Origin of the sequence: Bacillus cereus group sp. TH152-1LC, from assembly GCF_027710505.1 — a bacterium.
GTDB lineage: Bacteria > Bacillota > Bacilli > Bacillales > Bacillaceae_G > Bacillus_A > Bacillus_A mobilis.
The window spans coordinates 57672-115342 of sequence record NZ_JAQFNK010000017.1; the positions used below are offsets into that span (position 1 = coordinate 57672).

Sequence of the window (57671 nt, forward strand, 5' to 3'; positions counted from 1 at the left end):
TTATATCTGTATGGATCGTATGTGCATTTATAGGGGGAACTATCTTTGGAATTGCAGGTTTTCTATGGAAAGATGCTACAAATCCACTTCATAAATTCGGAAGCGCACTTATTAGTGGAGTTTTTGTAACGGATGGACTTCACATTCTTTTAAATTATGAAGACTATAGTCATATGTTACCTGTTGGATATACCGAAGTGATAGTCGGGATTATCTTCATTCTTGTATTAGAACGCTCTAATGCTAATCGAATTTCTTCTTTCTTAATGATGGTCCCTATCACTATTTTAGGATTAATTGGATATAAATTATTAAGTTTGTTTACTTAATTACAATACTGTATCATGAAAAAACAAAAGACAAATTCTATTATAATCCACAAAACATATCACGAATTCGAACATTATACTTATTAATGTTGATACACTTATTCATAGTATGGATTCATGAAGCTATCTCTTTCAAAGGGGTGGCTTTTTTCTTACAAAAACTATTTCTCAGCTTTTTATTAAATATTTCTAATTTAACAATCGTATTTAATAGCGTGTCGTTAAACATACTAAGATGACCTTTTACCATTTCATATAATCGCCATAAGGTGAAACTTTAATCAATGGAAGTTTTCTTCATCCCCCACTAATTATTAGTTGAACCAATCGGACTGCCCATTAAAGCGGGATAAAATAAGGCTAAAAAACTTATCTCCAAAGTTCTTTAGCCTAAGTCACTTATTTACACATTAAAAAATATAATTCGTACAACGGTACCTTTACCAACTTTTGAATGGATTTCTACACTATGTCCTAATTGTTTCGTAATTTCATATACAAGATATAGCCCCATTCCGGTTGATTCTTTAAAATCTCTACCATTTTCTCCTGTAAAGAAAGGTTTAAACACTCTTGGTACATCTTGCTTCGGAATTCCTACACCACTATCGATAATTTCAAGTATGACGTTATTACCTTCCTTACAAGCATTTACTTTAATCTTCTCTCTACTACCTGACGAATATTTAATCGCATTCGATAGTATTTGTCCAATTAAAAATTGTAACCATTTCGCATCACTTTCCACAGTAATATCCTTATCAATTGTAAGCTCTGGATATACAAAATTCCGGATGAAGAAGCGTTTATGTTCATGCACGGAATCATTCACTATTTTATGTAGCTGTACTTTTTCCACATAAAAATCTTGTGTAAATGCTTCTAAACGTGCGACATACAAAGCCATCTCTAACCCCTTTTTCAACCTATCTGTTTCCTCATTTATACTTTCAAAACGTGGGTCTACTTCATCCTGTGTAATCAATTCTATTACAGATAGAGGTGTTTTCATTTGATGTATCCACTGGTTCATAAAGGTTAAATGATCACTATTTTTTCTCTCTTGTATTTGCAGTTGATTTTGATAATGGCGATATTGCACCTCAAGTAGGTCTTGAAGCGCAGTAGATACAGCTGAAAAATCAGATTTTTGAACAGATTCATCCAAAGATTCAAGCGGATTTGCTAATCGTTCATAAAAAGAGCGATGTGTAAAGTAACGAAATACTAAATAACTCAACATAAAAAATGCACCTAAAAACATTGCATATAATGCCGTTGCAATATGGTTATGCCCATCAAACCAATATACAAGAAATATGGCTAGTAGTTGGATTGCTGTAAAACAAATAAGTGGTATATGATCTCGAATAAACAATCTTATCATTTTTCCATACCAGTATCCCAAGTAATATGTAATCTATAACCGACACTACGAATCGTTTCAATCGCATCTTCAATCTGTAATGTTTTTAACTTTTTACGAACACGAGTTGTATTTACGCTTAAAGTATTATCGTCAACATAAGATTCGCTATCCCATAATTTATTTAATAACACTTCTCTACCCACAACACGCGGATAATTTTTCATTAACATCTCTAATAAAATAGCTTCATTTCTTGTTATATCAATCTCTTGATTCTTAAGCTTCAATACAAGCCTTTCGGGATATAAACAAAGACCTTGTTGCTCAACCATCCGTTCTTCTACTTTCGGTGCATAATCTCCGTAAGCACGTCTTAAATGACTACGAATTTTAGCCATTACAACTTCGTAATGGAATGGCTTTGAAATAAAATCATCGCCACCGTTTTCAAGCGCCATAACTTGATCCATCGTGCCTTCACGAGCCGAAATAAATAGTATCGGGCATGTAGAAACTCCACGAATTTGACGACACCAATAGTAACCATCAAAACTTGGTAAATTAATATCTAATAAAACTAACTCTGGTTGTTCTTCTAAAAAAATGTTTAATACATTTTGAAAATCCGATACAATAATTCCTTCGTATCCATATTTCGCGACATGTGTTGATAATAGTTCTGCAATTTTCATATCGTCTTCTACAATCATAATTTTAACCATGTGATTACTCCTTTTTCGATCCACAATCTTATATTCAATTATATAAAATAAATACTACCTTTTTTTATATAATCCGTAAATCCAAAAAGGATACTTTTATACAACAGCATCCTTCTTCTATTATTTCTTATTTAATATGAAATTCACTCAAAGTAAATCTCAATTGCTCCACATAATTCATACCTAATTCCATCCGAGCAGTCTTCAATGGATCCACAACTTGGCAAATTTTCAAATTACCTGCAGCTGATAATAAAAGCGTTGCATCAGCTTTAGACATTTCTAATTCTTCATGTAAAAATGTCACCATATTACGTACAGCACGATTCGCTGCATCATCTAACAATTTCTCTGAAGCAATCGTCATTACTTTTTCTTTTTGAATAGCCATTGGTAGTGGCCATTTCTTTCCTTTTATAATTTGAACTGTTACAGTAACCTCACCAGCAACCTCTACTCCACTAACACCAATTTCACCATCACCCATCGCCGCGTGTAAATCACCTAATGCTAATAGAGCGCCAGGAACATTTACAGGTAATAGTAATGTTGTCCCTTCTTTTATTTCTTTACAGTCCATATTACCGCCGTGATCATGCGGAGTGCCACATGAAATACTCTCTTCTTTCGGCGCAGTACCAATAACACCAATCATTGGATTAATCGGAATTTGTAGTTCATTTGAAAACAAAACATGTTCATTATGTATCAGGACAATTTTCACTGTATTTCCGTTTAAATCTTCACCCATTACGCCAAGATTCGTGCCAGTAGTTAAAACACCTTGCTCTGCAATTTTAATCTTTTCAATCGATACAACTAAAATATCACCAGGTTCTGCACCATTAATATATACTGGACCAGTCGCTGGATTAATTCGGTTCCAATCTAATTCTTGAAACGCAACATCTTCAGAGTCAATTTGATTTTCAAAGCAATCATATGTTTCAAATACAAGACGACTCCCTACTTCTACTGCCATACAAGGCTGATTATCTGGTGACATTGCGTAAACGATATGTTCTTTATGAATGCGATACATGTTATCTCTCCTTTTTTATATTACTCTACAATTATTAATTAGCTTTTTTCGTAAAAGCTCCTTTTAATATTTATTGATATTTACATATAGAAAAGCACTTAGCTTATTTTCATACATACACTCTTTACTATAACAGGTAAAGAAAGGTGGTAGCACTATGCCCCTTATTCCATATAACGAAAGCGATGTGGATTTGCTAGCTCGCTTAATTCGTGCTGAAGCTGAAGGAGAAGGTCGACAAGGTGAACAACTTGTTGGTTGCGTAGTAGTAAATCGTGTATTTTGTGATTGCTTAGATTTTAAACAACTTCGATCTGTGCGTGATGCAGTATATCAAAATCCCGGTGGATTTGAAGCAGTGCAATACGGATATTTTTATCAGCGTGCTCGCGAATCAGAAAAAGATATCGCAAGAAAAGTTTTACAAGGTGAATGGCGCTGGCCAGCACGATGGGCTCTTTGGTATTTTCGTCCAACTGGAGCTTGTCCACCTGAATGGTATAACCAACCGTTTGCAGGGCAATTTAAAAGTCATTGTTTTTATGAACCTCGTGGTGATGAATGTCCAAAAATGTATTCACGATAGCAAAATTTGAAACGCAAATACTTAAATCTCTGAGTACTTGCGTTTCTTTTAGATTGTTTAGAAATCTTCTAATAATGCGATGAACTTTTCAACTCCCACAACATGTATTAATAACGGTATACGTGGGCCGCTAGACTGATTCATAATGAGCCTATATATAATCAAAAACAATTGTTTTTGATTTTCTTTCATTATTTTTTTATTTTCATGATGACAAATTGAATACAAATTTTCCATTAAGTTAGAGTAATCTTTATTAGAACGAAGTATTTTGCAAACTTCTACTAACCATTCTTTCTGTCTTTCATCTAATGTGTTGTAAAACTCTGTATTTCTCTCTTGATTTACCGCAATTAATTTTTCAGATTGAAAGTTTCTTATCAAATACTCTGCGCGGTTACATATCGCTATCATAGCATCTAATGTATAACTTCTATCTATTTTTTCTAATGTATCTTGTAAAATAGATGAATCAAAATTTAATAGTGGTAACGTTCCTGCTACTTGGTTAAATTTCGGATATTCTTTAAACCCACTATCAACTCTAGAGAGTTTAATTGCATCAAATAAATCTTCATTTTTGAGCATTTTATTCTCATAACTATCTTTCAATCGTTCATATTCTGTATAATTGCGAATCACATCTTCATCAAGACCGATATGAAAAGCTGCGTTTGGTCTATATTTAGCAAACATGAAAAGAATCACTTCTGGTAAATACACTTTTAACAACTCACTAGGTGTAATACTATTCCCTGAAGAACTAGACATTTTTTCGTGATGCCCTTTTATTCCTATGAAATCATACGCAACGTAATGAGGAGCTTCACGATTAAATATTTCTTTTGCGATTTCCTTGGATACATTATAACTACCCGTTTCCGATGAATGATCTCTTCCACCCGGTTCAAAAATAACATCCTCTATCATCCACCTCATCGGCCAATCGATTTTCCAATTCAGTTTCATTTTATTTGTATTTAATACTGATAATTCATTTTGATTTCCACATACACATTCATACTGAACTGATTTTAATACTTCATCAAAATGTGTAATCGTTGTTGCATCTTTCCCGCATTTTTCACAATATAATGTAACTGGATAAAAGCTCTCTCGCTCTTCTTCACTACACTCTCCAGTTTTAAAACCCATTAAAATATCATATATTTCTTTTCTTTTATATAAAGACTCGAATATATTTTCGTTATACCGTCTGCTTCTATATTCAGCATGTTGATTTATGAATTCCACTTCAATTCCAAATGCTTGAAGAGATTTCTCAAACTCTTTTTCAAAATGCTCTGCATACGAATTATGACAGCCATATGGATCTGGAATATCACAGTACGGCATACCAATATATTTTGCAAAAGATGGATCAATATTTTTAGGAACTTTTCTAAATCTATCATAATCATCCCATGAGAATATAAAACGAGTCTTTTTCCCTAAATCTTGTAGTGCTCTTACCACGAAATACGTCGTTATTATTTCACGAAAGTTCCCGATATGAACAGAACCAGATGGACTTATTCCAGATGCGCAAACAAACGTTTCTTTGTTTGGATGTTTTCTAATTAATTCATGTGCTACTTCATACGCCCAATGCATATGTTACTCACCTCAATTATTATTTGTTTTCACATTTTCAAATTTATGCAATAAAAAAACTCCCACCCCCAAGATTATTCATCTTGAGGACGAGAGTTGTTAGCTTCGCGGTACCACCTCAGTTTGTTAATACGTCGCCATATTAACCTCTTCAGGTACGGCAAAATATGCTTATACCCTATCTCTATAACGGGAGAACCCGTCGCACCATCCCTAAACAAATTAGTTCCTTGCGCAGCTCCAAGTCTTTTTTCATTAAGATGTATACCGCTCTTTCTCAGCTACCAGAGCTCTCTGTACGTATTCTTTCTTAACTACTCTTCTCTTCCATGCCATTTTAAATATTAGTTTTTTCATATGATAATTTATAATACTTTTATTGTCAAACTTTTCCGAACTAAAATTCTATCTAAATAAATGCTTTATCGCTTCTAATTGAATTTTATGACTACATTCATCACAACAATATGTCCCTTTCGGTTTCTCTTTAAATCGCTTATATTTTTCACTTCCTTCGTATACACGGAATATATTTTTACAAGAAAAGCAAACAATTTCATAAAACATCATATGCATTTTCCTCTCCATGTTTATACATTTTTTAATCACTTGAGAAAATCAGTTTTCCAAAGTACAAATCTTAATATCTTCTGACTAAAGGTTTACCTCTATTCTTATCGAATTATATAAATATCTTATAAAGCGAGGTGAACATCTTGATCAGTAATATAGAATTAGTTTTAGATGCTAAAGCAAGTTTAGCTGAAGGGCCATGTTGGAATGAAAGTATTGGAGTTGGATTATTATGAATCGTATTAATTACATAAGACACGAAGAAAAGAAATATCACGACCTTTGCTATGAACAATATAAACTATTCGAAACTGGCTCTTGGCTTTATAAACCGGTTAAAACCGTTATAGACTTAACGGATTACTTTGAAGGACAAAACAACTTGCAAGTACTTGATCTCGGCTCTGGCGTTGGAAGAAATAGTATTCCAATTGCACAAAAAATAAAAAATGCTAGTGGTACTGTTACATGTGTGGACTTACTGGATTCCGCGTTAACAAAATTACAAACTTATAGTAAAGAACATGATGTATTTGAAGTTATAAAAACAGAAAAAGCAGCAATTGAAAATTACTACATCAAACCTAATACCTATGATTATATCGTTGCAGTATCAAGTTTAGAGCATGTCAAATCAGAAGAAGATTTAACAAACGTGCTCCATTTTATGAAAAAAGGTACAAAAGCTGGTGGTATCAATTGTTTCATTATTAACTCGAACATACAAGAAATGGACTTACATACGAAAGAAGAATTAGATGCTTTAATTGAAATTAACCTTCCTACTGAAGATATGATATATCTATTAAAAAGCATTTATAAGGAATGGAAAGAAATTAAAGTTGAAGTAAAAGAATTAGTCTATGATATTGTTCGCGATGAAAGGCATATTCAATTAAATACAAATGCTATAACATTTGTTTTTCAGAAATAAAACTATAAAAGGTAAGGTTTTTCCCTCATATATTCATAGAAACACCCTTACCTTTCAATCATAAATTCTTTATAAAATTGCTTCGTTATTAGTTTTAGCTTCTTCTAAAACATTATTTTTATTAGAAATACTATTCAGCTATTAATTGAATTCATTCATTTATCAATAATTGCTTGTCGAGCTTTTTCTTTATCATCAAAATGAATAGTCGAATCCTTTAAAATTTGATACGTTTCATGCCCCTTCCCAGCAATCAAAACAATATCATTAGAAGATGCCATGTTTATTGCATGATTTATAGCAAGTTCACGATCTACTTCTACTTTATAATTCAAATTATTATTCTGCGAAAACCCTTTTTCAATATCTTTCATTATTGCCTGTGGATCTTCCGAACGTGGATTATCAGAAGTAATATAAACAAAATCACTATAATTTCCAGCAATTTCACCCATTATAGATCGTTTTTTTGTATCTCTATCTCCACCGCAACCGAAAACAGTAATAATTTTACCTTTTGAAAACTCGCTAATTGTAGAGAGGACATTTTCTAACGCATCTGGTGTATGAGCATAGTCCACAATTACAAGGAAATCTTGATTTTCGTCTATGATTTCCATTCTACCTTCAATGCTCTTTACACTAGATAAACTGTCACTAATGTTTGTAAGCGGAATACCTTCAACCAATGCAGCTGTTATTGCTGTTATTGCTGCTAATGCATTATATACATTAAAACGGCCTACCAGATTTAGATGGGTTTCTATTTCTCCATTAAAGGATGCAACTACACAACGAATTCCTTTTGGGCTTAAAGTTATGTTCTTCGCTTGAACATCAGCTCTATTTTGTATCCCATATGTAATAACCTCAGCTGAAGTAATTTTTTTAAAGTATTCTACCGACGGATCGTCTGCATTCAATACAACAAATTTTTTATCTGTAGTAGAAAAATCATTTCCTAATCTTGAAAATAGAAGACCTTTTACATGCTTATATTCCTCAAATGTTCCATGGTAGTCCAAATGATCTTGAGTTAAATTTGTAAAAACAGCGGTTTTAAAGTTACACCCTTTAACTCTTTCCATATGTAAACCCTGTGAGGTAACTTCCATAACACAATAATCTGTATTATGATTTTTCATCGTTTGCAAATTCCGCTGAAGTATCGGTGGTTCTTGCGTATTAATATCAGTAGGATACCATTTCGAACCAACTTTCACTCCGTTATTCCCCATAAGCCCTGTTTGAAATCCATAATCAGTCAAAATCTTTTCAAGTAAATAGGAAGTAGTTGTTTTACCATTTGTTCCTGTTATTCCAATTAGCTTAATTTTATTAGATGGGTAACCATAGAAATGTGACGCAATAACTGCCATAGCATACCTAGCATCTTTAACAATTATTTTAGGTATTTCAATATTTACATCTCTTTCTACAATTAATGCCACGGCACCCTTTTTCACTGCATCTTCAACAAATTGGTGACGATCTTCAAGAAAACCATCAATACCTGATACACATATAAACAGATTTCCACTTGTAATCTTTCTAGAATCCATTTCTAATCCCGTAATTTCTACATTCATATTCCCAATGGTATCTTTAATCAATAACAAATCCGCCAGCTCTTTTAGTTTCAAATCCCTCGCCCCCTTACACATTTACCCTACTTATTTTACCACTTCATATAAAATAATGGTTTAAAATTCCATATCAGTCGAACGAATTTTAAATCTTTAATATACATAAATAAAAGAGCACTTGTTTCCGCAAGTGCTCTTTTTGGGGATTTTGAGATATCCTATTAAAGAAAGTTAAGGTTACTTAAAGTTAATAGGTATTTCTATTATATGCTTGTCCTTTTTATTTGTGCATTATCAATATATAAACATCTTTAATAATATTTAATAACTATTAATTATAGTTATTTTTTACATTTTATCATTAAGAAATTAATTGAAGGCTTATTTACCATGTTCTTATTTGGTTCGTCAATTTCTGAAACTTGTACGAGTCCATATTTATTAAAATCTTGTTTTATAGATTCAGAATCATAGAAGAACATTTTTACGCCTTCCATTATCTCAAAATAATCTTTATCCAACTGTTTTCCTTTTCCATACATTGGCGCTCTTTTAGAAACTGTTGTAAAAACCAAATACCCGCCTGGTTTTAACTGATTATAACAATCTTTAATAAATTTCTCTCGCTCCTGCTTATTCAACAAATGAAGAAGTGCATGACTAAATATCCCATCATAAAGTTTATCATCAAAAGGCATCTCGTTTACCGAGCCGTGATATATACTAACATCTTCTAGTCCATTTTGTTTTGCTAAATCGATGGCTGTTTTTGAAATTTCAATCCCTGTTACATTTATACTATTTTCGATAAACACCTTTGCGTTTCTTCCGTATCCAATACCCGGAACTAATATGTCTTTAACATTGTTTTCCACAAAAAAATCTTTTGTCAAAATTGCAGATTCAGTAGGTTCAAATCCCCACATCGTTTGTTTCTCAATAAAGCTTGATTCCCAAAATTCCATTTATATTTCTATCTCCTTATTCTTATCTCATGCTTAGCATCACATGAAAGACCTATTAATTTTAACGCTGCTTTTTTCACCACAGTCACTATAGGTCCATTGAATATAGCATATTAATAAGCCTATATCTAATTTAAAGATTGGTTGAATATGAATTCTAAATATTAACTTTTACATTTAGAAGAAATAAAAAATGCCAATACTTCTATTGTATATTGGCATTTTCACATAAGAAATTATCTTTTTATATTGTACTGATCTAATACCTTTTCTAGCATTTCTAAAGTTATCGGTTGCGCTTGCTGTATTAATTGGTAACCAATACGGCCATTCGGTTCGGCCGTAACTTGCTGTAAACTCTTCAAATCATGAATTCCTTTTTCTCTTAATTGTATAGATAGTTGTTGCTCCGACATTTTCGCCTTCACTAAATTCTCTTTTACAATTTCTCCATTTTCAACGATTATAATGCTACTGCCATTAAGGAATTGTTCCACCTTCCTTGATTTCAATTCAAAGAAATGAATGATAAGAAGTATACTTGCAAATATTACAGCCGCAAATATAGATGGGACTACTTTCCTACTTAATACAGGCTCTACAATAATACGTCCAATTGATACTACTATAATGATTTCAGCTCTTGTCATTTGGCTAACAGATGTACTACCAGTCATTTTTAATGCAATCATTCCAGTGAAAATTAAAATAATACTCTCCATAATAATATTCATTATAGCCAATCCTTTAATAGTGAATGTTATTAGCATTCCCATTAAAGTTGTATTTTACATATTTACCAAGTTTTTAAACCCTTCAGACCATGATGGAAATATAGGGTTCCATCCATATTCTTTACGCGCTTTATTATTTGAAGCTCCTCTTTCCCAACTATTTTTACCAGTTTGAACTTTAGGCATAGGTGCCCCCATCGCTTCTGCATATATTGGTAACCAATCTTTACTAGTCGCCGGGAAATCATCTACAATATTTACGGTTCCTGCAGGCCAATGAAGAGCTAACATAGCTGCTCTAGCGGCATCTTCGACATGTATAAACGAACTTATCCCGTCTGATGCGATAAGTTCATTATTACGAACTTGATTTGCAATTTCTCCGTTTTCCGCATACCATGTGTCCGGTCCATATAGCGTACCATAACGAAGTATAACCGCTTCTGGTAACTCAGAAACAGCTTCTTCTAGTTTTAATATGCCATTAATAGTCACTTGCCGAGGTATAGGGGCAGCAATATCTAATAAATCTTTTTCTGTCGCAAGTGTATCTCCTGCTTCATACGCCCATGAAATACTTTGAGCGATTATTCTCTTTACCTCTACATTTTTAGCAGCATCAACAAGGTTACGAGTGCCTTCAATTCTAATTTTAGCATTATCCTCAACATTCCAAGTAGACAATGATGTTAATTGATGAATCAATACATCAGGTGTTGTTTTATTTAATACAGAAAGTACAGCATGCCGATTAAATATATCAGCTATTACTGGAATAGCACCAATTTTCTTCATTGCCTCTATTTGCGATTCATTACGAATCATTGCAAATACGGTATGACCCTCTTTTATTAACCTCGGTAATAAAGAACGTCCTATTACACCCGTTGCACCTGCTACAAATATTTTCATATCAGTTCCTCCTCATTTAGTTATCATAAATGTGACGAACTATATATGAAATATGTGACAAATAATTACTAGATTTATTTGTTATTCATATGAAACGAACACTTTCAAAGGCCGCAGTATCCCTTCACTTAATTCCTTAAAGTATTTTGTAAGTGCAGTATAATGAATTTCATGTTGAAAAATCTCTTCTATCCATGGTGTCTGTTCTATTTGACTAAAAAACCAATTTGCATGTTTTTGATAATCATATCCGTCACTTGAACCAATGATCTGCAATTCTTTTCGATAAAAGTCGGCGGTTAATGTTAAATTTTCTATATTACCATCAGAAAGAATACATATCGCCCCATTACTTTTAATAGCCTTTTGCAATGTGTGAAACCCTCTATTTGTAGCAGAACATTCGAAACCGTAATTATACGTATCTATAATTTTCTCTTCCGAATCAAAGAGGTTTTTCGCACCAAACTTCTTTGCAAATTCTCTTCTATTTTTATTAGGCTCAACAACATCCACATGCTCAACACCTACGTAGCATTTTAAAAAATAACAAGCGAGTAAACCGATAACTCCCATTCCAGTAATAAGTACTTTTTCATCCTGTCGCGGGTCTAATTTCAATACCCCTTTAGCAGCATCACACGAAAGAATAGATAATAAAGCAACTTTAGATTTTATATAACTAGGCACTCGAATTACTTTATCCCCTTTAACTATTCCTACCGTTTCATGTCCATAAAAAGAGACTACTTTATCACCTACATATAAATTTGTTACTTTATTACCAACTTGAATAACTTCACCATAACTTTCATATCCAGTTTTTCTTGGATAATCAGGATTTGAATCTGTAACATCCGATTCTTTATACTGTGGTAACTCTGCTCCAATACTTATTGCACCTGCAATTGTTTTAACGATAATTTCATCATCCTGTATAGACTCAATTTCGCGCGTTTCCCACTTAAGCCGTTTTGGTCCTTCTAAAACTAATTTATTTTGTTCCATTTATAACCCTCACATTTTATAAAAAAATATTCTCACTACATTTCAAACAATGTTTAATAAATACATCTAAAATTTAAGCTATAAATTTGGATAGCAACCAACAGTGATAATATGATAATTGAATTTGATGGATATGGAATAAATGAGTATGTTATTGGCCTTAACTATTCTCTAAACGAATTAAGAACAATGTATTTAAATGTGAAAAATGAAGAGATGTCTAATGAAGAGCTTCTAATCTTATTTTGTGTGCAGTACCAGTATGAAAAAACTCCAAAATTACTACAAGAAGACGTCTTGAGCGCTGTTGTCATTGATTTAGATACGGACTATATTTATGTTCCTAATAGATAACAGTAAACTAGATGAAATGAATAGAAATTACGATTCAGCTAAATGTTTAATAAAATAAGTGACTGCCCAAATTAATGTTGCAAATTGAGTGACAAAATACATTGTCCATTCAAAACCAGTCAATTTTCTCTCTCGTTTCACTTTCTTTAAGTATCTGTAAAATATAAATGTACATAAAAACATTAGTAACAACGATAATTGTTGTAAATCATCGACTATACGTACTGCCATAGACTCCATCACCCTCCTATTAAAAATAAATGCTATACTTTAAGGATATCATCTATTGGTAGTTTATTTCCATTTAAAACAATTATGTCCTAAACAAAAAGAGCACTCAACAATTGAGTGCTCTAAAAAGTATTAACGTAACACTTTTCTTCTACTTTTTATAACTAAGTTCTATCACTTCCGGTATATGATTACTATCATATTTCTTTGTATAGATTTCTCCATCTGGAGTAACAAATTGTAATACAATCTCGCCACAAACTCCATTTAGCATTTCAAATTCGCCTTGTATATTTGAAATACTGCGTTCCTTACTTTCGATTGAATCTTCATAAATTTTCACATTAGATATAGGTTCGTTATTTTGATTTACGATAATACCTCTTGAATACTTACCAACCGCAATGCATTGATCATCTTTTTTATAATATTTAGTCACAACGATAGCTCCAATTATTATAACAATACACACAAACAAGAGAATTATTTTACGTCTCACAACAACCCTCCTAATTCAAATTATTCTTTTCTAAACTGAAAATTCAACTGTCCTGATTGTTTGATTTCCTCAATTACTTTACGAATACCTTCTTCAATCCTATCTTCCTTCACATTCGATACATTTAACTTTAATAGTCTTTCTTTCGGAAAACCTCTCATATAATTTTTATCAATCGCATCAATACTTATTTGTATTTCACCTAATATTTGTAAAAACATTTCTGAAATACTTGTTTTATGTAATTCTAAACAAGTGTGGATTCCAATTGTATTCTGCTTTGTATATGTAAATAAAAGCGGATTTTCATTATGCATTCTTTCTAATATTTCTGCTAGTTTTTTAGATCTATCGTGATAGGAAGATTTAATTTTATTTCTATGACGTTCAAACATGCCACTCTTTATATAAATTTCTAAAGCCGCTTGAGAAATCATCGGACTATCAATATCTAAAATCTTTTTATATGTATGGAAATCATTTGCAATGGATGGCGGAATGACCGCAACTCCAACCCGTAAACCTGGAAAAATAATCTTAGAGTAACTTTTTAAATATATTACATGATTACAATTATCCAAGCTATATAACGGATCTGCTTTTGAATCCGTTTCTAAATCTGCTAAATAATCATCTTCCACTATAAATACATTATATTTTTTAGCCAGTAGCACGATTTTTTCTTTCTCCTCTTTAGAATAAGACGTTCCAAGTGGATGATGATATCTTGGTATTGTATAAAAGAATTTTATATTACCTGTCCGAAAAATACGTTCCAATTCATCTAAGTCAATACCTTCATTCGTACGTTTAATACCGATTACAGGAATTTTGTTTATTTCTAGATATTCAATATATAAATGATATGTTGGTTGTTCAATTAATATCGTTTCATTTTCATTTGGAAATGGTATAGAAGTTAAGATTGCAAGAGCTTGTTGTACACCTGACGTTATAAAAATATTTTCTTCTTTAGTGAAGACTTGATAGTTTGCTAATTGTTTTTGAATGACCGGAATTAAAGACGGTAAACCTTTTGGCGTTCCATATACAAACAAGTCATTTTTATATGTATCAATGGCTTTATTAATACAATGTTGAAAATCTAAATATGGAAAAATATCTGGATCTGGTGCTGAAGAAGCAAAATCAATTATCTTGTCAATTTCTATAGTACTCCCTGATTTTCGAACAACGTAGTATCCACTTTGAGGGACGGAATAAATAATATGACGCTTTTCTAATTCATGTAGTGCCCGTATAATTGTCGCCTTATTGCATTCATATTGCGTAACAAGCGATCGTATTGACGGTAATTTCTGTCCTTCTTTTATCACTCCATGTTGAATCATGTTTTCTATATCGTTAAAAATATGTAAATACTTATACATTATTTCACTCCCTTATGTAAGGACTTAAAAAGATTCCTCATTATTAAGCAAACAGAAATATATCCCTTCTATTACTTTAAACTTTAACATTATTTCACATGTCCTTCTCTTAACAAGGAAATTACAATTAATAAATAGAATATCTACATGAATAAATAAAAAGTGAGGGATATGTTATGCAGCGCTTAAATACAATTGATATTAGTAACGTTTTAGAATTAGAAAAGACTCTTTCTACTTTATTAAATGAAGAGATTTCTTCAAAACTAGAGCTTGAAAACTGGTTAAAAAAACAATCTACAGTCATTTGGAAAATTGAAGAACAATTAACATCGCACTATATCGCCTTTCAATGTAATACAGATAATAAAAAAATAAAAGATACTTTTGAATATGATCAACAATATGTACGACCTCTTTTGAAACGTTATCAAAATTCATTTGATAATAAATATTTAGAATCTCCTTTTCGAATGGAACTTGATCCAAAAACGTATAGCTTACTAGATAAAAAAATTAAGAATGCGCAAACATTATTTTGTGAAAAGAACATGGATCTAGAGGTAACTGAAGACAAACTAGTAACCGAGTACTTCGAAATTACAGGTGGTTTAATTGCACTATGGGACGGTGAAGAGAAAACAATTACTGAACTACAGTCTTACTTACAAGATCCGGATCGTCATATAAGAAAAAAAGCAAAAACACTCATTTCTGAAACATTCTTATCTGTTGAAGATACATTACAGAATATATTAAATGAATTAATCGTAATCCGTCACCAAAAAGCAAAAAACATTCAATTAGATAATTATCGTGATTATATGTTTAAAAAACATGAACGATTTGATTATACACCTGAAGATTGCTATGAGCTGGCTGAATCTATTCGTAAATACGTTGTACCACTTATCGATAAAATATTGAATGAGAAAAAATCTGAACTTCAAGTAGATAGTCTTCGTCCATGGGATCAAAAAGCAACCGCACCGAATCAAAAAGTATTAAAACCTATCGAAGATGCGAGTGATTTAGTCAAAAAAAGTTCTCGTATTTTACACAAACTAGACCCAGAATTTTCTGCATTATTAAACCGTATGCATAAAAATAATTGCTTAGATTTAGAAAGTCGTAAAGGAAAAGGACCTGGAGGATTTTGCGAATACTTACCTGCTTCTCGATTATCTTTCATTTTCATGAATCTAAATCATACACATTATGACGTTACTACTTTCCTCCATGAAATGGGCCATAGTATTCATAATGAGTGTATGAATCAGCTAGAGCTACAAAAATATTTAGAAATCCCTTCTGAATCAGCTGAACTCGCTAGCATGACAATGGAATTATTTTCGATGGAATATTGGGATACATTTTATGAGAATACAGAAGAATTTATAAAAGCAAAATTGGATTTCTTTAAAGATATTGTAAAGTATTTACCACCAACGCTTATCGTTGATCAATTCCAGCATTGGATGTATGAAAATCCTAATCATACCGCTAAGGAAAGAAACGAAAAATATTTAGAATTACATAACACTTACCAATCAAACGTCGTAAATATCGAAGGGTATGAAAATTGGATCGCAACTGGCTGGTTACCTGTACTGCACATATTCGAAATACCATTCTATTACATCGAATATGCTATCGCACAACTTGGTGCGTTGCAAATGTATAAACAATATAAAGAAAATCCTAAACAAGCACTAGAAAATTATAAAAAAGCTTTATCATTGGGTAGCTCTAAATCTTTAACTGAAGTATATGAAGCAGCCGGTATTCGTTTTGATTTTTCTGGAGAAACGATTAAAGAACTAATGTTATTTGTAGAGGGTGAATTAGAGTCACTTGAACAATTGTAAGAAGGAAGCTGTTCCTATATTTTAGGTTCGGCTTTCTTCTTTATTTTATTTATCAATTCTATGTACTGAGAATCACCATATCCGATTGCTGGAAAAAGTTGAAACAACTTTATTAATAATTCTTGATTTGAGAAACCTTGATTTTTAGAGATGAATTTCATTACGATATTATTTTCTTTTAGCATTTCTAAATATAAGTCTATAGCCTGGTACATTACAGGTGGTACCTTACGGGAAGCCTTTTTATGGTTTACTAATACTTCATTGTATATAGAAGAATAATCCCCCAATCCAAGTTCAATTTGACTTACTTTAAATTCATCCTCTCTGAAGCTATTTAAGTATACCTTCCCTTCATAAGAAGACTGTTCAAGGTATGAAAGTAAAGTAAGTAGATTCATTTGACAAAACATATCTTCACCGAACCATAAAACAATACATTTATACTTTTTCGTAAATAGATTTTCTAACGGATCTATGACCTTTTTTGTATAACTTTCTACTGAACTGTTATGACCTTCTGCTCTTGTTTTAATAAACTCATCATTAAAAACTTGTGTAGTAGCCAGGTTCACACACATTGCCTCATTAAATGGTGCATATTCAGAATTACCCATTAGTTTTTCATTTTTAAATTCTTCATACATCATTTGACCATTTAATATATTTAGTACATCTTTATCAAACAGCTCTCTTTTCGCATTTCGTAACTGCTCAACTTCTAATTTTTTAGAAACATTCATTTTAAACTCCCCTTCTATTTTTAGTTTAATAAATGATTGAGTAGGCATGTTGTTAAGCTTAAATTCTCTTGGATTCATTCCAAAAACATTCTTAAAAGCTCTACTATAAGCCTCTTGCGAAGAATAATCATAATCCAATGCAATATGTATTATCTTTCTATTATTCGTCAAATCCTCCGTAGATAAATACAATCTTCTCAAAAGAATATAGCGTCTAATACTAATGCCTGTTACTTGGTGAAATCTAAAAGAACAGTAATACGGAGAATAACCCATATAACGAGATAATTCATTTAATGAAAATTCTTCTTTTAATCTGCTCTCAATCCAATCAATCATCTTCTGTATATGTTCATTCATTTACTTCCCCCCTTATTAAGCATTATAAAAGATGTTCATTACTTTCTTTTGATATTTCTTGTGTTTTATAACATGAGCCATTCATTACTTTATGCTTTATTTTAAAGGAAATCAAAAATAAAGCACGAATGTTGTAAATTAAGAATCTTTTCGTTCTCAAGTAAAAAAGTAAAGTTTGGAAAGGACGTTACAATGAACGAGCTAGAAAAAGAAATACTTCAATTAATAAATGAACAATATTCGTTAAATTTTATTAACATGAAACCAATAACGAATGAAATGTATCAATGTCTTACAGAACTAGGTACATACTTCATTAGAATTACAAACTACAAAACATATGAAGAACAGGTAGAAGAAGTTACATACACGAAATTTTTATATGAAAATGGTTTAGCAGTTCCTCCAATCATACCTTCTCTTAATGGGAATTTAGTAGAAAGGTTAACATTAGACAAGGAGATTTTTGCTGTATTATATAAAGCTGCTCCAGGTATACATTTACCAAGGTGTGAATGGAATTCTAATATATTTAGAAAGCTTGGTAAACAAATTGGAAAATTACATCGTATTTCTAAAAGCTTTGAAAAGACTAAACTGGTTAAACATATAAACGATTGGTATGAAAATGAAGAATATAATTTTCTTAAGTATATCCCTAAAGAAGAAACTACTATAAGAGAAATTGCATCTGACGTTTTAACTTCTATAAAGGGGCTAGAGAAATCCCCTTCGAATTACGGCTTAATTCACGGTGATTTATGGTTAGAAAACATTTTAGTTGAAAACAATTCAAACTTAACAATGATTGATTTTCAAGACTGTGAAAAACATTTTTATATATTTGATTTAGCAGTTCCTATTTATAGTGCGATAGAATATTCATTTGCTGGAAATGGGAATATCGCAGACTATGAGCGTTCTATTACAAAAGCAATATTTGACGGATATCAAGAGGAAAATGAACTGCCTAAAGAGATGATAGACCAGTTGCCTATGTTTATTAAATTAAAGGAGATTTTTGAATATAGCTTAATGCATATGTATTGGGATAAAGAAGAATTAACTGAGGAACAAGTACGGATAATGAATCTTTATAGGATGAAGATCGAAACTAAATATCCCTTTATCAATGTTTAAAAATACTGTTGTTTAACTACAAGGAAACTTTAGTTAAACAACAGTATTTATTAATTGGCTACTAAACAACCTTGTTTTATTACTTATAAATACTGAGTCAATAATCTGTTTAAATACACTTCATTTTGCGGAGATACTTCCTCAGAAAACCTAGCTGCAATCATAATAGGGGCCCATTGAAAGATCTCATCTCTTGTTATATCAGTATTACTGCAATATATTTGCAAATACATTTCTGCTAATTCTATATAAGACTGCGCATACAATAAATATGTACGAAACACATCTGCACGAATATCACCTGAACAAGCATCTACCCAGTCTATAATATTTACATTCTTTCCACTCAAAATTAGATTAAATGGATGGAAATCACCATGGCATAATTTAGGTTCAAATTTGATTGAATGTAACTTATTCAATATATTTCCCTTTTGTTTTTCATCCAATTTATAAACAGATTTAATTTGTCGCTCTAATCTTTCTCTCATTGATTCTATTTCATCAGTGTTCACACGAATAGAGTGAATCTTTTTTTGTTCATTTACACAAATATTTATGTAATGCTCTGACTCATTTAGATTATTAAGCAGGAGATCACCTATACTGTCACCTTTTACGTATTCCATAACAACTGCCTGTCTATTTTGTATCTTTGTCACTTCAAATACGCTTGGAACTGATAGCCCACATGAATAAGCATATTTTTGTTTTTTTGCTTCATTTATAGACTCTGTATCTGGAAGATATTCTTTAAATAATTTCACAACCTTACTATCATAGAGATAGATTTCCGCTGTATTCCCTTTAGCTATCGGATTTCCTAAATTCAATTCATTTCTCTCCTTATTGTAAATTAAGCTGACACCTTATTCTCCTATATAAATTCAGTGTAATTATGCGGAAACCCTTCTCTACGAAAATATAAAAAACTTACCACTTTCTATCCTTAAATAGAAAGTGGTAAGTTTAATTTACTAGGAATATCGGTAGGAAAATGTGGTGTATACACAATTGAAAATGCATATCCTTGCTCAATAAATGATACTTCATTATGTTTACATTGAAATGGTACACTATTTCTCTTAAAGTTAATTTGGATTTGCTGTAAAAATGCAGGGTTCGGTGTTCCGAAAGATACGTTTACTTTCGGTGGTAAAGCTTTCATTGCAATTGGGATCCAAGGTCGTTGCCACCATGTTGCAACAATATATGCTGTGCCCCCTATAACAAAGTTGAAAATATCCCCATCTTCCATCGTTTTCATATTTAGATTTGATTTTAGCCATTCTGTAAATACAGGTACACTTTTAACGGGAAGTCCGATTTCCCTTACATATAAAATGTTTAAAGGGGAATGCGGTACTAATACATCTTCTTTAACATAACGATGTGCGATAATTTCGAGTAGGTTTCCATCACCGTCTTTAAAGTATACATTGAATAGAGCATTCTCTTCACCAATGACATTTCCATTTTTCCATTTCACAATGAGTAATCCAGAATCCTTTAACCACCTTGCTGTTTCATGAAATTTTGAATATGGAATCTCAAAAGCGAAATGTGCAGGTGCGATTGGTTCGTATACTTCTTGAAAACTAATTGTTGTGTGTGGTGTTACTTCAAATTGAATAAAAGATCCCGTTTCTTTTTTTATTGGAAAAGATAATATGTCCTTATATACTTGTTTTACCCCTTCTATGGAAACCGTTTGTAGTTTTATGTCTGATATATGTGTAATCATTATAATTAACCTCCAAATCCATTATATCTATTAGTATTGTATTTCAAAAACTAACAGGAAAAATCCACCTGGAGATTGAAACTTTAATTAACAAACTAATACTTTTGTATTAGAACAGTTAAGTTAACATTTTCAGCTAATGCAATATATCTTAAGCAAAAAGGAGTGTTGTATTGTGTCTCAAAGAATTTCCTACTATGAAGCTGCACCGGATGCTATGAAAATTATGATGGACATGGAAAAGTACACAAAGCAATCAACGATTAATCGAACGATTAGAGAACTTATTAAAATTAGAGTTTCTCAGATCAACGGCTGTGCTTACTGTATAGATTTACATACTTCCGATGCACGAAAAATGGGAGAAAGTGAACAAAGAATTTATTGCTTAAGTACTTGGGAGGAATGTAACTTTTATACAGCAGAAGAAAAGGTCGCTATGGAACTAGCTGAGCATATTACACTAATTCCTACTAAGAGAGTTCCTGATTCTCTATATAAACGAGTATGCGAACATTATGATGAAAAACAATATATTGACCTTGTCTTAATTATTAATCAAATTAATAGTTGGAATAGAATTTCTATCGCGATGGGAAATATACCTGCAAAAAAATAAAACTCTAAGTAAAAATCTTACTTATTCTATACGATATTTCTACATGACATATTATTACAATATTAACCATTGTTTTACCTCTAGCATGTCTTGTATAAACTACTTTTCCACACAAAAAGCTGCTTTTTTTTAAGAAAAGCAGCTTTTACTCTATAACACATTATAATTTCACAGCAATAATCATAAACCTTTTTGAATTTGTACGAATCCCTTTTTCAGAACTATTTGCATCAATGAACTTTTGTAAAATAGTAAAATCATCTTCCTCTTCTCCAAATCTAGGAATAATAGGTGTATGTTTTAACAAGAAGATAAGATCTTCATGCGTACTGTAATAATCAGTAACATCATATTCACGTACTTGCACGAGTTCAAATCCCGCATTTATAAGTTCACCCATATACTTTTCTTTTAAAGTTCCATCTCTTTCGCCTAAGCATTGTCCTCTTCCAAATGCCTCTTTCAGGTTCAATTTATCATGTTCGCTAACTTGTTGTGTTAAAAACAAAGCACCTTTTTTCATTACATTTGCTAATTCGGATGCTATAAATGGCGCGTGACAACTAGAAGCAATATCAAAATGCGCATGTGGAAACGTTAAAGCTTCAGAATCCATTTGAAGAAACTCAACATTTTGTACATCTGATTTTTTTAAGTTAGAATGTGCTGTTTCAATCATGCCATTAGAATTATCTATTCCAATTAACAATTTAGCTGAAGATGATATGTTAAGTACATTTTCTCCTCCACCTGTACCAACATCTAATAAAAAATGTGATGGTTTGCATCTTTCTTTTACCTCTCTATAAAAGTCCCATGAATCTCCTACAGTTTCACATTTTATTTTACTAAAATCCCATCCATTTAATCTTCCTACTTTATCATAAAAGTTTTTGTACTCTAATTCGTTCATTTTATTATTTCCCCTTTGTTAATATGCATAAAATGTTTAATCCTGATCATCCCCGAAATAGACTCATAGTTTATATATTCGAAAAGCTCCTTTTATATCAAGTACGCATCTCTCAATCCCAAACAATTACTTACTTCGAGCTATACATAAATTTATCCCACCACAATTAAAAGAATATATGTACGATAACATCATTCAATTAAGTATATTATAAAATACAAATTATCGAAATAGCAGCTTGATACATTCCAATTTACATAATATATTTACAGTTCATCTTCTTTAATATAATCTAAATGTCTTCTTCCCCAACCACACATACTATCTAACACGGTACTTACTGTTTTTCCATGCTCAGATAAACTATATTCCACTTTAGGTGGTATTTCTTGATAAATCTCGCGTTCTATTAGTTGATCTTGCTCTAATTCCCGCAATTGCTTCGCTAAAGTCCCTTGAGATATATCTGGTATCAATCGCTTTAATTCACCGAACCGTTTTGTTCCGTCTGTTAATAATATAAACAAAATGAGTGGTTTCCATTTCCCACCGATTATTTGTAGTGTTGCTATTACTCCTTTTAACTTCGGTTCTTGTAAATCCATTTTTCACACCTCTCCTCTGACATCACAAATCTTTTTTCGCATTGCATATCCGCAGGAAAAGTAATTCGTACGAAATATGCGACTATGTACATAAAAAGTGCGTACTTTTCACTTGCTATCTTTTAGCGAATAATAAAGACATAACAGCTTTATTTTAAATTTTTTATTAAAGGAGTCGCTTAAATATGTCTATTACTACATTAAAAGGTAGCCGTATCGTTATCATTGGTGGAAGTTCTGGTATTGGGTTTGCAACAGCACAACAAGCAATTGAACAAGGCGCACATGTTATTATTGCAGGAAAATCCAAAGAAAAATTAATGATTGCTCAAGAAGTAATTAAAAACAATCATCTTCAGACTTATGTATTGGATAACCAAGATAAAAACCAATTACAAGCGTTTTTCAAGAACATTGGGGATTTTAATCATTTGTTCACACCAGGAGCTTCTTACACACTTGGACCAATAACCACTACAGATGATATTGCCGAAAGTAGCTTTATCGGAAAATTTTGGCCACAATATTATGCCGTAAAATATGCAGTTCCTTTTCTTGTAAACTCTGGATCTATCGTATTAATGTCCGGTGCATTTAGTCAAAGGCCACTTAAAGGTGCGCCTGCTTACGGAGCTTGTAATGGTGCTATTGAAAGTTTAGGGAAAGCTTTAGCTGTTGAGCTAGCTCCAATTAGAGTTAATGTTGTTTCTCCTGGAACAATACAAAGAGAGAATGAACGAAATGTAAATAGACTAGCTTCTTATGAAACTTATAAATCTCTATCTCTTGTAAAACGACCTGGGCACAATGATGAAATTGCGCATACTGTACTATATTTAATGCAAAACAGTTTTTCTACAGGTAATGTATTGTTTCCTGATGGAGGATACACTTATCATTAAATTATTTATAACAAAAGCCACTTATTAAGGTGGCTTTTGTTATAAATTTAGAATCTGCTGAAGCAATACAGGATCCTCTTTTAAAAGTTCTGCTAAAAACATAAGTTGCGGAAAAGGTTGTAAGATTAAATCTTTATTCATTTTTTCTTTCAGTATAGCCATTCCACCTTGTTTAATATAATCGTTTAGTGTTATTCCCTTACTACAAACTAGCCTAATATCACTTACTGAAAGCAATAATAACCCGTTCGTTTCAGAGGATGGAGTTGGTTCATTTTCTGAATGTGCCATATACATAATAGATAAAGTTTCATCTGGGCTATCAATAATTAATATTGGATTGATTTCATTTTCTACTCTTATTTTCTTTGATTGTGCATTCCAATTCTCTTTATAATATGTACTTGGTGAACTGAATATTGCAATATCGATAGCAGCTTCTTCTTTCACTTCTCTTTTAGCAGTTTCTACTGCTGTTTCATCGGCTTCTTTATGCCCCCCCAGCCTTACTACACCTAATGTACCCCCTTTACTCGTTGGACCAACTTGAAAAACAAATAAATTTTTATAAACTACATACGCACCAGCTGTTCGCATATTCTTATCTATTTGTATCAACATTTTCCCTCCTAACGATCTTCGAATAAAATAGTTTACTATAATTTTATTATGTATTTAAATTATCTTCAATCCAACACGCAGCATCAAGTAGGTTTTACGCTATATACTCAGGTACTGTTTCTTTCTACGAATTTCTATACTTTGTTAATGAGCTTTCTCCCCATCCTGTTCGTACTAAAATCTTTTTCATAATACTGCCTTCATTTTTATTTCCTCCTTTAGATTTTAAAATACCTCTAAAAAGTAGGATTCATCAAAAAATTAAAGAATGCTATATATAACAAGTATTGGACGGATGATTTTCAAATTCCTCTATATAAAGCGACTTGATCCATCCAGTATGCAATGACGCATTTTAGGATTTCCACATACTTATTCCATTAGCTATGCCACCGGGAACATTAGTAGATCGTTTTTTTCAGCTTGCAATCATTTGCTGTAGCTACTTTTACTAAATTTATAACATTATGTACCCGATAAGAAAACTATAATGAAAGGAAGTTATATGAATGTTTGATTGGTTAATTGAAATAGATGAACCAAAATACTCGGTATCAAATATAGATGAAAATTTTCATATTAAAAAAATTCCAACAGTCTCATCAACACCTAATATAAGTCCAATTTGCCAACTTTTCAGTGGCATGGATGTCATACTTGAAGAGGACGTTTATACGTCCTTTCCCATTACAAATGACGTTACTTTAAATATAGTTAAAAATGAATTAACCCCTCATTATAAAGATGTGAAACAAGTTTTTATTAATAATGAATTACATGAAATTTTCATGATAGGTTTAAAGGAAGAATCAAAACAAACTCTAAAAGAACTTCTAACTAACGGTATATATCCTGTAGTGCCTGATTTATACCGAAGCCGTTCTTTTAATAGAACTGTCGGTAGAAGAACATTAAAATATTATTCTGTACTATTCGATTGCATTGATCCGATGTTCTTAAATGAAACTCAAGAAATAGCATATTTCCTCAAACATTCATTCTTTCAAAAAGAGGGTTCCATTTCTTTAGTACCAACAGGTTGGTTTTTAAAAGAGTCATTAAAGGATTCCATTACACTCCGCTCATTTTGTACATTTGCAAATAAAATTGTACTAATAGTTGACGAATCGAATCAAGAAGTAATTTCTCTTGATATTTACGGATAAATTGATAAATGGCTAACGTCAGGAAGATGCGGATTTACAACGATAAGGAAACTCCAAATTAAAAAGCCCAACTTTTCTACAAATCAAAATAGAGAAATTGAGCTTTTCAGTTACTTCAGTTACTTCATTTATTTATTGAATTCATTAACTGGAAGAAGTATTCAGGTTTATGAGTCTTATTTAGGTTATACCATGCATGTAATGTATCTGGTGTAAATACATCTATTTTTTTCAGTACCTCCATTGCAAATTCCAGAGGAGCTATTCCTGATGCAGTAACTATATTCGCATCAGATACCGCAGATTCCAACTCATAGAACTTTTCTCCATTATAGTTAGGACATACCATTTTAGTATATTCTAAGTTATTACTTGTATGCTTTCTAGCATCTAAGTATCCCATATTCGCAAGGCCCTCAGTTGCGCCACAAATTGCAGCAACAATAGTACCAAGCTTTAAAGCTTGGCCAATTCTTTCCAAGATAGGTTGATGAATTTCTTCACTCCAAGTAGTCCCTCCTGGTAAAATTAAAAGATCTTTACTCTCAAAAGTACATTCATCAAGCGAAATATCTGGTTTTATGCTCAGTCCTCCCATAGTAGTAATCATTTCTTTATTAGTTCCAACTGTAATTACTTTTAAAGGTGCTAAATCTTTTTTGAAATATCTTCCTGAGTTTAATTCAGCAATTAAATATCCATATTCCCAGTCCGACATTGTATTAAATACATATAGAAATGCTTTTTTTGTTTGCATCCAATAACACTCCAATCACAATTTATATAGCTATTATAATATAACTTCCCTGACAGTTAACGTCAGGGAAGTTATCATACTTGATGAAATTTTATTAATTCCGAAAGAACTTCAATAAGTCTTTTCTTAAGACTTATTGGCTCAATAACTTTAATAGATTTATTGTACGGTAAAAGTAAATAAGGTACATATGTATGTAATATATCTTTTTCAAGAAGAAAAACTGCTTGATTTGAAGTCCGTTCTTGTAAATAATGTCCTAAAAACCAATGTTGGCAAATATCAGCCAATACACTTTTATCCCCATTAATAACCAAAGAAATAGTCCCTTCCTTATCTTCTATAGTTGGAAGAAGACCATTTATAAAAAAGTCACGTGCTGAAAAATTTTCTGGTCGGTTAAACTTATTCTCTGTAAGCATTAGACTTTCAATTCGATCTACTCTAAAACTACGGATATCATTCCTAAGATGACAAAATCCAATCACATACCACTTATTATTCCAATAGATAATTTTGTACGGATCGACCAATCTATAATTTAATTGCTTTTCGCCACTTTTATGGTAAAGAATTTTTACTGAGTAGCCGTCAGCTATGGCCTGCTCCAACTCCTTCAAAAAAGGTTCCATAGAGAGTGAACATAATCGACTTATTACTTCAAGACTAGCTAAATGTTGATTTATCTTTGTTTCCTGTTCTTGATTTGAGTATTTACTTAATTTTGAAATGGCCCTATTTAGTGCTTCACCTCCATAATATCCGGCTTCTTCTGCAAAAACAGCAGCGTGAAATAGTGCCGTTTGCTCCTCAAAATCAAAAAAAAGAGGCGCCTCAATAAAATTGTTCAATAAAGTGTATCCACCGTTATGTCCTGATTCTGAAATTATAGGTACGCCACTTGTTGAAATTGTATCAATATAACGATACACAGTCCTTATATTCATCTCTAACTTTTCTGAAATTTTTTTTGCAGTAATTTTTTCACCTGAACGAAGCATCCATAGAATCGCTAACATATTGTCAATTTTAGGCATATAATTCCACCTCTATATGAAATTTATTTTCTATTATATATTTCCTATTTTTAGTATAACTCATCAACTGTTCCTTCCCATAGCTTTCTATATAATGAAGCCCTAGACACATTTGTAATTTCACAAATTTGATTTACAGTCATATCTCCCTCTTTATAAAGCTTTACTGCATAATTCATTCCTGCATGATTTTTATAGTACTTCTTTAACCGACCTTTACACTTTCCTTCTTTTTTAGCTAATTCAATTCCCTCACGCTATCGCATATGGATAAGATCACGTTCTAATTGGTTTACACCCGCCATAACCGTAATTATTGCACCATATTTCACCTTTAGGCTGGGAACATATTAATTTGCTAGAAGAATACCATTTTAATTCGGAGAAAGTGATCTCATTAGATTCTTTAAGACCACTGAAGCTTTCTTAACATTATTAAAAACGAGAGAATCGTCAGGACAATAGGCTTAGCGTTGTAAACCCGCATTTCCCTGACGGTACCTACAAAGAAAAAAGGCATATAATTAATGCCTTTTTTCTTTATCATCATTTAACTGGATAACAAACTTCTGTTACCCACTTATTAGGATCCGATTCCATCGCTGGGCTCACATGATATATATTAAACATCGGGCCTGCTAATTCGTAACCTTCAGTCTCAATCCATTTTGCCGCAGCCTCATTTACAGCTGTCATTTGTTCATAACTTCCATTAACCGTTATGGAAGCTACATGAGTTGATTCAATATTCTTAAATGTGACGTGTTTTGTATTTTCGTGCTTCCCTAAAATACTTAACTGTATTTCTACATCTACATCATTTTCTTTGTATTCACGATCATGGAAAACTGCAATACTATAACTCGGATGGGCAATACTAGTATCTTTCATTTGTATTTCTTGCATTAATATACCCCATAAATCCCCTTCGCGATTATATGATGGAATAATCTTTCTAACACTAGCGACATTTCTTTCTGGAATTTCTTTTATTGAAACATGATAGTTCATCTCAACTACATCCTCTCTCATCGATTTCATAGAAGCTTCAAGAAGACGTAATTGTTTTTGGAGGCCATCCATTTCATCCTTTATTTGAGCACTACGATTTTCAAATCGTGATTTTATTACTTCCATATTTTCACTTGCAACTATTTCTTTAATAGTTGCAATATTAAATCCCATATCTTTTAATGTTTGAATTTGATTTACTTTCTTTAGCTGTGCTGCTGAATAATATCGATATCCACTTTGTTCATCAACTTTTACTGGTTGTAATAATTCCACTTTATCGTAGTGTCTCAACATACGAATACTAATGGAAGATAGTTTTGAAAAGTCCCCTATTTTAAACATATTTTCCTCCCATAAATTACATCTACTTCGAAGCTCAACTTCATCTTAAACAATGACATCGTGTGAGAGTCAACTGTTTATAACACTTGAATTATATTTCTTTAATTATTTCCCCTTATACTCTCTTCCGTCTTAAGGCTATAAAGATTGATATTAATCCGTTCACAACTAATAAAGTTACTATAATATTTGTAAGAAAGGCTACATCTGCCGCAAACATTTTAATTGTTTTCCATGGTGAGCTTGTACTATAAGTAAGAAGCGGGATGAAAATAATAGATAATAGTAGAAATAGATTTCCTACAAATAACCAAGTTAGTTTTTTAACATTTTTCTTATGCCTATACTTTTTAACAAACATAATTGGCGAAATGAAAAGTACGAGTATAACTATCGACATAACAATTTGTGTAAATGGTATGTTTCTAGGTGGATCAATTGGTTCTTTTCCATTCAAAATACTAATAACCCCATTTTTCAACACTGATAACGCTGGCTCTTCTAATACATGATTTTTATTTGTTAAAATCACACCACCCCAGCCACTTTTATTTAAAATAAATAATTCTGCACGGGCATCAGGCGTGGATCCTGAATGCCAAATCATCGTTTCGCTTTCATTTATATTTGTTGTTCTTACTCCAAAACCATAACTTTTTTCTGAATTTATTTTATAAAGTGGGGACAGATAAAGATCCATGTTTTCTTGCTTTAAAAATTGAGCATCCTCTGGCCGATTCAAAAACATAATATATTGAATCATATCTTCTAAATTTGCAGTAATATAGCCATACGGTGCCCCTGCATTATCATAGGACACTACACTTTTTCTTGGTATGCCAAACCACGACTGATAACCTGTTAAATAACCTTTTTCATATGCAGTTTCTTTACTTGCTGCTGCACCATTCATATGTAACGGCTGAAAAACATGCTTTTCCATATATGATGAATACGTTTCATTTGTGACCTCTTCAATAAGAGCACCTAAAACAATATAATTCGCATTACTTATATTGATATTTTTCTCCTGGTGAGGCATTTAATTTTACATTTAAAAGTTTCTTTACATTTTCTTTTAAAGCTGAAGAACTTTTGGATTGTATATCTGATAATGCCAAACCTTCGTATGTGTTTATTCCGCTTGTATGAGTTAGTAGGTTTCGGATCGTTATAGTGGAGGTTAATTGATTGTCTTTTAATTTAAACCAAGGAAGGTGTTGTTGAACTGAATCCTCTAATTTTATTTTTTTATCTTCAATTAATTTCAATATAGCTAAAGCTGTTAAAGATTTACTTATTGAGCCAATTGCGAATGGTGTTTTACTAGTTACCTTTTTTTCAGATTCTCCAGTAATCCCTATCGTTTTTGTGAAGAATACATCTTTATTGTGTACAATTGCAACAGAAGCTCCTGGAATGTTCTGCTCCTTTATAAATTTTTCAATATACTTATCCAATGCAATTTTAATATTTTGCTGAGCATAAACTTTTGAATCTGTAATACATAACATTAATACATTACAAAGAATATAAATTAGAGACATTTTATAGAGCGTATTCTTCATTATGCTTTAGACAGCTTTCTTTTTTTATAACTTACTAAACTAATAAATACTGCTACAGAGATCATAAAACTAATCATTATTAATAATGAATTCCACCATTGATTTTCTGAAATACGATATAAAAGATTATACTGGAATGTAGTTTTACTATTAGTTAGATTAAATGATCCAGTTAAAAATATTGTGAATGTAGTTTGCGAGATGAGGTAAGTAATAATTGCGATGAATATGCCGCGTAAGATAGATGTGTTTAATTTCCCTTTTTCATTTTTAAGTTGTTTCATTTTAACTTGTAAATCAATTTCATTTATTTCTAAATAATCTTGAACAAATAATTGAGGTGTACCTAAATCATCTATACTATCTTCACCATGTTCACGACATTCTTGAATATGTTCTAATATTTGTCGCTTAATATTTTTCTTTTCTTCTAAACTAATATCGTATTGCTTTAATTCCTTAAGTACGTCTGTTAAAAATTGCTTTTCTTTACCTATCAATCTATTCCTCATTTCAGAAGCTCTCCTTTCAAACCGCTTTTTAATAATGTTTGAATATCTGATTGCAATTCTAACCACTCATTAATTTTCTTCTCAAGACGTATTTTTCCACTTTCATTAATTTCATAATAAATCCTAACTTTACCACTTTCTGTTACTACTTGATAAGTATTAACCCACTCTTGATTTTTCAACTTAGTTAATATGGGGTAAATACTTCCTACTCCTTTCAATTTTAAATTGTTTACTTCGAGTTCTTTCATAATCTCATAACCATAACTTTTCTTTTTCGACAAAATAGATAATACACACATTTCTAAATGACCTTTAATTAAACTTGTTCTGTCCATAGGATAAATTTAACAGAAATATATACTTCATTCAAGTATATATTTCTGTTAAATTTAAAAAATCAGATAAAAAAAGATTAATAAACAAATAATATCAATCACAAATTTTTTCACCCCTATTTATCACTTTTATAATATAATAATTACATAATATATCAATCGTTTAACCATTTTATTTGTTTATCTCTCCTTCCTTAATACTTCTCTCCTGGTAGGAAATATTGTATGCGGGACATAAAAATACTAAAAGATCCAATTTCTTAATTGTGACATTAAGAAATTGGATCTTTTCATTACCTTATAATAATCAAACTGCGTTATTATTAACATTATAAAGAATATACGTTTTATATAAGTTATGTTAATAACACTTTAACTAATAAAACTTTATTGATTACCCTCAAGACATTCATAAACCGCCATCATATCTCGTTTATCTAATTCGCGAATGCGATTAAAAATTGGTATGTGCACAACAGCCTCTGTTAATAAGCTTTCATCCACAACATCACTAACTTTTCCAGTTAACCATGTTTGTACATCCACGTCCTCAACAACTTCTTTTAACCCTTCGTCATTAATACCAGTTGCATTACAAGTTACACATGGGATTGTTAATTTAAAGACACCATCATGTAAATTATCTTCAGTTATAACTTTCTTTCCGTTACAGAATGGACATGGATTACTTTTTTTAATTTTATTGATTTGGGTAACTAACTTTTTGTATCCAAACGCTTCGTATACATACGTAAGTTTTTTATATTTACCATTTGTGAAATACTTATCTATAATGTTTTCTCTCGTTTCATAAACATTAGGGAAATCACAAACAGTTACTCGATTATTAATACTAATGGATTCGATATTTCCTTTTATTTCATCCCAGAATGGTAAAACATTTTGTAACACCATTTCATAGTTTGAAAAGCTTGCCTGTTCTAATTCAAACATTTTCAGTGCAACTTGTGCTTTTCTTGGCAATAAAGAAACATCTTCTGTCAATTTCATATCGCCACCAACTATAGACTTTAATTTATGAAGTGCAGGTAAATCACCGACTATTTTCAACACTTCATCAACTGGTTGATTGATCATTTCACGAATATCAAAGTTACCAAATTTAAGGGGTTTATGATGCTTTAAAACCGTCCCCTCACAAATTGGACATGTCATTATTTTTTTAGAAGACTTAATTTCTTCTTTAATAGCTGCTTTTGAAATAACAATATATCCACCAATAATCGTATTAAATCCTACCCATGTTCTGCGTGTCTTTCCTTTTTTATCATAAAATGATTTTTCAAAATATCCGTACCAAAACGTATGCTTTTCTTCTTCTGACATATCATTATAGCTCTTTGATAAATCGTGACCAAGCTCATTTTTTATTTCTTCAAATAGAAATTCTATTTTTTCATATTGATAAAATTTTAATACTTTCATGATTTCCGGATCAAATAAACCGTCCCAAAATAGAACATTTTTATCTTGAATTGTAATCTCTTTATCGAAAACTTCAATTTGAAGACGTCCAGAACAAGATGGACAATGATTGTCCTGTGAATAGAAATCAAAACTTCTCGTATCTTTATTAGTTGGATGAGCAGCTACAATATGATTAATTAGTCCACCAATCTCATATAAGAAACTATATTGACTATATAAATGTCTTTCAAGATCAATGGCAACAACAGGTGCAATTGTATCAGATTCATATTCGCCATAAATTAAACGGGCCATTGATGATAAACTTTTTAAAATACCACCCTTATAAATATTTTCCGCATTTTTAAAATAGTTAATATGATTTTTTTCTAAATAGTGAACGCCTTCTTTTTGTTTAAGTGCTGAAGAAATATGTATTTGCTCAGCATTATTCACAATGCTTTTTTGACGATAATAATCTTCATGACTTACTACATCAAGATGCTTTATAGATTCAAGCTGTCTTTTCCCGAAATCTACAATATAATCAGAGCTTTCTAACATGTAGCTATTATGTTCAATCATAATGATAGAGACTGATTCATCTTGCAATATCCCTCTAACACTAGCTATAAATTGATTTAAAATATTTTGTGATAAACCTTTTGAAGGCTCATCAAAAATAAATAATGTATGTGGATTTCTAGTGTTTGCAAATAACTCCGAAACTAAATGAACACATTGAAACTCACCTGTTGATAATGTTTGTGTTTTTCGTTCTAACGTTAAATAACCAAGTCCTAATTTAATTAGTAGACTCAAGCGTTTATACGCAATATCTTCATTTGGGAGTTCATCTATAATATCCTCAATCGAACGTTCAAAAATATCATCAATTTCTTCGCTATACTTTGTTAGTTTCTTTTTAATATCTAGGAAAGTGGCTACAGTTGATCGACTTGTAATGGATTGATTTCGATCTTGTCCTACCATAACTAATTTATCTTTTGGATATCGTTTCATGAAATCTGTAGCTAAACATTCATTGACAAGTGTAGATTTCCCACATCCAGATTCTCCTGTAACCGTTACAAGCCTATTTTTAGGAATTTGAAACTCCGCCATCTGGATATTACGGCAATATAATTCTTGGAATGTATAATATTCTGTTGGTACTTCTTTATTTAGATCCGACAGTATTGGTTTAGGTCTTGGTGATTCTTTCACAATTTCCCCACCATATTTTCCGCTACCAGGTCCAAAGAACAATTGCTCATCTGTTTTATCCAGTACTGTATCTGAATGATCAATAAGCCAAATTTGATTTTTACACCCTAACTGTTTAATCTCTCCTAATATTTGTACTAATGTTTCATGATCAAGTCCAACTGAAATCTCATCAATAATAATTACAGCATTTTCACTTACTGCCATGAATTCAGCCAAATAAAGTCGTGTTAACTCTCCACCAGACAACGTACCCATAATTCGATTTAATGTTAAATAACCAATGTTCATATTAATTATATTTTGCAGTATATGTTGCTTCGCTTCACTAATATTTAACTCTTCCGCTAACGAAAGAATAGACTCAACACTTAAATCATTAATATTTGAAATTGTGTGTGGTTTAGCAAATAAATCTATAGTATGTTGTTCGATTTCTTCGTTATAACGTTTTCCCTTACATTTTTTACACTCAATATTTTTAGTAGTACCACGGCCTTTACAACCAGTACACCAACCTAACTGATTATTAAACGAAAAAACCTCAGGGGAAAGATGAAATACTTCGGCAAGTTTTTCGCGAACTTCAGTAAATACACCAGTATGAGTACCTATCGTTGAACGTGGGTTGGAAGAAATCGATGACTTTCCTAGAAAAAGTACTAAAGGCATATCTTCCATCTTAATAGCACTAAAATTTGTTTCCATGATATTAGGAAATAAATATTGATATTCAGCCTTTGGCAATAAAGAAACTAATCGTTTTTTTGATTCTTCGCCAATCGTTTGACAAAAAGTTGTTTTACCCGATCCTGATAAACCGGCGATTCCAAACGACTTATTAAATGGAATAGCTGTATCTAATTTATTTATGTCATTAGCAATTAATTGATTTACTTTCATATTAACCTCTATTCTTATTTTTCATAAAAGTCATTTTTATAGTATAATAATTACACAATAAATATAATCTTTTACGTAATTACCCTCTTACTTCAAGGAACTTATCCTTATATATTTCAAACCACTGTTGCCATTCATCTTTAGAAAATTCTTTTTCTTCTCCTTCTAGAACGGAAGAAAAAAGATCTAAACAAATATGCCAACCTGCTATATCTTTCGGTGTATGATCTGTTAAATCATGAATGTATTCTTTAAGAAGTAAAAGATTACCATTTTCCTCTTTATGTATTTCAAATCGGACACGATCTTTATCCCAAGTAAATTCAAGCACTGCGTTTACTTGACACTCTAAAATATCAATATTTATAAATGAACCGTCCATCATGTCAAACTTGATTATTCCACCTGTTTTAAGGCTTTCAATCTGTAAATTAGACATCCATTTTTTAAGCTTACTGTTTTCTGTTAAAACAGACCAAATTTCCTCTAGTGTATATGGAAATGTGCGTTCAAATTTTACAATGTATCCATCAGTTAGTTTCCCAATTTCAGCTATCATATTAATTGCCTCCTTGTACAGAATGTATGTTCTTACTTCATTTTACACGAATATAAATATAAAATAAATATTTATATCACGGAAGTATTAATTTAAAGTTAATGGCGCTGCAAAAACTTAAAAATTTTCTAAATCAAGTTATATTATGTTGAGAATGAAATATCAAGTATGTCCATTTCCTTATTAAATATAAACTTACGCAAAAAAAGCCGCATTTGCGACTTTTGAAATGATAGAATTTACTCTTGTTTTTGTTGAGTGATTTAGCGCTTAATCGCATCGACAATTAGCGATGGAAAACCAAGTTTATCGCCTTTATTTCTAGAATCATACCTTTTAGAACGGAAAATAACACCGTCGTTTGCATCCCATTCGTTGTAATAAAACTGACCATTTTCATCACAATATTCAAGTAAAACTACCTCAAATCCAGCAGTTTCAAACATTTTCGTTAATGTTTTATAATTATAAACGATTTTATGACTTGCTGCTGGATGATCTTTCGGACCTGGTCCGCCTATTTGAACTATATTTTGGTATACTTCGTCTTGGAAAAACGCATCAGGAACACCGCACCGAATGTGTCCTGCTGGCTTTAAAAATTCATAACAAATTTCTGCTGCTCTTACACCTTCTTCAAACGTAAGGTGTTCCCATACATGCTCAGCTAAAATAGCTGAAATAGAATTGTATTCAAATCTTTCTTCCCACGTAGCTTTATCTAATAAGTTAAGCTCATCTTCTTGCGTTTGTATCCAACCTGGATTATTATTAAACATTCCAGCTCCGACTACTACTTTAATTTCGTCTTGTTTTATTGCCAACAGTTTCACCTCATAGACATTTTAATTTATTAGTATATTCTACGTTTACTATTATCCTTCCTTCTTCAATAATTTTAATAGCATGAGTCCAGTACTATACCAAACTCATGATGGAAATTTTTCTAACACTACGATTTTCTAACTTTATGGAATCCGTTCATAATACACAACTGTTTTATACTATTTATATACGATTTTTCTTATATAAGCATAACACACCAAACATTAGCACAAAACCAACCACGTAAAAACTTATTGTTCCGCTGCCACCAGTATTAGGGATTACCCAATTATTTTTCACATTTTTCACTGTTAGTTTTTGTGTCCTTACCTCTTCTGTAATTTCTATTTCTATTGGATCTCTAAGTAACATATATCCGTTTGGCGCTTTTATTTCTTTAATCGTATACTTTCCAAGTGCTAACTGATTGGAAATCCCCTTTCCTTTTTCATCCGTTGTTAATCTAGTAACTTCTTTACCTTCTTTATCTAAGACTTGAAATACAGCACCTTTTAGTTTTAGATTAATATCCTTATCATCAACTTTCTCAATTTCAAATTGCCCTGTCGGATCTGGTAATTTCTTATTTCCTATTTTAATTTCTACTACTGTATCTTTTTCTATTTTTACAGCTATTTTATCTTTTAATAATTTATAACCTTTAGGTGCTTCTACTTCCACTAGAGTATAGTTACCTATTGGCAATTCTTTTGATATTGCTTCTCCTTCTTCATTTGTTACTAGATCTCCAACTACTTTTCCTTTTGAATCTTCAATTTTAAACTTTGCTCCTACTAACTTTATATTTTTATCTCCCGTATCTACTTTCACTAGCTTCATTTTCCCCATTGGATTTGGTAATTTCTTATTTCCTATTTTAATTTCTACTACTGTATCTTTTTCTACTTTTACAGCTATTTTATCTTTTAATAATTCGTAACCTTTAGGCGCTTCTATTTCCACTAGAGTATAGTTCCCAATTGACAATTCTTTTGATATCGCTTCTCCTTCTTCATTTGTTACTAGATCTCCAACTACTTTTCCTTTTGAATCTTCAATTTTAAACTTTGCTCCTACTAACTTTATATTTTTATCTCCCGTATCTACTTTCACTAGCTTCATTTTCCCCATTGGATCTGGTAATTTCTTATTTCCTATTTTAATTTCTACTACTGCATCTTTTTCTACTTTTACAGCTATTTTATCTTTTAATAATTCGTAACCTTTAGGCGCTTCTGTTTCCGCAAGAGTATAGTTACCTATTGGTAATTCTTTTGATATCGCTTCTCCTTGTTCATCTGTTACTAACTCACCAACTACTTTTTTATTTGAATCTTCAATATGAAACTTTGCCCCCATCAATTCTTTATTATCATTATTACTATCTACTTTTTTTATCTTTACTTTTCCTTTACTAGGCTTGTTCCAATGTTGCCAGTTAAATTTAAAATTGTGAAATTCAAATCCACCAGTTTGTTGTACCGTACCGACAAATGCTTGTCCATTAATCGAACCTCCTTTTGTTTCTAATACGGCATTTGGAGCAAACACACTCCCAAGGACACCATATCCCTCTGTTGTGATCTTTTTTGCATTAGGAAAAACCCACATCACTTTCCCGTATAACTCAGTGAACGGTGAATTAGGAGAATAGGGTTGTGATGTAGGAATTATATCTGTAGCCCTACCAATATTGTTCGTGTCATATAAGATAGCACCATTTTTAAATGTAACCTCTATTGCATCCGAATACATAACGATAAAATCTTTTCCTTTCGCATTAGGTAAAAAGACATCTCTTATATCTAAATCGATTTTCCCTACCAATTCTGATGAGACATAAATATTAGGATTGTTTATATCTTTTCCGATTCCATAACTCATATTTGGAATTGGGGTATTCGTTTTATATTGACCTGCATTTTTACTGACTTGGTTCACTATGTTGTGAAATTCATTAAATTTCGCGTCAATTTCTAGTTTTTCTTTATAAACGATACGATCATAAGAAGATTGTATGATACGATCTGGATCACTCTCTTTTGTCATTACGACTATTCCGTTTTGAATAATAAAAGATTCCTCTCTTGATTTTTTAAATTTTCCAGACAATAACAAGGATGGATATCCTTCATCATCCCATTTCTCCCCAACTATATTAGATGTTCCCGCTGCTGCACCTACAATCGTATAACCAGATGCATCCATATCACCTTGAACTGCAATTGCTCCTTCAATGTCGCCACCTACTGCTTTATGGTTACCAAAGACAACAGCATTATAACGCGATATATCCCCTAGACCTTCTAAGTTAGTCGTGGATCCATATATTTCTTTTGGTGCATATACGACAAAACTTACACATAACATTAACAAAACCATAAAATGAATACTTACCAACTTTAATCGTAACCTCAATTCCTTTATTCCCACCTTTACCTTATTTTTTCTACAGTCAAATAAAGTGAAACTTTTTTCAGTGAGGATTTACTTTACCCTCTATATACCTTCTTTGCTTATCTCTGGATTTTCGGTCCCACTGCACATTAATACAGGATAAATAAATTCATTCTATCGAGTTAATTTTTTCTTATAAATTACGACTAGAAACACACATAATAATAGGATTAAGACTACTACGGTCCACTTATTAAACATAAATATCTCTTTACGCATTTTTTGTTTTTCTTTCTCATTAAACTCCACACGCTCACCTCGAACCAGTAATCTATTTGTATTTACTCCATAAGGCGTACATGTAATTAATGTAATATAATCTTTATTTTCCACAATTTTTAAATCGTCCGTTTCGTGTGGTAACACTACTTTAATTTGATCTACTTTATAAGCAAGAACTTTGTCTAAAGAATGAATATAAAAAAGATCTCCTTCACTCAACTTATCTAAATCTGTAAATAATTTTGCTGATGGTAAACCACGATGCCCTGTTAAAATAGCGTGCGTATTTTCTCCACCTACTGGAAGTGAAGAATAATCTAAATGACCTACCCCGCGACTCAATATTTCCTCAGAGGTCCCTTGATAGATTGGTAGTTTTATATTAATTTTCGATATTTCAATATACCCCATTACATCACCTAAATTTAACGCATCGGCATACGCTTGATGATTATTTTTTTCTTCAGAAAATGGATCTGCAAATGTTTTCATGGAAGTTTGAACTTGTTTATTATATTCGGCTGCTTCTTTCTCCCTACGTTCAACTTCTTTCTTTTGTAGTGCTTTGATCTTCTTATCGTAGGAGCTAATCTCAGAATAATGTGCACGAGTCGCTAACCAATTACTAATAGTAGGATATAAAAAAATAGCTAATCCAAATAAAAAAATACCTCCTAAAACAAGATTTCGTTTCATATTTCCACCTCTGTATATACTAAAATATCGAAAAGAGGGAAGCATTTTGCTTCTCCCCTTTTTACATCACTTGGTTACATGGTCCTAAAGCCTTAATTATTAGCAAACTTTTTTCTAAAGAAAACAAATACCGCTGTAGCCATTAACGCAAGGCCTAGTACAGTAAATAGAGTCGTTCCGATACCACCCGTTACAGGAAGAATCCATCCACTTTTATTATTTTCAATCGATAATATAACCGTTTGATTATTTTCGCTAATCTTTACATCAATAGGATCCTTTAATAATTGATATGAAGCTGTTGTACCATCTTCTTTTGTATAAGTTGGTGCTTTCGTTTCAAAAATTTGATAGTCTCCATACGGAATGTTAGTCCATTTAATAACACCATTTTCATCTGATACACCTGTGACTTCTTTACCTGCCACAACAACTATTTTTCCATTTTTATCTTTAAGTACAAACTCCGCACCTTTTAATTTCTTCTTATCAGCACCATCAACTTTTGTTAACTCGATAATTCCAGTTGTCGGAACAACAACTACAGGTTTAGATTCCTTTTCTCCAATTACATCATTTTTATTTATAAAATCAATTTTTGCTGTATTTAAAATTTCTGAACCAGATAGTACTCCTTCTTTTACTTGTGATTTAATTTGTAAATAAAATTCTTTTTTACCATCTAACTTTGTGAAATCTTTTACTGTAGCTGTTACTTTTTGACCTTCTACAGCGACCTCTACAATGCTTGCATTTACTTCCGCTCCATCAATTTTCACGATTGGTTTTCCTTGAATCATTAAACGATTGTCTAATGTATCTGTTACTACATATTTTTTGTATTCTTTAATGTCTTCTGGAATTAATGTTTTGATATCATAATTGTAATTAGTTAACGGATTAATTGGTAACGCTTCCAAATTACCGTTAATCTTTTTATCAATATTTGGTTCTTCATAGTTTTGCACTTCTACTTTAACTACTGTACCAGAAGTAATTGTTCCATCTTCGTTAATAGTTCCGGAGGTCTTTATAAAAAACTCGTGTTTAGTCGGATCTAGTACATACCCTTTCGGCGCTTTTGTCTCTTGGAAATAGTATTCCCCATACTCTAATCCTTGCACGCGAATATGCCCATTACCATCTGTTGCTAACTCTTTTTTCACTTCTGTACCATCTTTTTTAAATAAAGAGAATACTGCACCTGTTAATGCTTTTTCATTTGCACCACTCTTTACTAAATCAACTGCACCACGTTTAATCTCATTTTTCGGATACATATGAACATCATAGTTTAGCACCTTACCTTCTTTATTCGTTAATGGAATATCCACTGTATACGTATTTGGATTCAGGTTAACATGCGGAGGTCCTGCCACTTCTTTCACTTCATAACGTCCTAGCGGAAGATCTTTTAATACAGCTTGTCCGTTATCATCTGTTACTACTTGAGTTGGAGTTGCTCCCATTACAGGCTTCACATCTTCTTTCACGATTTTCCCATCGTTTGAAATTTTTTCAAACGACGCAATCCTTTTCACTTCAAACGTTACACCTTTTAACGGCTTCGCATTTGTTGGTACTTCTTGATTTGCAGAGCCATCTCCTTCTATCCCCTGTGCGCCATCTTTTTCTTGTTCATATTTATGGATCGTTAAAGTACCTTCGGATGGTGAAGTTGCCTTTACTAATACACTAGACCATGTAGAAAATGTTAAGAAAAATACTAAAAGCACACTAAATATTTTTTTCATTTCTCTTATCCCCTTTACTACTTCTATCATTTTAAAAATCTCTTTATTACTATTACCCTCTTAAAAGTAATAGTGTGCCAAGTACCAGATTTAAACGAGTAACCTAAAACATAGTCGTCCAACAATCCATTGTTTACAATCACTTATTCACTCTTCTTATTTTCTATTATTACGTTGTCTCTCCGTACGATATATGTAGTTTCCCCCCTGAATTACACTTATATCTCTACTTCAAAAATCATTACATATTAACTTCTATCGCAAATTTCCATTAATTACTTAACTTAACTTAACTTCAATTCATTAATCGCTCCCTTCCTATCCCTATTTAAAATCCAATCTTAATCATTTTTGATACATATAAGCAATGAACAACGAATAAGTGTTACAATTCATATTTTACGTTACTCCATAAAACTATTACCTGTATATTCAAATAATATGTGCTATCCATGTTAAATTATGGTATTATTCTTAGAAGTTTATAATTTTTATAGATAAAATTTTTCCGTTTCTACTTATGAAAAAAGGGAATATGTAAACATTCAACTATTACACACAACTGTAAGGAGGAATAATATGACTAAAAAGCTCAGTCTAGTTGAGATAGAGTACATTTGTAATATGTTTTTCCAATCTTTTGAAATTCCAGTTTGTTTTTTAGATTGTAACAAAAATATTCTTTTAGAATTTACATCAAAAGATGATTCACATTCGTTCTATAAATCAAAAATAGAACAGTTACATGTGCTTTTTCAAAAAAATGATTCAAATAATTCACCTATCTTCAGAACTCACCAATATTTAGGGCACTTCATTTTAATTCACATAAAGAGCCATTATATGGTGAATGGTACTGTTATTATTGGGCCCTTGACACATGTAAATTTTTCTACAAGTAAAGCGGATAGTAACCTTAATTTTATTTCGAATTATAAAAGAACAAGAGATCATTATTTTTCATTGTCAGTCAAAGATCAAAAATTCTTTGTGAATATAGCAATATTGTTCTATAACATTCTCTATAAAAAAAATTCAGATGTAAGTACCTTTTCAAATAACAGTGACTCATTTCATGTAAGTCATAGCAGTATCTTAAACGAGGATGTATATATTTCAATGCAAAAAAACGAATCTATCTGTCATAATTTGTATATAGAGAACCAACTACTTGGAGCTATAGAAAACGGGGATAAAGAAAGCGTACTCAAATATTATTACGAATTCCAACAAGAGACTTTTTCATCCTTATCTTCGTTCCATCAATTAAGACGTCATAAAAACATTTGTATTTCATCCATCACACTTGCTACTAGATATGCTATAAAAGGAGGACTTCCTTCCGGGATTGCTTACAAGATTTACGATCTACACATCCAAAAGACAGAGGGTTTAAAAGACACAGAATCTGTTTGGGATTTATTAAGAAATGTTTTCTGTACTTTTGCAGACCGTGTAAAAGCACAAAAAATACAGAAATACTCAAAGACTATCGTTATTTGCAAAAACTATATTTTTGAAAATATTTACAATCAAATATCTGTTAAACAACTTGCTAAATTTGCAAACGTAAATTCAGATTATTTATCTATATTATTCAAAAAAGAAGTCGGTATTTCATTAATTGAGTACATTCAACGTGAACGAATTGAAGAGGCAAAAAAATTATTAACTTTCACAACCTATCCCTTATCAGATATATGTGCTTCGCTCAACTTTAGTGATCAAAGCTATTTTACTAAAATTTTTAAAAAATTCACTAACGAAACACCGGGTAAATACCGAAAATCTCATGTTGTCATATAGAGTTAAACTTTCATTAAAACAAAGTGTTTTTAGTAACTTATCAATGGCAGATTAAAATTACTTCCACATTCATGACCTTTTGAATTTAGGCTATTTTTAAATCAAAAAAACACGTTACTATTCTTTTATTTGAATGAGAATAGTAACGTGCTTTATATGTAATGTAGGTCTGTAGGCAAAATAGCGTCCAAACGCAAAGTTTTATAGAAGCAAAATACACCACTTAAATACTAAAATCTTATTAAGTAAAAAATTCATCTAATAATTATTGTGTGAGAAATAAATCCTACTATTATTTTTGTATCTTTCTAAATTTACGAAGGAAAGTGAGTACTGTACCTGCAATAACCATCCAAATGCCCATTGTTGCACTGTTAGTTGTACTAGCACCCGTGTTTGGAAGTTCTTTATATGTAGACTCTTTTTTATCGGAATTACTGTTGTTCGGGATATTACTGTTATTAGTAAGGCCATTAGCTTTGCTAATGTCTTTATCTTTCACCAATACTTTTTGCATTGTATGAACCTCATTACCTACGGAATCTTTGACACTATATATGATTTCAAAAGTACCAGCTTTAGAGGTATCTACAGTTCCTTCATACGTTACGTTAGAAGTAACGTCACCGTCCTCTTTATCAGTAGCTAATACTCCTACCATTGGATCAAATTGATCTCCCTCAGTAATTGTAGTTGTAGCAGGTACTTTAAGTATTGGTATTTCATTTTTAACTTCATCTCTAACTTTGATCGTTACAGTTTGTTTCGCAGTTACTTCATGACCTTTAGAATCTGTCACTGTGTATGTTATTACGTAAGTACCGGATTTAAAGGTATTTACTTCACCATTAACTTTTACTTTAGAAGTAAGATCGCCGTCTTCTTTATCAATAGCTAATACTTTTGCCATAGGATCGAATGAATCTCCTACATGAATTGTCGTTGCAGTAGGCACTGTTAATGTAGGGTTTAAATCTGATATTTCTCCATGTCCCTCTACAATTACCGCCTGTGTAGCCGTTGCATTCCCCCCTTGAGAGTCAACGACCGAGTAGTCCACAATGTATGTACCTGGTTTAGAAGTATCTACATCACCTTTATGTTTTACTTTATTTGTTAAATCACCATCTTCTTTATCAACAGCTTTTACATTACTCATCGGGTCAAACGTATCACCAACACGCAGTGTAATTGTAAGAGGTACAGTTAATTCAGGGACTTGATTTTCTGCAGTTTTTTCGTTTTCTTTCACTGTTCCTTTAATTTTTGCTGCATCAAAAGCTTTTTGCACCGCTCCAACCTCAATTGAGTTCGCACCATATTTGTTTGTTGCAACTTTCAGACACGCTATTCTTAATTCAGAGAAATTAGAAGTCATGTTCAATTCATCTGTATTTGCATAATAGAAAATATCAAACATTTTATCTTCACCAATACCATTTACAGTTACACCATTCTGAGTTCCACCTTGTGCAATTAAATACGCGACTTTATTAATAATACTTGAGTTGAAATGAACGCCCTCATTATCTTCTCCGTTTAAATCACTGTATTTGCTATAATCATCTGGATACGGTAATCCATTAAAAAATTTGACTGCAGATGGATTCTTCATATTACGGAGAACTGATCCAGTTTGTTCTCCTATTGTCCAATTAAATTCCCCATTATTTATGTATTTCTCAATAGCCGTTCCCATAATATCAGATAACGCCTCGTTAATTGCCCCAGATTCTCCGGAAAATTCAAGATTAGATTCGCTAGATGTAACCGCATGTGTAAATTCATGGCCCGCTATGTCAAATGCTTTCACCATTGGATCACCATATATTAGCATACTAACATTGCTAATATTAGCACTAAATGCATTCCCCCAATTTTTAGGATCATCTGTTTCTCCAGAATCCCATGCATGTACAACTGATACTACTTTTTTCCCCTTATTATCAAAACTATTACGTTTATATTTATTTTTATAAAAATCATATACCTTTGTTGCTAAGAAATGAGCACTTACCGCCTTTGGATCATTAAATATTGTTGAAGCGCTAGTTGCTAATATACCAGGATAATATCTGTTTTCAAAAGTAATATCTCTATAATTTACATCATATGTCTCAATTCCTTGCCCCCTTGTATAATCAGCAAGTGCATATGTTCCATTACTTTGTTCAGAAATACCGAATGTGCGAATTATACCTAAATCATCTTTACCTGTTCCGGTTAATGATTTGACATTGCTTTTTTTACTCGCCTCAATTGATTCAACATACTCTTCACTTACTTTTAAACCTGACTCTTGCACCATATTTTTCAACATATCTCCATTATTAGCATTCACTAAATAAGTTCCAGATACATAGTTTGGTGTTGCAGCTGTAAATGTAACTTGATATGCATTGCTAGCCTGTCCATTATTTTCATTTACAAAAATAACTTCCTTAACTTCTGGCTCAGAAATAAATGTAATATCGTTCCCGTACTTCGTATAAATAAATTGTTTTGCATCTTCTTTTGATAAATTAATTGGATTCTTTAAATCTTCTTGTGTTAAATTTTGTGCACTTTCTCCTGAAACACTTTTAATAACACCCTTTTTATCTACATGAGCAGTCAATTGGTGTCCATACACTTCTTTTCCTTCATATATTTGTTGCATACGAATAAGTGTAGTCCCATCATAAGCCCCACGTTTTTGAAAAACCTTGTAATCTACCTCTTTGTCTCCACTAACTTGTTTTGGAGACAAAGCATGCTCCGTCTTTTCCTTAAGTGCATCTTTCACTATATTCTCAGGCGTCTTTTGTGATGGTTGTGTAAGTTCCCCTGTACGGAACGAATCCTCTTGAATTTCAACTTGCATTTGATCTTTTTCCTCTGCATAACCCACTTCATATGGCGTTACAGTTATTAAGGTTAATCCTGTTGTTAAAGCAACTATAGCTATTTCTTTTTTATTTTTCATGTTATTTTCCTCGTATAATTTCCTAAAATATGAAACTGCTTAAATGTATTCCTATCAAAAATAGAAAAATAAAAAGTGTAACACATTACGTAAACTGTATTATAAAAAGATGACTTCTGTAAACAACAAAAGTCATCCCTTCAATATGTAATATCCCTAATATATTTTTAATATATAATTTCTATATAAATAGAAAAAAGCATTCATTAATAAGCATTTTGCATGACTCTTATTAGGTCATTTATATTTTCAACTTTCTGCTGAAACTGATCAAATTTGCTATGTAGCAATCTAGGATTTTTATCTTCAGTTGAAATAACTTTTTTTAATTCCTCTTCTAATTTATCATATGTATCAAAGAAATTATCAAATTCTACACTTACAAGTTCTTCATTTTCACGATAAAATCTTTTTGATTCTATATAAGTCATATATGATTTATTTAAAAATCCTAATGAAATTAAATATTTAGAAGTGTTTTCTTGATAAATAGCAATATCACATGCTATTTTAATATCAGAATAAGATTTTTGAACGAAACAATGTAATTCAAAAATCTTAAACTTTAATCCATTATTCATTTTATCCCCTCCCATCCTATCTATTCTACATAAAAAAAGAATATTATACAAAGTAAAATATCAATATAGTACAAAAATAAAAAGCGTAAGAATAATTCCTTCCGCTTTTTATATCAAAACATACATTTCATATTGTGCTAAAGAATTCTTTTCGAATCCAGTTTTCTTTAAAAATCCTTCTAGTAAATTGTTGTTTGGAAACCCAATTGATAAACTTGTTACATTCAACTCATCTCTTGCTATTTGTAATAATTTTGATCCAATATTACGATTTCTATAGTCTTTGTCTACGAAAAGAAAACTGATTTTACCTTGTTCATTCACACATATAGCACCCTTTAAATCATTATCAACATATGCACCGTAAAATGTATTACTTGTTTTTTCGATATAATCCATATCATTTTGCCAATTTATATGGAAGTGTAACCATTTCTGAACTTCAAGTTTAAAAGATGGAAAATCTAATTGTTTTACTTTAATTCCCTTGCAATCTTTATTAATTATTTTAGTCATATCTTTTAAATTATAATAAGATAGATCGTACACTTTTTCATAGCCTAATTTCGTATAAAAATGAATCGCTCGGTCATTGCCTACAATGACTTCAAGAAAAAGTTGCTTACACTCATTTTGAAGCGCCTCTTCTTTATGCAGTTCAATTAACTTTTGACTCACACCAATACCGCGGTAATTAGGATGAACCGCTAATGTTCCGCAGCGCATTGTTTTTATGTTTTCATAATCCTTTATCCCGCCAAGTATTACACCAACTGATTTGTTATCGTCTAAAGCAAGAAAGGAATGTTTTAGTGAATTCCCTTCTGGTCCCAAAAACCTTTTTATAAAATCTTCTTTTGAAACTTCCATTTTAATAATGTAATCTGAAAATCCATCTTTAAAAGATTCATACACTAAATCTATACTTACTTCACTGCATCTTTTGTATTGAATCATATAAAATTCTCCCCCACTTACTCGTGTTAAACTTAGCATTCATATACGTAAAATGTACTGTTGCCAATCTACCCACCATTCTTTAACTTTTAATTAAACCATTTAATTTGAAATAAACGGGCACTTTCCTACATATCTCTCACTGTTAATTTGTTTTATAACAAACGGTGCAATATCCCCATTTTGAATTTTGATTCCTGGCATATCTACTAAACTCTCTTTTATACTTCCAATACCATTTCCCTCTATAACAAATGGTAATCTAACAATTGTCCAATCTACTTCACTACTTTGGATAATTTGTAATTCTTTATATTTATCTTGCATCATTTTTGATAAAAAAACTTTAAACAAGGTAGCTCCTATTTTATTTACAATTCCCTTCTGATCGCCTGTAACATTTAAAGAACCTCCGGAAATTACAATATATCGTTTTATTTCAAACTCCTTCATTGCTTGTATAATATGCTTTGTTACTGTGCTAAAAATATAAGGTTCATTTTTCGGTTGACCTACCGCATTAATTACAACTCGACAACCTTTAAGTAATTCACGTATTGAAGAAAAATCACGTGCATCCCCAATAATAGTTTCTAAATTTTCATTAGTTATCGTCATATTATTAGAATTTCTCGTTAATATTTTCACTTGATATCCCTTTTCTAATGCTTTTTTTACAAGGAATTTCCCGGCTTTTCCGTTTGCACCCAGAATAGCTATTTTATTTGTACTTTCCAATATTAACCCCTCTTACTATCTATTATTTACTACATTAATTTCATAAACACGTAAAAAAGCAATTAAATGCTCGCACGCTCGTTCACATGCTAACATTTTAAAGATTTTTTGTTCCTCTTTCGTTTTATCATTTGCTTGATCTGATGCAGCTTTTAAACTGAGAAAAGGTTTGTTATTGATTTGACACACATAAGCAAAGGCTGCCACTTCTTGATCAACCGCTAATGCTCCATATACAGTATGGAGTAAATATCTCATTTCTGAACTACGTATACGTTGATCTCCAGATAGGAATGTACCATAATGAATCGGATCATAAGATCGTATCTTTTTTATTCTTCTTACAATTGACTTTGTTGTTTCAATAGGTGCTGTTCTACCATTATATAAATTAAAAACATCATCCCCCGAACCAGCAGCAGTAACGTCATGTTGTATTGCATTAAGCGCTACTACAATATGACCATTTTTCACCTTATTTGATAAACTTCCGCATATCCCTGTCATAAACAACTCATCTGGCTGAAACTCACTAATTAATAATTGTACACAACTTGCACAACTTACTTTTCCAACTCCAGTTATTACAGAGATAACTTCCATATTATTAATATAATGAAAATGAAATTCCCAAGCTGCTCTTTTTTCAATGCGTTCACTTGGATAAACTTGATGCAAATACGTAAGTTCTGGTTCCCACGCTGATACGATTGCAATACGTTTCATTACACGCTTCACTTCCCCTATTGTTATCATGTAAATAATTTATCTATACTTTCTCGTTCATAATCTGGAATCCACTCTTTATATTTCTCATATAAATTTCGTATTGTTTCTTTATTCTTCGCAATTACTTCACATCCTCTATCATCGTAAATAAACATGATAATATCTTTCGATACATTTACAAGAAATACATCTGGATAAGAAATTTCTTTTTTGCGTCCAAAACGAGGATAAAGACCCGGAAAATCTTCATGATTTGCAGCTTGAATAAGTGGGTATTTAATATCTTCCGCAAGGCATTTTAACGAAAATTGATATGTACAATATAAATCAGCTTCTTCATCTTCAAATAGAAAGGCTAACGTTTCTTGATTTATTTGGAACTTTAAATCCCTCTTTTTAATAAATTTATTGTATACATTTATTTTCTGCGAATTTTTCATATTTTCCTTTTTAAATCGATAAACATTTGTTACTAAAAAGACTTCATCTTCTTTTGAAAATATATCTTCAAATAAGTATTTATTATATGCATAAAGTTGAATAAAGTATTCCCTATTTACATCTTCGGTTCATTCTACATATAGGCCTTTCCCTTTCCCAAAATGAAAATGTAAATGATTTTCCCACTGAAAGTATATATGGGGTACTAATGTAACCCCAGGAAATGTTTGATTCATATATTCTTTTAATTGCATGCTTAATTCCTTTCTACTCTATAATTTCTTTTAACTGCCAATATGCTTCTTCTAGCCACGGGTGTACAACTTTCAACGTTTCTTTTCTATCCCACAAATATGAAATATATGAAAAAGTAGCATGTTCTAAAGATTTTTCTAATCCTTTTTTTACTTCTACTAAGTAAGGTGGTGTCCCATTATGATCCCATTCTATTTTATCAGCAACAAATAACACTAAATCCATCTTCGTTGCATGTTTACGCAGTGTAGTATGACAACTAATGGCATTTAAAATTTCTTCATCTTCCACTCTAAATATCTCTTTAGCAATTATTCTCGACAGTTTTTGATGAATAATCATCGGGAATTCTCGTTCTTCTTGTAATATCTCTATTCCAAATTGCTCAGCAACTACAATCCGATCTTCATTCGGAAAGATTGCACTAATATCATGTAAATATGCTGCAATTGCTGCCTTTTCTTCATTTACATGATACATAACCGCAATTTTACGAGACTCATTTGCCACTCGAATTGAATGTTTATATGTAACTTCTTTATTGTATTTTAATAGAAAAGCTTTTATATCAGTTTCAATTTTTCCAGTTGGAGTAAATGAATAAATCTCTTTATATACTATAGTAAGTCCCCCTTATTCTTCACTTTCAGTATAATACATTATTTAAATATCTTTCTTCTTTGTATTCGTTATGAATGTTTTAATCCCTTTTTATACGTTACATGAATTTTATGTGGAATCATTGCTACAAAATACATAAATGTTTGATATTATAGTAATGTTAATGATTTGTTAGGAAAGGAACTACATAATGAATAAAAATATATTAATTATTGATGATGATAAAGAAATTGTTGAATTACTTGCTGTTTATTTGCGAAATGAAGGCTATAACATTTATAAAGCATATGATGGCGATGAGGCATTACAAATGATTTCTACATATGAAGTTGACCTTATGGTACTGGATATAATGATGCCAAAACGAAACGGATTAGAAGTTTGCCAAGAAGTGCGTGAAAATAATACTGTACCTATTCTTATGCTTAGTGCAAAAGCAGAAGATATGGATAAAATATTAGGTCTTATGACAGGTGCAGATGATTATATGATTAAACCATTTAATCCATTAGAATTAGTAGCTAGAGTGAAAGCTTTATTACGAAGATCGTCTTTCCAAAATGCCACTTCCTCCAAGAATGAAGATGGTATTATTCGTATTCGTTCTGCTGAAATACACAAACATAATCATACTGTTAAAGTAAATGGAGAATATATTAAACTTACATCTATTGAATTTGATATTTTATATTTACTTGCGAGTAATACCGGAAGAGTATTTAGTTCCGAAGAAATTTTTGAACGCGTTTGGAATGAAGATGGTTATGGCTCAAATAAAACTGTAATGGTCCACATTAGTAATTTACGAGATAAACTTGAAACAGGAATGAATGGAGAGAAGTTTATCCATACTGTTTGGGGAGTAGGCTATAAAATTGAGAAATGAAGCATTTGATATATTAAAAGATATCCCAAAATGGAAGTTGATTTTTTGGTTCATGTTAGCCATTACACTTACTCCTATTACTGAATTAATTATATATCGCCTTGTTACAAGTGTAATTGAAAGTTCACTCACGTTAAGCGAGCTCGGAAAAGAATTCATTAGAATTTTTGGATATGAAAAATATAAAGGAATAAAGGAATCTCTATGGATGATGATTGTATCTTATTTGTTTTTATTTTCTATTTTCTCATCCTACCTATACATTTTTTATCGTCATGAAAGAAAGATTTACTATGAAACTTGTATTAAAAAAATGATAGAAGAAATTCGTTATATTGCAGATGGAAACTTCAATCATAAAGTGTCTATCGTAAATCATAATTATCTGGAAGAGTTAGCAACCGGAGTAAATCAGATTGTTGAACAATTAAAAGTCTCAATTGATGAAGAGAGACAGGCGGAACAAGCAAAAAGTGAACTTATTACAAATGTATCGCATGATTTACGTACTCCTCTTACCTCTATAGTTGGATACGTAAATTTAATCCATCATGATAATTATAGAGATGAAGTGGAATTACGCCATTATATACAAGTCATTTACGATAAAGTAACCCGTCTTAATGCATTAATGAATGACTTGTTTGAATATACACGTGTTCAAAATAAAGAGTTAAGTTTATATTCTGTTCCCATTGATATTGTAGAGCTACTTGGACAATTAACTGTTCAATTCCGCATACAAGTTCAAGAAGCTAATATAGAATGTCGCCCTTCTTTCCCATCTCAAAAACTCATGGTATTAGCTGATGGAGACAAATTAGTGCGTGTGTTTGAAAATCTTATTATAAACGCTATCGCTTATGGAAATGACGGTGGATATATCGACCTTTCTGCCTATGAAAGCAATAATATGATTACTATAGATATAACAAATTACGGCCAACCTATTCCTAGTACAGATTTACCTCATATATTTGAACGTTTTTATCGCGTTGAAAAATCTCGATCTACAAACACCGGTGGATCTGGGCTCGGATTAGCAATTGCAAAAAGTATTGTCGAATTGCATAAAGGATCAATTGAAGTATATAGTGATGATAAAAAAACAACTTTCACTGTAAAACTACAACCACATAAATGTTAATACAGCTTAATTTTAGGTCCAATTTCTTACCATATAAGAAATTGGACCTTTTATTTCCCATTAAAATCCAAAATTTAATAATCCTTTATAATTCTTTAGAAATTCTTTACCTTTTCTTTCTTCCTAATTAAGCATTCCTTTTTACAATAGTATTATTGATGTCATAGTAGGAGGATCGCTTATGCAATTCCTGAAAAAGTTCACAGTTTTATTATTATCTTTTGTTATTACAGCACTTATCGTTTTATATTTTTATCTTTATGTAAATGGTCCAATTATTCAAGCTAAATCAGCTATTTTAATAGATGCTAATTCAGGTGAAGTTGTTTATAAAAAAAATGAGGAAATTCCTATACAATCAGCTACTTTATCTAAATTAATGACTGAGTATATCGCAATGGAACAATTGAATGAAGGCAAAATACAGTTAGATGAATTAGTAAAAATAAGTAACGAAGTGTTCCGAGGAGAAAAGAGTCCTATCCAAGTAACTTCGAAAGATGAAACGACAGTTCGTGATTTACTTCATGCATTGTTTTTGACAGGGAATAATCGTTCCGCACTTGCCCTAGCAGAACACATTGCTGGAAACGAAGATAACTTTACACTTCTAATGAATGAAAAAGCAACACAACTAAAGTTATCACAGCCATCCCCATTTCTAAATGCTACTGGAATGAATAACGATACGAATAAACAATCAACTACAACAGCAATAGACGTCGCTAAACTAGCAACACAATTAGTAACAGACTTTCCAGATGTATTGAATATTACGAAACTAACCTCTTACCAATTTACCTTCAAAGACTCAAAAGTCTTCAACACAAATAAAATGATTTATTCCCTTAATAAAAACATTAAACTCCAAGGTGTTGACGGCCTACAAACTAGTTTTTCAACTAATGGTAATTACAGTTTTGTCAGTACAGCAAAACGAGGAGAAACTAGACTTATTTCAGTAATTTTAGAGGCTGATGATGAAAACAGTACTTTTATTGAAACAAAAAAGTTACTACAGTACGGTTTTGATCCTTCCTCATACTCTGCACTCCAAGCTTTTAAAGATGCTGTTACATCTTGGACAGTTTTGCTTCAGTTTAAAAATTTAATCATACAAACATTGTTGATTTTCTTCATTATTACATTTTTAATGTTTTTACATATATGCCAGAAAAAATCCGAGGATTTCAACTAGGAAACTCTCTTATATATAAAAACGGCTTGCATTTACAGTGCAAGCCGTTTTCTAAATTTATAATCCTCTTCCGATTAAATTCGCTGAAACAGGCTGAAGATTTAACTCTCTCGCCCATATAGATAGCTGACCGATATGGTGAATTTCATGTACAATTACATGCCTTAACACTTCACCGTATGTATATGTTTTATCTGTCCACGCAGCTTTTAATATTTTACATTCTAAATTAGTTGACCATACTTGTAAAAAATCTTCTAATTCTCGTTTATATAAATCAGATAACGCTTTCACTTTTTGGATGGATTGATAATCTTTAAATTTCGGTTCATTATCTTCTTTTCCTTGAAGTGCGCTAATCCAGCTGTACTCAACATCGACAATATGGAATAATGTTTCTAAAATACTCCCAACACCCCCTACACGCTTGCGAAATAACTCTTCTTCTGAAAGTTGTTCACACCACTTAAACCAGTCGTCCCTTACTTGCCAATTGTATTGAAATAAAGTGTACAAATTTATCTCTCCCCCTATCCTATAATCCACTTAATAGCATCTATCACGTAATATGGCTCATCTTTTTGAATATAGTGACCACTTTGTTCTGCAATTACAAATTTATTATTGCTTGATAATCGTAATAAATCTTCTTGCAATTGCAACCATTTCATTTGTGCATCTGGCGAATAAAAAGCTTTTTTACCCGCAGCTAAAACGACAAGTGGAATATCATTCATTGATTTACAATATCTATCTACTTCACTTAAACTAAATGTAAACTCTTCATATGAACTTTCATATATAAACTGTTTATAGTAAGCTTCTTGAAATTCAGTAGACATGATTGGTAAAAATGCTTCTTTATAATTTTCTGGTGTCGAATCCACCAAAACAATTCCCAACAAATCTTCGGGATAAAAAGTCGCAAATAAACGTGCATTTATACCTCCAAAAGAATGTCCTACAAAAATATAAGGTGGTTTCAATTGTAATTGCGCTAAGCAACATCTTAAATCTTTTACCATTTCAGAACTAATACCTCTCTTGGAACTCTTTCCACTTTTCCCTAATCCCGCTCGATCATATGTAAGTACCGTCCCATATTCCGTCAATCCCTCAGCAATATGATCCCATGTCTTTGAATAATCGCCATAACCTGCCTCCATTATAATGACTGGCTGCAGCTTCTTTCCTTGGAACTTTTTCGTATACATTTTAAAATCGTCAACTTGTACATATTCCTCTATACATTTAACCAATGACGATCACTTCTCTCAGGCCAAGTTCCTCTATAGCCTGATTCATTATTTCACTTACAGATAAAGATCCATCCAATACAATATCCGAATTCGACTTAACAGCATGAATTGCCTCTAAATAAGCTTTTCTCGCAAATGTCATGTAATGATTCAAATCATTATGTATTTCATCTATTGTACCATCTTTAAAATCTCGCAAGATTCTTCTAGCCATTGCAATATCTAAAGGTGTGTCGATAAATATTGTTACATCAATGAATTGTCGCATTTCACTATTTAAGTATGCAAAAGGATAATCTACAATAATATAATCTACATTCCCCTCTCGTATAAGATGCTGAATATCATGAATTAATGGTGTAAGTACCCATTCATCATAATTTGCTCCATCATCAATCCATTTACAAATATCAGCAGGACAGTTATCAAAGTTATAGCTATCAAAATAAAGAGCTTTTGAGTTTTCCAATTCATTCGTTAATCTTTCTGTAACAGTTGTTTTACCTCCCCCTGAAACAGCTGCAATTGTAATGACTTTCGTTTTTTTCATAATTCCTCACCATACCCCATTTAATTAACATAATATAATTACAGATAACTATTATTTTTTATCGCTCCATTCATATTCTAACATACTCATTTCCCATAAATTCCAATACGTTTCTCCTACTTTTTTTGACTCTCGCAATAAACCTTCTTTTACAAATCCTATTTTTTCATAACATGAGATGGCCGACGTATTAAAATCATAGACACCAAGAGTTACTCTATGTAGTTTTAATTCTTCAAATGCAATTTGTAGTACTGCTTTCATCATATGTTTCCCTATAGAACGTCCTCTCATTCTCGTATCACCAACTAGCACTTTTCCAATCCTTGCAGATTTATTTATATTGTCTATTTGCCCAAGTGAAATATGGCCAATTACTTTCTTAGACTCTTCATCTATTACTTTAAATGCAAGCGTATTTTCGCTTGCTATATACTTTTCTAATTGCTGTTCATTTAACGGGTATGTAAATGCATTTCCCGACCATTGTATTAAAAACTCCTCAGAGTCAATCCAACCTATTAATTGTTTGAAATCAGACTTTTTAAAGGTTTCTAATTTAATCACTTTTATGCTCCTTTCGTACATCATACTTTATAGCCCCAAACTTATTTCTATATAAAGAATCTATTCTCCTTTATATGAAATTAAAATAAAGCCATTCATATGAATGGCTTTACAAAACATAGTCTAGTTATGCAATGTTTCCTATGTCAACAATGGTTCAATCGCTTCAATTTTACAAACTGATATAATTACTGTAACTACCCCAGCACTATTAGCAAGCTTTACAACATCACAAGTGACTGAAGAAACAGTGCCTGCATAATTATTACTTCCTGTATTAATGCGCACTGCTCTATTAACTAATTTTTTCAGTTCATCTCTAATTCCTTGCACACAGCAACAATCGCATTTTTTATTTTGTTCTTCATGTTCTTTTTTACACTCTTCAAAAGCGTCCCAGCAATCATCTTGTTTACATGTACACTTCTTTTTAGAATTACTATAACGATACCCCAAAATCTCACCCCCTAATCATTTCTATTAATATAGTATGTTCACTACCTTTAAAGTGTACGAGGCAAAAACATAGAAAGAAAAAAACAAACAATTGTACTAAACATTCTTTTCTTTATTAATAATAAAAACAAACCTCTTACAATTATAGGCTTGCTTAATCAGGAACTGAATTTTAATTTTAGACAGACCCTTTCTCAAAAAATCTTTTTTTCTTTTAATAAGCTGGAGACTCTTTAAAGAGTCTCCAGCTTTTCCTATTACTTCACATATACATAGACTTTGTTTGCAGTAATATAGTATGTTTTTCCTTTACTGTTGTGAAGTATACATTCAGAAAAACGTACTCCAAAATAAAATATTATTTTGGAGTACGTTTTCTTCACCAAGTGTTTATTGATCAATCTCATCACCAGTAGTTCTCTCCGCTATCTTGTGAAATTTAGCATACTTTGTATGGATTCTATATCTAGTAGAAAGCACTCTATCATATAAAGCGAAAATAATAGGTTAATAAACAAGCCATTTTTTTACTAAAACATAGAATAATAGGAATCCTATTGAAGGGAGGTATAAAAGAATGTCCTGGAAAAATGATTGCTGGAGTTCTAAGAAAAAAAATTGTTGTGATGACTGGTGGAAATCTAAAGAAAAACACCATTGCAATGATGATTGGTGGAAATCTAAAGAAAAGCATTGCAATGATGATTGGAGTTCTAAACAAAATAAGTGTCGCTGTAAATGTTTCTTTATTTGTTGTCATTGTAAAAGGAAACATTGGTAATATTTTAAGTGTCAACTTAAAGGAAAGAATATGTTTTTTGGGACCCATAAATACTAAAATATATAAAAAGCTGACTAAATATAGTCAGCTTTTTATATATTCACACATAGGGATTTAAATTGACATCTATACTTACTAGTTGAATGGAGTATTGAAAAAATAAGCTGACTCTTATAAATCGACTCTTTAATTACTTCACATACATATTAAGCTTATTTACAGCAGTAAGTTTTTCCTTTGCTATTGTGCACTTTGTATTGTAGTGTTCCTTTAACACTTACTTTTGCATCAATAACAAACTCTAATCATACATTAACAGAACCAGCAACGTCTTTATCTTTCCAAGTTGGTGAATTATAGAAACGTAAATTATTCCTTTTAGAAACACCACGTTTTCCTACAATAAATGAATCTACTGTACTTTTTTATCGAACTTCACATAAAAAATCATATTTAATCTATTAATCTTCACCAAGATTCAACTGGACGTCTATGAGTTACCTATATCTTATATTTTGTGTAACTAAGCTTAACGCTAAACCCATTGGTAATCCTAGCTTTATAA

Annotated in this window: 55 protein-coding genes, 4 pseudogenes and 1 other annotated feature (1 of these 60 only partly in view); of the genes and pseudogenes, 14 read left to right on the plus strand and 45 right to left on the minus strand. The window is 31.5% G+C overall.

Annotation, left to right across the window (positions count from 1 at the left end):
• Positions 1-329, plus strand: partial view of a DUF6518 family protein gene (locus tag PDL00_RS26295; protein ID WP_270732212.1) — the 3' portion only. Its footprint begins 298 nt before the window's first position; only the last 329 of its 627 coding nucleotides appear in the window; its start codon lies beyond the left edge, outside the window; the stop codon is at positions 327-329.
• A 403-nt stretch (positions 330-732) separates the two neighbouring features.
• Here the strand turns inward: PDL00_RS26295 and PDL00_RS26300 are convergent, their stop codons facing one another.
• The 3 genes from PDL00_RS26300 to PDL00_RS26310 all read right to left on the minus strand — a co-directional run bounded on the left by PDL00_RS26300 (position 733) and on the right by PDL00_RS26310 (position 3462).
• On the minus strand, positions 733-1716 hold the full coding sequence (locus PDL00_RS26300; protein WP_270732213.1) for a sensor histidine kinase: 984 nt from the start codon (positions 1714-1716) through the stop codon (positions 733-735).
• Complete coding sequence (locus PDL00_RS26305; RefSeq protein ID WP_046955980.1) at positions 1713-2420, minus strand: response regulator transcription factor; 708 nt, start codon at positions 2418-2420, stop codon at positions 1713-1715. The genes PDL00_RS26300 and PDL00_RS26305 overlap by 4 nt, the downstream gene beginning before the upstream one ends.
• A gap of 127 nt (positions 2421-2547) precedes the next feature.
• Complete coding sequence (locus PDL00_RS26310) at positions 2548-3462, minus strand: acetamidase/formamidase family protein (protein WP_270732215.1); 915 nt, start codon at positions 3460-3462, stop codon at positions 2548-2550.
• Positions 3463-3619: 157 nt separating this feature from the next.
• Between PDL00_RS26310 and PDL00_RS26315 the strand changes: the two genes are divergently transcribed.
• Positions 3620-4048, plus strand: coding sequence for a cell wall hydrolase (locus tag PDL00_RS26315; RefSeq protein ID WP_270732217.1), 429 nt, complete (start codon positions 3620-3622; stop codon positions 4046-4048).
• Between the two features lie 57 nt (positions 4049-4105).
• Here the strand turns inward: PDL00_RS26315 and lysS are convergent, their stop codons facing one another.
• On the minus strand, positions 4106-5662 hold the full coding sequence (gene lysS, locus PDL00_RS26320) for a lysine--tRNA ligase (RefSeq protein ID WP_270732219.1): 1557 nt from the start codon (positions 5660-5662) through the stop codon (positions 4106-4108).
• A gap of 82 nt (positions 5663-5744) precedes the next feature.
• Positions 5745-6001 (minus strand) — a binding site (T-box leader).
• A gap of 66 nt (positions 6002-6067) precedes the next feature.
• Entirely contained in the window at positions 6068-6238 is a 171-nt protein-coding gene (locus PDL00_RS26325; RefSeq protein ID WP_064774857.1) for a DUF2197 domain-containing protein, read from the minus strand.
• A 229-nt stretch (positions 6239-6467) separates the two neighbouring features.
• On the opposite strand from PDL00_RS26325, the gene PDL00_RS26330 reads away from it, so the two are divergent.
• Positions 6468-7169, plus strand: a complete 702-nt coding sequence (locus PDL00_RS26330) for a class I SAM-dependent methyltransferase (protein ID WP_270732221.1) — start codon at positions 6468-6470, stop codon at positions 7167-7169.
• A 155-nt stretch (positions 7170-7324) separates the two neighbouring features.
• Here PDL00_RS26330 and PDL00_RS26335 read toward each other — a convergent pair whose 3' ends face one another.
• From PDL00_RS26335 to PDL00_RS26355, 5 genes are all read right to left on the minus strand, one after another.
• Positions 7325-8812 (minus strand): UDP-N-acetylmuramoyl-L-alanyl-D-glutamate--2,6-diaminopimelate ligase, encoded by a 1488-nt coding sequence (locus PDL00_RS26335; protein ID WP_270732222.1) that lies wholly within the window; start codon positions 8810-8812, stop codon positions 7325-7327.
• A gap of 284 nt (positions 8813-9096) precedes the next feature.
• Complete coding sequence (locus PDL00_RS26340) at positions 9097-9720, minus strand: class I SAM-dependent methyltransferase (RefSeq protein ID WP_270732224.1); 624 nt, start codon at positions 9718-9720, stop codon at positions 9097-9099.
• Between the two features lie 236 nt (positions 9721-9956).
• On the minus strand, positions 9957-10454 hold the full coding sequence (locus tag PDL00_RS26345; RefSeq protein ID WP_242250522.1) for a DUF421 domain-containing protein: 498 nt from the start codon (positions 10452-10454) through the stop codon (positions 9957-9959).
• Positions 10455-10508: 54 nt separating this feature from the next.
• The gene (locus PDL00_RS26350; protein ID WP_270732226.1) at positions 10509-11366 is read right to left on the minus strand and encodes an NAD-dependent epimerase/dehydratase family protein; all 858 of its coding nucleotides are present in this window, start codon (positions 11364-11366) and stop codon (positions 10509-10511) included.
• Between the two features lie 81 nt (positions 11367-11447).
• Entirely contained in the window at positions 11448-12374 is a 927-nt protein-coding gene (locus PDL00_RS26355) for a zinc-binding dehydrogenase (protein ID WP_270732228.1), read from the minus strand.
• A gap of 111 nt (positions 12375-12485) precedes the next feature.
• Here PDL00_RS26355 and PDL00_RS26360 point away from each other — a divergent pair, with 111 nt between their 5' ends.
• Complete coding sequence (locus PDL00_RS26360) at positions 12486-12728, plus strand: hypothetical protein (RefSeq protein ID WP_242250519.1); 243 nt, start codon at positions 12486-12488, stop codon at positions 12726-12728.
• Between the two features lie 27 nt (positions 12729-12755).
• Here PDL00_RS26360 and PDL00_RS26365 read toward each other — a convergent pair whose 3' ends face one another.
• From PDL00_RS26365 to PDL00_RS26375, 3 genes are all read right to left on the minus strand, one after another.
• The gene (locus PDL00_RS26365; RefSeq protein WP_242250518.1) at positions 12756-12959 is read right to left on the minus strand and encodes a hypothetical protein; all 204 of its coding nucleotides are present in this window, start codon (positions 12957-12959) and stop codon (positions 12756-12758) included.
• Positions 12960-13110: 151 nt separating this feature from the next.
• A complete protein-coding gene (locus tag PDL00_RS26370) occupies positions 13111-13458 on the minus strand; it encodes a carboxypeptidase regulatory-like domain-containing protein (RefSeq protein WP_242250517.1) in 348 nt (115 codons plus the stop codon).
• Between the two features lie 20 nt (positions 13459-13478).
• Positions 13479-14849 carry an aminotransferase-like domain-containing protein gene (locus PDL00_RS26375; RefSeq protein ID WP_270732230.1) on the minus strand — a complete coding sequence of 457 codons (1371 nt, stop codon included), beginning with the start codon at positions 14847-14849 and terminating at the stop codon, positions 13479-13481.
• A 176-nt stretch (positions 14850-15025) separates the two neighbouring features.
• On the opposite strand from PDL00_RS26375, the gene PDL00_RS26380 reads away from it, so the two are divergent.
• The gene (locus PDL00_RS26380) at positions 15026-16717 is read left to right on the plus strand and encodes a M3 family oligoendopeptidase (RefSeq protein ID WP_270732231.1); all 1692 of its coding nucleotides are present in this window, start codon (positions 15026-15028) and stop codon (positions 16715-16717) included.
• A 14-nt stretch (positions 16718-16731) separates the two neighbouring features.
• On the opposite strand, the gene PDL00_RS26385 is transcribed toward PDL00_RS26380, so the two are convergent.
• Positions 16732-17820, minus strand: coding sequence for a helix-turn-helix domain-containing protein (locus tag PDL00_RS26385; RefSeq protein WP_270732232.1), 1089 nt, complete (start codon positions 17818-17820; stop codon positions 16732-16734).
• A 192-nt stretch (positions 17821-18012) separates the two neighbouring features.
• Here PDL00_RS26385 and PDL00_RS26390 point away from each other — a divergent pair, with 192 nt between their 5' ends.
• Positions 18013-18960 (plus strand): phosphotransferase enzyme family protein, encoded by a 948-nt coding sequence (locus PDL00_RS26390; RefSeq protein ID WP_270732233.1) that lies wholly within the window; start codon positions 18013-18015, stop codon positions 18958-18960.
• 83 nt (positions 18961-19043) lie between these two features.
• Here the strand turns inward: PDL00_RS26390 and PDL00_RS26395 are convergent, their stop codons facing one another.
• A complete protein-coding gene (locus PDL00_RS26395; RefSeq protein ID WP_270732234.1) occupies positions 19044-19793 on the minus strand; it encodes an aminoglycoside phosphotransferase family protein in 750 nt (249 codons plus the stop codon).
• Between the two features lie 116 nt (positions 19794-19909).
• Positions 19910-20704, minus strand: a complete 795-nt coding sequence (locus PDL00_RS26400) for a VOC family protein (RefSeq protein WP_270732235.1) — start codon at positions 20702-20704, stop codon at positions 19910-19912.
• A 175-nt stretch (positions 20705-20879) separates the two neighbouring features.
• On the opposite strand from PDL00_RS26400, the gene PDL00_RS26405 reads away from it, so the two are divergent.
• Positions 20880-21323 carry a carboxymuconolactone decarboxylase family protein gene (locus PDL00_RS26405; RefSeq protein ID WP_242250510.1) on the plus strand — a complete coding sequence of 148 codons (444 nt, stop codon included), beginning with the start codon at positions 20880-20882 and terminating at the stop codon, positions 21321-21323.
• 160 nt (positions 21324-21483) lie between these two features.
• Here PDL00_RS26405 and PDL00_RS26410 read toward each other — a convergent pair whose 3' ends face one another.
• Both PDL00_RS26410 and PDL00_RS26415 read right to left on the minus strand, forming a co-directional pair.
• Positions 21484-22236, minus strand: coding sequence for a class I SAM-dependent methyltransferase (locus PDL00_RS26410; protein WP_242250509.1), 753 nt, complete (start codon positions 22234-22236; stop codon positions 21484-21486).
• A gap of 266 nt (positions 22237-22502) precedes the next feature.
• Positions 22503-22841: a winged helix-turn-helix transcriptional regulator gene (locus PDL00_RS26415; protein ID WP_242250508.1), complete on the minus strand. Its 339-nt coding sequence runs from the start codon at positions 22839-22841 to the stop codon at positions 22503-22505.
• A gap of 185 nt (positions 22842-23026) precedes the next feature.
• On the opposite strand from PDL00_RS26415, the gene PDL00_RS26420 reads away from it, so the two are divergent.
• The gene (locus PDL00_RS26420; RefSeq protein WP_242250507.1) at positions 23027-23743 is read left to right on the plus strand and encodes an SDR family oxidoreductase; all 717 of its coding nucleotides are present in this window, start codon (positions 23027-23029) and stop codon (positions 23741-23743) included.
• Between the two features lie 39 nt (positions 23744-23782).
• On the opposite strand, the gene PDL00_RS26425 is transcribed toward PDL00_RS26420, so the two are convergent.
• The gene (locus tag PDL00_RS26425) at positions 23783-24361 is read right to left on the minus strand and encodes an NUDIX hydrolase (RefSeq protein ID WP_242250506.1); all 579 of its coding nucleotides are present in this window, start codon (positions 24359-24361) and stop codon (positions 23783-23785) included.
• Positions 24362-24873: 512 nt separating this feature from the next.
• Here PDL00_RS26425 and PDL00_RS26430 point away from each other — a divergent pair.
• Positions 24874-25530: a hypothetical protein gene (locus PDL00_RS26430; RefSeq protein ID WP_242250505.1), complete on the plus strand. Its 657-nt coding sequence runs from the start codon at positions 24874-24876 to the stop codon at positions 25528-25530.
• Positions 25531-25654: 124 nt separating this feature from the next.
• Here the strand turns inward: PDL00_RS26430 and PDL00_RS26435 are convergent, their stop codons facing one another.
• From PDL00_RS26435 to PDL00_RS26495, 13 genes and pseudogenes are all read right to left on the minus strand, one after another.
• Positions 25655-26287 (minus strand): type 1 glutamine amidotransferase family protein, encoded by a 633-nt coding sequence (locus PDL00_RS26435; RefSeq protein ID WP_270732239.1) that lies wholly within the window; start codon positions 26285-26287, stop codon positions 25655-25657.
• Between the two features lie 74 nt (positions 26288-26361).
• The gene (locus tag PDL00_RS26440) at positions 26362-27324 is read right to left on the minus strand and encodes a helix-turn-helix transcriptional regulator (protein WP_270732241.1); all 963 of its coding nucleotides are present in this window, start codon (positions 27322-27324) and stop codon (positions 26362-26364) included.
• A gap of 50 nt (positions 27325-27374) precedes the next feature.
• Positions 27375-27641 (minus strand): annotated as a pseudogene (locus PDL00_RS26445) (recombinase family protein); the annotation flags it as partial.
• Between the two features lie 229 nt (positions 27642-27870).
• On the minus strand, positions 27871-28680 hold the full coding sequence (locus PDL00_RS26450) for a MerR family transcriptional regulator (RefSeq protein WP_270732242.1): 810 nt from the start codon (positions 28678-28680) through the stop codon (positions 27871-27873).
• A 115-nt stretch (positions 28681-28795) separates the two neighbouring features.
• A pseudogene (locus PDL00_RS26455) lies at positions 28796-30248 on the minus strand (serine hydrolase domain-containing protein).
• Entirely contained in the window at positions 30248-30760 is a 513-nt protein-coding gene (locus PDL00_RS26460) for a hypothetical protein (RefSeq protein WP_270732244.1), read from the minus strand. The pseudogene PDL00_RS26455 and the gene PDL00_RS26460 overlap by 1 nt, the downstream one beginning before the upstream one ends.
• Entirely contained in the window at positions 30757-31062 is a 306-nt protein-coding gene (locus PDL00_RS26465; protein WP_316251378.1) for a PadR family transcriptional regulator, read from the minus strand. The genes PDL00_RS26460 and PDL00_RS26465 overlap by 4 nt, the downstream gene beginning before the upstream one ends.
• Before the next feature lie 423 nt (positions 31063-31485).
• Positions 31486-34656 (minus strand): ATP-binding cassette domain-containing protein, encoded by a 3171-nt coding sequence (locus tag PDL00_RS26470; protein WP_270732246.1) that lies wholly within the window; start codon positions 34654-34656, stop codon positions 31486-31488.
• 79 nt (positions 34657-34735) lie between these two features.
• Entirely contained in the window at positions 34736-35215 is a 480-nt protein-coding gene (locus PDL00_RS26475; RefSeq protein WP_270732247.1) for an SRPBCC family protein, read from the minus strand.
• 263 nt (positions 35216-35478) lie between these two features.
• The gene (locus tag PDL00_RS26480) at positions 35479-36039 is read right to left on the minus strand and encodes a class I SAM-dependent methyltransferase (protein WP_270732248.1); all 561 of its coding nucleotides are present in this window, start codon (positions 36037-36039) and stop codon (positions 35479-35481) included.
• 184 nt (positions 36040-36223) lie between these two features.
• A complete protein-coding gene (locus PDL00_RS26485) occupies positions 36224-38458 on the minus strand; it encodes a SpaA isopeptide-forming pilin-related protein (RefSeq protein ID WP_270732251.1) in 2235 nt (744 codons plus the stop codon).
• A gap of 153 nt (positions 38459-38611) precedes the next feature.
• On the minus strand, positions 38612-39415 hold the full coding sequence (locus PDL00_RS26490) for a class C sortase (RefSeq protein ID WP_270732253.1): 804 nt from the start codon (positions 39413-39415) through the stop codon (positions 38612-38614).
• A gap of 92 nt (positions 39416-39507) precedes the next feature.
• Positions 39508-41169: a SpaA isopeptide-forming pilin-related protein gene (locus tag PDL00_RS26495; protein ID WP_270732256.1), complete on the minus strand. Its 1662-nt coding sequence runs from the start codon at positions 41167-41169 to the stop codon at positions 39508-39510.
• Between the two features lie 579 nt (positions 41170-41748).
• Between PDL00_RS26495 and PDL00_RS26500 the strand changes: the two genes are divergently transcribed.
• Positions 41749-42975, plus strand: a complete 1227-nt coding sequence (locus PDL00_RS26500; protein WP_242257061.1) for an AraC family transcriptional regulator — start codon at positions 41749-41751, stop codon at positions 42973-42975.
• Between the two features lie 292 nt (positions 42976-43267).
• On the opposite strand, the gene PDL00_RS26505 is transcribed toward PDL00_RS26500, so the two are convergent.
• The 7 genes and pseudogenes from PDL00_RS26505 to yqeK all read right to left on the minus strand — a co-directional run bounded on the left by PDL00_RS26505 (position 43268) and on the right by yqeK (position 50262).
• Entirely contained in the window at positions 43268-45940 is a 2673-nt protein-coding gene (locus PDL00_RS26505) for a M4 family metallopeptidase (protein WP_270732258.1), read from the minus strand.
• Positions 45941-46146: 206 nt separating this feature from the next.
• Positions 46147-46521, minus strand: coding sequence for a hypothetical protein (locus PDL00_RS26510; protein WP_270732259.1), 375 nt, complete (start codon positions 46519-46521; stop codon positions 46147-46149).
• A gap of 108 nt (positions 46522-46629) precedes the next feature.
• Entirely contained in the window at positions 46630-47478 is an 849-nt protein-coding gene (locus PDL00_RS26515; protein ID WP_270732261.1) for a GNAT family N-acetyltransferase, read from the minus strand.
• A 102-nt stretch (positions 47479-47580) separates the two neighbouring features.
• On the minus strand, positions 47581-48216 hold the full coding sequence (locus PDL00_RS26520; protein WP_270732263.1) for an SDR family oxidoreductase: 636 nt from the start codon (positions 48214-48216) through the stop codon (positions 47581-47583).
• A 15-nt stretch (positions 48217-48231) separates the two neighbouring features.
• Complete coding sequence (gene mtnN, locus PDL00_RS26525) at positions 48232-48969, minus strand: 5'-methylthioadenosine/S-adenosylhomocysteine nucleosidase (protein ID WP_270732331.1); 738 nt, start codon at positions 48967-48969, stop codon at positions 48232-48234.
• Positions 48969-49640: pseudogene (locus PDL00_RS26530) on the minus strand (DUF3885 domain-containing protein). The gene mtnN and the pseudogene PDL00_RS26530 overlap by 1 nt, the downstream one beginning before the upstream one ends.
• 13 nt (positions 49641-49653) lie before the next feature.
• Positions 49654-50262, minus strand: a complete 609-nt coding sequence (gene yqeK / locus PDL00_RS26535) for a bis(5'-nucleosyl)-tetraphosphatase (symmetrical) YqeK (RefSeq protein ID WP_270732333.1) — start codon at positions 50260-50262, stop codon at positions 49654-49656.
• Positions 50263-50452: 190 nt separating this feature from the next.
• Between yqeK and PDL00_RS26540 the strand changes: the two genes are divergently transcribed.
• The 3 genes from PDL00_RS26540 to PDL00_RS26550 all read left to right on the plus strand — a co-directional run bounded on the left by PDL00_RS26540 (position 50453) and on the right by PDL00_RS26550 (position 53493).
• A complete protein-coding gene (locus PDL00_RS26540) occupies positions 50453-51148 on the plus strand; it encodes a response regulator transcription factor (RefSeq protein ID WP_001038818.1) in 696 nt (231 codons plus the stop codon).
• Positions 51138-52295 carry a sensor histidine kinase gene (locus tag PDL00_RS26545; protein ID WP_242257056.1) on the plus strand — a complete coding sequence of 386 codons (1158 nt, stop codon included), beginning with the start codon at positions 51138-51140 and terminating at the stop codon, positions 52293-52295. Before PDL00_RS26540 ends, PDL00_RS26545 begins: the two co-directional genes overlap by 11 nt.
• A gap of 181 nt (positions 52296-52476) precedes the next feature.
• Positions 52477-53493, plus strand: a complete 1017-nt coding sequence (locus PDL00_RS26550) for a D-alanyl-D-alanine carboxypeptidase family protein (protein ID WP_270732265.1) — start codon at positions 52477-52479, stop codon at positions 53491-53493.
• Between the two features lie 57 nt (positions 53494-53550).
• Here the strand turns inward: PDL00_RS26550 and PDL00_RS26555 are convergent, their stop codons facing one another.
• From PDL00_RS26555 to exsK, 5 genes are all read right to left on the minus strand, one after another.
• Entirely contained in the window at positions 53551-54009 is a 459-nt protein-coding gene (locus PDL00_RS26555) for a DinB family protein (RefSeq protein WP_242257054.1), read from the minus strand.
• A gap of 14 nt (positions 54010-54023) precedes the next feature.
• Positions 54024-54752, minus strand: a complete 729-nt coding sequence (locus PDL00_RS26560) for an alpha/beta fold hydrolase (RefSeq protein ID WP_270732268.1) — start codon at positions 54750-54752, stop codon at positions 54024-54026.
• Positions 54745-55305, minus strand: a complete 561-nt coding sequence (locus PDL00_RS26565; protein WP_270732336.1) for a hypothetical protein — start codon at positions 55303-55305, stop codon at positions 54745-54747. The genes PDL00_RS26560 and PDL00_RS26565 overlap by 8 nt, the downstream gene beginning before the upstream one ends.
• A gap of 48 nt (positions 55306-55353) precedes the next feature.
• On the minus strand, positions 55354-55893 hold the full coding sequence (locus PDL00_RS26570; protein WP_270732270.1) for a GNAT family N-acetyltransferase: 540 nt from the start codon (positions 55891-55893) through the stop codon (positions 55354-55356).
• A 117-nt stretch (positions 55894-56010) separates the two neighbouring features.
• Positions 56011-56325, minus strand: a complete 315-nt coding sequence (gene exsK, locus PDL00_RS26575; RefSeq protein ID WP_242257456.1) for an exosporium protein ExsK — start codon at positions 56323-56325, stop codon at positions 56011-56013.
• A 557-nt stretch (positions 56326-56882) separates the two neighbouring features.
• Here exsK and PDL00_RS34775 point away from each other — a divergent pair.
• Entirely contained in the window at positions 56883-57224 is a 342-nt protein-coding gene (locus PDL00_RS34775; protein WP_333563537.1) for a hypothetical protein, read from the plus strand.
• A gap of 94 nt (positions 57225-57318) precedes the next feature.
• Here the strand turns inward: PDL00_RS34775 and PDL00_RS26585 are convergent.
• Positions 57319-57548, minus strand: a pseudogene (locus tag PDL00_RS26585) (N-acetylmuramoyl-L-alanine amidase); the annotation flags it as partial.
• Positions 57549-57671 lie beyond the last annotated feature (123 nt).

Bases quoted from the DNA above. Each gene is read 5' to 3' on its own strand.
- PDL00_RS26300 (WP_270732213.1), bottom strand. From the start codon at position 1,716: ATGATAAGATTGTTTATTCGAGATCATATACCACTTATTTGTTTTACA.
- PDL00_RS26305 (WP_046955980.1), bottom strand. From the start codon at position 2,420: ATGGTTAAAATTATGATTGTAGAAGACGATATGAAAATTGCAGAACTA.
- PDL00_RS26310 (WP_270732215.1), bottom strand. From the start codon at position 3,462: ATGTATCGCATTCATAAAGAACATATCGTTTACGCAATGTCACCAGAT.
- PDL00_RS26315 (WP_270732217.1), top strand. From the start codon at position 3,620: ATGCCCCTTATTCCATATAACGAAAGCGATGTGGATTTGCTAGCTCGC.
- lysS (WP_270732219.1), bottom strand. From the start codon at position 5,662: ATGCATTGGGCGTATGAAGTAGCACATGAATTAATTAGAAAACATCCA.
- PDL00_RS26325 (WP_064774857.1), bottom strand. From the start codon at position 6,238: ATGCATATGATGTTTTATGAAATTGTTTGCTTTTCTTGTAAAAATATA.
- PDL00_RS26330 (WP_270732221.1), top strand. From the start codon at position 6,468: ATGAATCGTATTAATTACATAAGACACGAAGAAAAGAAATATCACGAC.
- PDL00_RS26340 (WP_270732224.1), bottom strand. From the start codon at position 9,720: ATGGAATTTTGGGAATCAAGCTTTATTGAGAAACAAACGATGTGGGGA.
- PDL00_RS26345 (WP_242250522.1), bottom strand. From the start codon at position 10,454: ATGAATATTATTATGGAGAGTATTATTTTAATTTTCACTGGAATGATT.
- PDL00_RS26350 (WP_270732226.1), bottom strand. From the start codon at position 11,366: ATGAAAATATTTGTAGCAGGTGCAACGGGTGTAATAGGACGTTCTTTA.
- PDL00_RS26355 (WP_270732228.1), bottom strand. From the start codon at position 12,374: ATGGAACAAAATAAATTAGTTTTAGAAGGACCAAAACGGCTTAAGTGG.
- PDL00_RS26360 (WP_242250519.1), top strand. From the start codon at position 12,486: ATGATAATTGAATTTGATGGATATGGAATAAATGAGTATGTTATTGGC.
- PDL00_RS26365 (WP_242250518.1), bottom strand. From the start codon at position 12,959: ATGGCAGTACGTATAGTCGATGATTTACAACAATTATCGTTGTTACTA.
- PDL00_RS26375 (WP_270732230.1), bottom strand. From the start codon at position 14,849: ATGTATAAGTATTTACATATTTTTAACGATATAGAAAACATGATTCAA.
- PDL00_RS26380 (WP_270732231.1), top strand. From the start codon at position 15,026: ATGCAGCGCTTAAATACAATTGATATTAGTAACGTTTTAGAATTAGAA.
- PDL00_RS26385 (WP_270732232.1), bottom strand. From the start codon at position 17,820: ATGAATGAACATATACAGAAGATGATTGATTGGATTGAGAGCAGATTA.
- PDL00_RS26390 (WP_270732233.1), top strand. From the start codon at position 18,013: ATGAACGAGCTAGAAAAAGAAATACTTCAATTAATAAATGAACAATAT.
- PDL00_RS26400 (WP_270732235.1), bottom strand. From the start codon at position 20,704: ATGATTACACATATATCAGACATAAAACTACAAACGGTTTCCATAGAA.
- PDL00_RS26410 (WP_242250509.1), bottom strand. From the start codon at position 22,236: ATGAACGAATTAGAGTACAAAAACTTTTATGATAAAGTAGGAAGATTA.
- PDL00_RS26415 (WP_242250508.1), bottom strand. From the start codon at position 22,841: ATGGATTTACAAGAACCGAAGTTAAAAGGAGTAATAGCAACACTACAA.
- PDL00_RS26420 (WP_242250507.1), top strand. From the start codon at position 23,027: ATGTCTATTACTACATTAAAAGGTAGCCGTATCGTTATCATTGGTGGA.
- PDL00_RS26430 (WP_242250505.1), top strand. From the start codon at position 24,874: ATGTTTGATTGGTTAATTGAAATAGATGAACCAAAATACTCGGTATCA.
- PDL00_RS26435 (WP_270732239.1), bottom strand. From the start codon at position 26,287: ATGCAAACAAAAAAAGCATTTCTATATGTATTTAATACAATGTCGGAC.
- PDL00_RS26440 (WP_270732241.1), bottom strand. From the start codon at position 27,324: ATGCCTAAAATTGACAATATGTTAGCGATTCTATGGATGCTTCGTTCA.
- PDL00_RS26450 (WP_270732242.1), bottom strand. From the start codon at position 28,680: ATGTTTAAAATAGGGGACTTTTCAAAACTATCTTCCATTAGTATTCGT.
- PDL00_RS26460 (WP_270732244.1), bottom strand. From the start codon at position 30,760: ATGAGGAATAGATTGATAGGTAAAGAAAAGCAATTTTTAACAGACGTA.
- PDL00_RS26465 (WP_316251378.1), bottom strand. From the start codon at position 31,062: ATGTGTGTATTATCTATTTTGTCGAAAAAGAAAAGTTATGGTTATGAG.
- PDL00_RS26470 (WP_270732246.1), bottom strand. From the start codon at position 34,656: ATGAAAGTAAATCAATTAATTGCTAATGACATAAATAAATTAGATACA.
- PDL00_RS26475 (WP_270732247.1), bottom strand. From the start codon at position 35,215: ATGATAGCTGAAATTGGGAAACTAACTGATGGATACATTGTAAAATTT.
- PDL00_RS26490 (WP_270732253.1), bottom strand. From the start codon at position 39,415: ATGAAACGAAATCTTGTTTTAGGAGGTATTTTTTTATTTGGATTAGCT.
- PDL00_RS26495 (WP_270732256.1), bottom strand. From the start codon at position 41,169: ATGAAAAAAATATTTAGTGTGCTTTTAGTATTTTTCTTAACATTTTCT.
- PDL00_RS26500 (WP_242257061.1), top strand. From the start codon at position 41,749: ATGACTAAAAAGCTCAGTCTAGTTGAGATAGAGTACATTTGTAATATG.
- PDL00_RS26505 (WP_270732258.1), bottom strand. From the start codon at position 45,940: ATGAAAAATAAAAAAGAAATAGCTATAGTTGCTTTAACAACAGGATTA.
- PDL00_RS26510 (WP_270732259.1), bottom strand. From the start codon at position 46,521: ATGAATAATGGATTAAAGTTTAAGATTTTTGAATTACATTGTTTCGTT.
- PDL00_RS26515 (WP_270732261.1), bottom strand. From the start codon at position 47,478: ATGATTCAATACAAAAGATGCAGTGAAGTAAGTATAGATTTAGTGTAT.
- PDL00_RS26540 (WP_001038818.1), top strand. From the start codon at position 50,453: ATGAATAAAAATATATTAATTATTGATGATGATAAAGAAATTGTTGAA.
- PDL00_RS26550 (WP_270732265.1), top strand. From the start codon at position 52,477: ATGCAATTCCTGAAAAAGTTCACAGTTTTATTATTATCTTTTGTTATT.
- PDL00_RS26570 (WP_270732270.1), bottom strand. From the start codon at position 55,893: ATGATGTACGAAAGGAGCATAAAAGTGATTAAATTAGAAACCTTTAAA.